We start from the raw sequence: 54,736 nt of genomic DNA, 5'->3' as shown, positions 1-54,736 counted from the left end.
TTACCCCTGAACAACTCATTTTGACGGTCGATTACTTGACTGCGAAGTGGGGGAACGACCTGGCTATGTCTGATTATCTTCGGCCTTCGACCCTATTCGGCCCGTCTAAATTCCCAGGTTACCAGCAGTCCAGCAATGCCTGGGCCAAAAAAGGGCGTCCGGCCTACGTCAACGGGAAATGGCAGACCAGCACTAACCACCGAGTAACCCCGGCCACTGGCGCAATACCGCCGGGCTTCAGCAATGGCTTACCAAACACTGGAGGTGATCATGATGGCATCGTCAACTGATGTGATGGCACGCTTGCTGGCGCTCAAACCGGCACATGTGCAGCCACGTTTTACAACCGTCGAAGGGTGGAAGCAGTTTCAAGCTGAAGAGGCGCAAAAGTCAAATCAGCAGATCACGGATCGGAACCGCCAAGCTCGAATGGAAAAGGTTATTGGTCGTTCAGGCATCCAGCCGTTGCACCAGAAATGTTCCTTCAGCAATTTCGTTGTGGAATGCCCGGAACAGCAGGCTGCACTGGATGCCGCTAAGGGGTATGTGGCGTCATTTGGAAACACGCATGGCGGGTTCATTTTCTCTGGTAATACCGGTACCGGGAAAAACCACCTGGCCAGTGCGATGGCAAGGAACCTGATTGCGCGTGGCCACTCCGCGATGGTCATGACAGTAGCCGAGCTGTATGAAAACCACCGATCCACGTTCAGCAAAGACAGCCCAGTGAAAGAATCCGATTTGCTACGTGACCTATGTCGTTTGGATCTGTTGGTGCTGGACGAAGTTGGACTGCAGAAGGGAAGTGATTACGAGATCAACCTATTGACTAACATCGTTGACCGCCGCCAGCTGCAGTTGAAGCCAACGGGCATGCTGACCAACAAAACCTACGACGAAATGGTGAAGATGGTCGGTGAGCGGATCATGGATCGCCAAACTGATGGCGGTATTTGGGTGCCATTCACATGGGCCAGCATGCGCAGTCGCAAAGGGGGCAAGGTATGAAAAAGTTATCGATCCCGGTGGACGTATTCGAAAGCGACCGTATCAACAGCGGTATTCGCCGCCTGGTGCGTGCAGGCGTCCTGAAAGATAAGCCAGACAGTCAGGTATGCCGTGTCCGCAATGCCGCCGCCGGTGCCACGTGGCGCACTCTGCGTGACCTTGAATTACTGGTAGCGCAGATGTACGGAATTTACGACACGCAACCCGCTATCAGCGCTCGACTGCGTGAATTCAGCAAGCCCTACCAAGGCCTGGTCAAGGAACGCCGGGTAGAGAAAAGCGAGTCAGGAAAATATGTGTATTTCTACCGTCTGGTAGCTGTAGAGGAGCAGGCCGCATGAAGTATTCACTGATTTACGCGGATCCACCATGGACATACAACGATAAATGCGCTGATGGAAAGCGCGGTGCAGGTTTCAAATATCCAACCATGAGCGTAGCGGACATATGCCGGTTACCGGTATGGGATCTGGCTGCTGATTCTTGCCTGCTGGCAATGTGGTGGGTACCAACTCAACCCGAAGAAGCGCTGCAGGTGATGCGATCTTGGGGTTACCGCCTGATGACGATGAAGGGCTTCACCTGGCACAAAACCAATCGTGTGAAGGGAGGGAGTGCGATCGGTATGGGGTGGATGACCCGAGCCAACAGCGAAGACTGTTTGTTTGCAATCAAAGGCAAGCTGCCACCGCGCCTGGATGCATCCATTTGCCAACACGTCACCGCGCCACGCATGCAGCACAGCGCAAAACCTGAAGCGTTCCGCGAGAAGCTGGTTCAGCTGTTAGGGGATGTCCCTCGTATCGAACTATTCGCGCGTCAGCAGGCAGAAGGTTGGGATAGCTGGGGAAATCAGTGCGATCAGTCGGTGGCATTGGTTCCTGGCAAGGCAGAGGTGGTGGTATGAATTTGATGTTGCCATTCCTCCCAAGCGTTAACGGCTACTGGCGTTCGCCTAACAAGGGATCATCCAGTGGTCGCACTTTGGTCAGTGAGCGCGGCAGGGCATTTCAGGCAGAAGCTATCGCTCAGGTGATGGAACAACTGCGCCGCCGGCCGAAGCCAATCAGTGCAGACATATCCGTAGCGGTTGTGTTCTACCCGCCAACTAAAGCCCGTCGTGACCTGGATAACTTTTTCAAGGCGCTATTTGACGCCATGACACAGGCTGGTGTGTGGCTCGATGACAGCCAGATTAAGCATATCGATGCCAAGTGGGGGCCAGTCATCAAGGGCGGCAAGGTTGAACTACAGATCAGCGAGGTGGTGCCATGCGTGGGCTGATAAAAGGGTTCATTGTTCGCGAGCTGGGACAAGTAATCTTTAAGCCTGATGCTGAACTTCTGCCTATGTTTGGTGATCGGGTGCTCGTGGCCACGGTACCTACAGAGTTTCGCGATATGCCATCTGGTGCGCTGCCGGCAGTTAAGCAGCAGTTAGCCAGTGATCCGCGTTTCCGCCCATTCTTTCAACATGAGCGTGTTCTTGCTGCTGCTGGTGGCATCAACAGCCTGGAGAGTTGGCTGGGTCGCCGTAACGAATGCCAGTGGAAATGCGCCGAGGATGATTATCACGACAAGAACATGGAGACCATGCGTTATGGTGCCGGTGCTATTCGTTTGTGCTGGCACCATGCGAACTTGTACCGGGATAAGACCATGGATGAGTTATCAGCCATAGCAGATCAAAATATTGCTGACTTCGTGGTGTACCGGGCCAGAATTCACTTCATGTTTGATGAGAGCCACCAACTGACTTTACCTGAACTCTGCTGGTGGGCCTGGGTGAATGAAGTCATTGATCTGATCCCGGATGATGTCGCTGCCGCCTCGTTACGCATTAAGCCGCGCACCATCCCAACAGGGCACCGAAGAGAGGCTGACATTACCCCCGGCTTGTCGCCTACCCAGCAGATAGCGGAGATAGCTAAGAAGGCAGTGAAGACGCTTGTTATCGATCCGGCACCGCCAAAATCATTCTTCAAGTTACCAAAGCGCGAGCGGTGGGAAAGCAAAGCGTACCTTCAGTGGGTTAAGTCACAGCTATGCGTTATTCGAGGCATCCAGGCTGACGATGCGCACCACATCATTGGTTATGGACAGGGAGGGATGGGTACCAAGGCGCATGACCTTTTCACTATCCCATTATGCCGAGAAGAACACGATGCATTACACCGTGACCCGTCACGATGGGAAGCGGAACACGGTAGCCAGATCGAACTGTGGTTCAGGTTTATTGACCACTCGTTATCGATCGGTGCAATTAATTAAATTCCTAATAATTGCTTTACATAATAAAGGACTAATCCGCCAATCACGGCGGCAATTACTGACGAGATAATGGTTTTGTAATACTGCTTAAAATAGCCTCGTATTCCAATAGGCTTAGGTTCTTCAGTGAGCGTACCTGAGGAGTTACCTGAGCCATCAAAATTCTTTATGGATTTGGATTTTAACATTTGCGTAGCTACTGTTTTATTGTTTTCAAGCTTAACATTATCAGCATTATCAATCTCAAACATAGGTTTGTTGCTATTTTTTGGCATTAAAAAGATCTCGAATAAAAATTGCAATTTTGGATGGTGTTGATGGTGGGTTACTAAAGCTTTGAATGTTTCTATCTAAGTAAATATTTTTTGTCTCGGTGAACTTGATTGCTGTATCGACATCATGAAATGAACAATCATGAGCATAAAAATCACGCAGGCCGTTAACCTTTATACCAATTTTATAATTAGTTAATGAGATGTTGCTAAATTCTGGCATGTTATTGTATTTTAAGGTTTTATTCATTTTTTCGTGATTTTTATAGTTTTCGATTTTACATGTTATTAAATATTTACAAATACTTATACATGGTATTTTATACAGTTCTTTAGTGGGCGTGCGGGCTCTTTTTAATGATGTGGAGGATTAATGATGAGAGATATTCAGGCAGTATTAGAACGTTGGGGCGGCTGGGCGTCAGGTGATAACTGCGGGGTGGACTACTCACCAATCGCTGCGGGGTTTAAGGGATTATTGCCCCAAATAGGGAAATCACGGCTGTCATGCTGTGATGATGACGGACTGGTCATTGAAGGATGTATGGCTCAGTTGAAACGCCGGCGCCCTGATGAATATCAGTTGGTAGTTCTGCACTACATCTTCAACATACAGAAGCGGGCTATAGCCAGGGCATTCAAGAAGGATGAGAAGCTGATCCGGATAGGCTTACAGATGGGGGAAAATTTCATTGAAGGCTGTCTGGCGATGCTGAACATCCGGCTTGAAATGGACCCGGAAACAGAGCGTGAAAATATTTATGAAAAACCTCTAACGCGGTCCGCAAATTGTGTTTTAGTCTGATAAGAGTGGTTACGCAGTCACGTAGCTTATGAACTTTAAAAACCTCGCATTAGCGGGGTTTTTTGTTAAAATCCTCCAATAAAAATGGAGGGTGAATGTACATGTTGGAACTTCTTAGCCTATTAAATAATAATTTAAATACTTTAACGGTTAATGTAAATTCAGATAAGGACTTGGTGGATATAGTCTCTCTGATATCGCCCATGATTATAGGTCTTGCGGCATTATGGCTTTCTTACAAATCTGCGAAAGCAAGCACATCTACTGCTAAGAGTGCAGCATTGCTTCAAATGGAAATGGAGGTGGCGACCAAACTAAAGTATGAGTGGCTTAATTCCATCAGAGATTTATCATCAAAATTTTCTACATCTGTAGATCTTATATTAACTCTTAGCTATAGGCTAAACTCAATTGTAAATTTTTTGAAACATAATAATGAAGTTGGCTCAAAAACCACTGATGATAAGGGTGTTAATGAGAATAGGATTGCTGTTCACAATGCTCTTTTTGAAGAGCAAAAAAATTTAAGGTCCCTTTCTAAAAAGATAATGCTATATTTTGATGGTGGCGATTACCCTGAGATAACTAATCTAGCAAAAGAAATTGTGAAAATTTCATGCGGAGAAAATCCAGCAAATTATTTTAATGATATAACCACGAAGTTGGGTGAGTTAGAGGGGGAGTTTTATAATATTATTAACACGGAATGGAGGGCTATGATTAGTTTTCCATCCAAAGATAAATAATAGAGTTTGTGAATTGGGCGGCGGTCAGTGTGTTAGTGCACGCTGACCGCCAGGTGCTCATGTCGAAGAGTCACAAGCAACCTTTGCCCGCGCTGCTATCAACAGCAGGACGAGCCTACCAAATAAGGGCGCTTATGATATCTAGCACTAGTCTTGTCAACGCTGACACACTCGAATACATCAAAACCCTGCCTGATGACTGCATCGATCTGATAGCCACTGACCCGCCTTATTTCCGGGTGAAATCCTGCGACTGGGATAACCAATGGAAGAGCGAGGCCGAGTATTTAGCCTGGCTGGATTCATTGCTGGTGGAGTTCTGGCGGGTGCTTAAGCCTAACGGTAGTCTTTATATGTTCTGCGGCAGCCGGTTAGCACCAGATACTGAGTTGTTGGTGCGTCAGCGGTTCGACGTGCTTAGCCATATCGTATGGGCTAAGCCATCAGGCCCGTGGCGGCGCCAGAATAAAGAGAGCCTACGCACTTATTTCCCGGCAACAGAGCGGATCATATTCGCTGGCCATTATGCAGGACCGCTGCAACCGAAAGTTGATGGATATGCGGCCAAATGCATTGAGCTGAAGCAAAACGTCTTCAAACCGCTGATCGATTATTTCCAGTCAGCGCGGCAATCACTCGGCGTTACTTCAAAACAGATTCATTCGGCAACAGGCCGACAGATGGCAAGCCATTGGTTTAGTGAAAGCCAATGGCAACTCCCCAGTGAAGAGCAATATCACAAGCTTCAGGTGTTGTTTGACCGTATAGCCAAAGAGAAGCATCAGGCTGGTGGATTAAGCCGACCCCACCATGACCTGGTAAAGGAATACCGGACGCTGAGCCGTGAATATCTGGATCTATGCCAGGAGTACAAATCATTGCGCCGCGTCTTCTCCGTTTCGGCGGCTGTTCCCTATACGGACGTTTGGCACTACCCGCCAGTGGCGTTCTATCCCGGTAAGCATCCATGTGAAAAGCCTGCAGAAATGATGGAGCACATCATTAACGCCAGCAGCCGCCCCGGTGACGTGGTGGCTGACTTTTTCATGGGTTCTGGATCAACGATAAAGGCTGCTATCAAGCTGGGCCGTATCGCGCTGGGTGTAGAGCTCGAGCAGGGCCGGTTTGAACAAACACAATCAGAGATCTACCCGGAAGAGTAAATAACGCCCTGGCCTAATCGCTGGGGTTTTTCGTATTTAGCCTCCTTGCCAAAACAGTCAACCACAACGCAAACACATCCTGTCTCTGAGTGACTACGGCGGGAGGCTAAACCATTTCTATCACCCGGAACCGGGACAGAACCCCGGAAGGGGGAGGTATGAGAATCATGCCGGAGAAAATCACAACATTCATTTCTTACTGCACCTCTGCAACGCTGGTGTGTGGAGGCAGCATTTTGCAATGGCTACATGACCTCGACTGGAATCAGGTTGCAGTGGTTGGCGGATTCGTGATCGGCGCTATCACTGCAGTGATGAACTTCTATTTCAAACATCGCCAGACGAAAGCCTATGAGAAAGCACTTAAGGCTGGGTATGTCACGCCACCACCGGCTGAGGATGCGTAATGGCTTCAATAAAGAGCAAACTTAGCGCGGCGATGTTGGCACTGATTGCTGCTGGTGCATCAGCCCCGGTGATGATGGCGCAGTTCCAGAGTGAGAAAGAAGGGCAGCGGCAGACGGCCTATCAGGATGCTGGTGGTATCTGGACTATCTGCGGTGGCGTGACCACAGTTGACGGTCAGAAGGTGATTAAAGGCATGCGCTTGACTGCTGATCAATGCATGCGAATTGATGCAGCCGAGCAGAAAAAGGCCCTAGCCTGGGTAGACCGCAACGTCAAGGTGACACTGACTGAGCCTCAGAAAGTCGGTATTGCCTCATTCTGTCCGTGGAACATTGGCCCCAGCAAATGTTTCACTTCAACGTTCTACAAAAAACTGAATGCCGGTGATCGCCCTGGTGCATGCCGAGAGATCCGCCGCTGGATATTTGACGGTGGACGGGATTGCCGCATTCGTTCCAATAACTGTTTCGGCCAGGTGGCACGACGTGACCAAGAGGCAGAGCTCGCATGCTGGGGGTTGGATAAATGAGATACCTGCCATCTACAGCGTGTTTTATCGCTGCCGGGTTTATCGCTACCAGCGGCCATGATGGTTGGGGCTGGTTCCTGTTTGTCGGAGTGATCTTACTATGAACCGGGTTGCCGCAATCATTGCTGTAGTGCTTCTGACAATCTTCATCACATTGGCTTGGCTGGCGTTCTATTTCCACGGTAAAGCGGTAAAGGCTGGTGACCAGGTTAACCAGCAGGAAAAGACGCTGGCGCAGCAGTCAGGACTAATCTCAACCCTGCAAGAACAAGACCGGAAGAACAGAGCCTTAGCAGCAGAACAACAGCAAAGAGAGCAGCAACTGCGCCAGCAGGGTGAACGCTACCAGAGGGCATTACGTGAAGCACTTAAAAACGACAAATGTGGGAATAGTCCTATGCCTGCCGCTGTTATTGACCTCCTGCAGCAAAACGCTGCCACCGGCACCACAACAGATCGTGATGTTACCCCCTGAGTCCGTATTCACGCCATGTGAGCAACCTGCGCTACAGGGTGACACCTGGAGTGATGCTGTCAGCTATACGCTGTCGCTTCAGACCTCTCTACAGATTTGCGCTGGGCAGGTAATCACTTTGAACCAATGGCGGGCATCCGTCGGGAGAAAACAATGAGCGAAGCTAAACCGCAAGATGGCAGCACCGTAAAGGGATATCGCGAGCTGTCATTTGGAGAGATTGGCAAGATGAACCAATTCAAAGACATCAGCCGTCAGTTCATCAAGCTTTTACGTGAGCATGCTGGTGATGTACATGGCGATTGGGAAGCAACAGATTGGGCGCGGCATGCTGAGATAGACATGAAGCGTGCCTGTATGGCTGCCTGCCGTTCTGTGGCTCAGCCTGATGCTGATTGCTAAATCTCATATGCATTACAGGTGGCATTCACAGAGTGCCATCGATAATGCGCTATAATAGCCAAACATTTTGGTTGAGGAAAACGTATGGCTGAATACTTACTTTTTGGTGGTGGCTGGAATGGTCAAAAAACTATAGTCCCTGGTGAGCCGTTGAAAACGGTTTACGAAAGGCCTCGTGATAAAATGAAGCCAGCCATACAGCCTAGAGAATTTGCCCCACGTGCTATCGATGAAATCTTGAACTTTCAAGTTCATCATTATGTAAACGGCCAGCAAACGATTTTACTGGGAATATCCGATGGCGTGATGCCTGAAGACATAGATATTCAGCGAGCGATTGCCTTGGAAAGACCAATTCCTATAGCTGGGGTATAATCCTCCCAAACAGGAGGATCCCCATGACCAAATCATTCAACCTTGCCAACCTCTCCAAAGAGGACATGGATAAGACCAACGTAGACCTTGCCGCATCAGGCGTAGCGTACAAAGAGCGAATGAACCAGCCAGTGATAGCTGACCAGGTGGAGCGAGAGCAGCCTGAGCATTTGCGTGAATACTTCCGTGAGCGTGTGGCGCATTACCGAGAGGTGAGCAAGAGGCTACCTAACGGCTCCGCGCCGGTTTATCTGCAAATGGCAGAGGGCAACGGCAAGAAGTAACAGAACATCGATAACGACCCGCTTCGGCGGGTTTTTTTATGCCCGTAAACTGGAGGCTTTAAATGTCAGAAACGAAAGAGATCACCCAGGCGCAGAGCATCCGCCTAAAGCTTTTAAGCCTTGTAGGGTATGACACAGCCGCGGCAGCAGAAGCCATTAAGTTTGTGGATGACGACCCGGTAAAAGCAGAGTTGTTTGATATGCAATTCAACCGATTCAGTATGGATTACAACGATGTGATTTCGCGTACTGCAAAAGCGGTTCAAGAAAGCAAAGAAGCACTGATGCTTTTCGAGGTGCCAGCAGTATAAGCATCGCAACAGCCATTCAGTGAGTGGCTGATTCAATGCCACAACCAAGCCATCAACCTGCATTAGCGGGCTGGTGGCTTTTTTAATACCACTACCACCAAGAGAAACCACCATGTACACACTGAAAATTGTCACTGCAAACCGAAACGAAATCATCTATGCCGTTGACTCCATCGAATGGAAGCGGGTAGAGAAAACAATTTATGGCGATACCAGTACCGGTAATCCATTAAAGCTTACCCTCCTATCTGGTGATACTGCCTATCTGGTAAACAGCGATAACCGCACAGTGGCCACTTACACCAACCCAACCGAGAAGTAAGGTAGTACCATGCAGGTGATCATTGACGGTGTCCCATATGAGCCTGCTAACCAGCGGGCTTTTTCACGTATTGGAATAGCCATATCGACGCATCAACGTCCAGAAGTGCTGGCCAGGGCAATCGCTCAGCATATGAAACATTTGCCGCTTGGCTCGCTGGTGGTTGTTGTAGACGATGGCTCTGCCCCGGCGGCAGTTGTGCCTGATGGAATTAAACTTGTCAGGCATGATAAATCACTTGGTATTGTTGCAGCGAAAAATGCCAGCCTTGAGGCTCTAATGTCCGCCGGTTGCGAGCATTTGTTCTTGTGGGACGATGACGCATGGCCTATTGCTGACGGTTGGCATCTTCCATATATCGCATCGCCAGAGCCGCACTTGGCTTACCAGTTTCTTGACCTTGCTGGCCCGAGAAAGCTTCAGGATCTAGCGATGCTGCATTCTGATGATGAGCACGTTGCCTATACCGGACAGCGTGGCGTCATGCTGTACTACCACCGTAGCGCAATAGAAAAAGTTGGTGGCTTTGATCCGGTTTATGGTCGTGGAATGTACGAGCATAGCGATCTGGCTCTTCGCATTCACAACGCCGGGTTAACAACGTGGGCCTATGCCGACGTTATTGGTTCGGCCTCGCTTATTCATTCGCTTGACGAGCATGAAGCTGTAGAGCGTTCAGTACCAAAACCTGACCGTTTAGCGCTAGTGGATCGCAACGTGAAGATCCACAACGGTCGCCGTGATACGGGCTATACCGGTTACGTTGAATACAGGAAGCAGCGAGATGTGGTAATCACAACGTTGCTTACCAGCCAGCCTGACCCGCAACGCGGTAGCAGAATGCAGCCTGATCCTGCGGTGTTGACCTCTTGGGCTAAATCAATCCTGGGCGCTGATGCCGTAGTGCTGGCCGATCAGCTAACCTCCGCTCCTGATGCTGCTCAACTGGTTACCGTTTCGGATGTTGCAATGAACGTCTATTTCCGGCGCTGGTTGCATATCTGGCAGCACCTACGAGATCACCCTGAATACCGATTTGTCTGGTGCACTGATGGAACAGATGTCGAAATGCTGCGGGCGCCGTGGGCTGAAATGGAAGCCGGCAATGTCTATGTTGGCTCGGAGCCAAAGACCTATGCGGACACGTGGGCGAGCAATAAGCACCCTGAGCGCCTCTATCAAGATTTCCTGGTTCGGCATCGCAATGATGTGATGCTGAATGCTGGGTTGCTAGGCGGTCAGCGTGAAGACGTCATGGCGTTTGCACACGCCATTGTCCGCTTGTTCTATCGAATAGAAAGCTACCGGTTCTGGAAGATGGAGAAGGCATCTGCCGCGATTGGCGACATGATAGCGTTTGGTATCGTGGCTAAGTCATTCGGAGATCGCATCGTTACTGGCCCGTTGGTACACACCGTTTTCCGCACCGAGGGGACTGGTAAGGAGTATGCATGGTGGCAGCACAAATAAAGTTTGTTGTGGTAGGGCATCACTCTCGACAGGAACAGGCGTTAGCGTTGGCAACATTGCTGCAGGCACACCTGCTCATCGATGATGGTGACCATGGTGCCAACTGGAACCACCGTCGTGCGCTTGATTGGGCTGCCGTTCAGTCATGCCGCGTCGTCGTTCTGGAAGATGACGCGCTACCAGTGGCCAACTTCATACCCCAGGTTGAAGGCTGGTTATCGCGCCACCCTAATACGCTGGTTAGCTTTTATTTGGGTACCGGTCGCCCTCCGCAGTATCAGTTGCAGATTGCCGAACGGTTAATCTTGGCCGACAAGGCACGTGCAGACAGCATCACGCTTCCTCGCTTGATACATGGCGTTTGCTACAGCATTCCGCCACAGCATATTGAACGTGTGCTGACTCTTTGGGATACCCGCAAGCCAGCCGATTATGCAGTGGGTGATGCATATGGTGGCACTGTAGTTTACCCATGTTACTCACTCGTTGACCATGCTGATGTGACACCGGTTGAGCGCCACCCCGATAACACACCACGCACAGAACGCCGCCGGGCGTGGAGACTGGATGCCACAAAGAATACCGAGAGCATGCCGTAAACACGGATGCGCAAAAACAACCACAGACCGCTCTGGTTATTGCGATGGTCACCTTAATGAAGGGTGGCAGCAGCATCAGAACGGATTGAGCAGGCATCAACGCGGTTATGGTAGCGACTGGGATGTGAGGCGAGCCCGCATACTCAAGCGCGACAAGCATCTCTGCCAGGAATGTAAACGCAACGGCCGAGTGACCGATGCAAAGACCGTTGACCATATCAAACCAAAGGCACATGGGGGTACCGATGACGATTCGAATCTTGAAGCCCTGTGCTGGCCGTGTCACAAGAGAAAAACCGCGCGCGAACGCCTCAAATGATAGTCATTCTCTGGAAATTGATTACATTTGCAATTATTTGGATTGCAATGAGAAGTTTTATCATTTAGTGGGGAGGGCGGGTCAAAAGTTCAGGGCTTTAGGCCTATAGGACCGCCGCCTAAGTTTTTTTCACACACCCGCAGGTTACAAATCTTTTTTAGGGGTCCCCCGAGGATCGATTAATAGGAGTTTTCAATTATGTCCGGACCGCCGAAAACCCCGACAGCTCTGCGTTTGGTGAAGGGTAACCCATCCAAACGGGCTATCAACAAAGCCGAGCCAAAACCCCCTTCTGGGGTCCCCCCAATTCCAAAGCATTTTAATAAGCAGGAGAAATACTGGTTCAAGCGGATCGGGGAAGAGTTGGACTGTTCCAACGTGATCACAAAACTCGATGGCATGGCGCTGGAACTTCTCATCGGCGCATATGTTGAATGGCGTAAACACCGGGACGTAATTGATCAGGTTGGCGAGACGTACAACGTGACGAACATGCAGGGAGAAACTTTGGTAAAAGCTCACCCGCAGGTTGCGATGATGTCCGATGCCTGGAAACGCCTGCGGGCAATGATGTCTGAATTCGGTATGACTCCAGCCGCTCGCAGCAAAGTCAGCAGCGAAGGAAAAGGGGAAACCGATCCACTCGAAGAATTTTTGAAAAAGCGCAAATGATGAATGGCAACCGTTTCGGAAGGTATTCAGTACGCAGAGAGCGTGCTGGCTGGCGAGATTGTTGCTGGCGAACTGGTACACCTTGCGTGCCGGCGATTCCTTAACGATTTAGAGCATGGGCCGGAGCGCGGCGTCTACTTCAACGAGGATCGCGCCCAGCACATTCTCGACTTTTATGATTTTGTTCCCCACGTCAAGGGCGCACTGGCCGGCAAGCCGATAAAGCTGATGGCATGGCACGTCTTTATTCTGATTAACCTGTTTGGCTTCGTGATCCCGCTCATCGACGAGATGACCGGCGAACAGATGCTTGACGACGACGGTGACACCATTCTGGTGCGCCGTTTCCGCACCGCGTATGACGAGGTGGCGCGTAAAAATGCCAAGTCTACGCTGTCCTCGGGCATCGGCCTGTACATGACCGGTGCGGACGGCGAGGGCGGCGCGGAGGTTTATTCGGCGGCCACGACCCGAGACCAGGCGCGTATCGTTTTTGACGATGCTAAAAACATGATCAAGAAAGCGCCCCGTTCGCTGGGCCGCCTGTTTGGTCACGTTAAACTCAACATTCATCAGGAGCGCTCGGCTTCCAAGTTCGAGCCGCTTTCGAGCGACGCGAACAATCTCGACGGTTTGAACATCCACTGCGGCATTGTCGATGAGCTTCACGCTCACCGCACGCGTGACGTATGGGATGTATTGGAAACGGCGACGGGCGCCCGCCTGCAATCACTGCTTTTCGCCATTACCACGGCAGGATCGAATAAAGACGGCATCTGTTTTGAGCAGCGCGATTACGCCATCAAGGTGCTGCGCGGCGTGGTAGAGGACGATACCTATTTCGCAATGATTTATACCCTCGACGAAGGGGACGACCCCTTTGATGAAAGGAATTGGCCTAAGGCGAATCCGGGGCTGGGGATTTGCAAGCGCTGGGACGACATGCGCCGTTTGGCAAAAAAAGCCAAAGAGCAGATTGCCGCACGTCCTAACTTCTTTACCAAACATCTCAATATCTGGGTCACGGCCGAAAGCGCATGGATGGACATGGAGCGCTGGGCGAAGTGCGCAGGGCTGCCGACGGACGAACAACTGGCTAAATGGCCGATGTGGCTAGGCATCGACCTGTCGAACAAAATCGATATATGCGCCGCGGCAAAAACGTGGCTATCGCCGGAGGGACACACGTATTCCAAATATAAATTCTGGATCCCGGAGGGGCGGCTTGAAACGGCCCCGAACCATATCGCCGAACTTTACAGGAAATGGTCGGCGGAAGGCCACCTGGAGTTGACCGACGGTGACGTTATCGACCACGGCTATATCAAGGCCGAGATCGAAGCCTGGGTGAAAGGGGAGAGCCTGCGGGAAATCGCCTTCGACCCGTGGAGCGCCACGCAGTTCAGCCTGGCGCTGGCCGACGAGGGGCTGCCGCTGGTAGAGGTGGCACAGACGGTAAAAAACCTGTCCGAGTCAATGAAGACGGTGCAGGCGGATATCTACGGCAGCAAGTTCCATCACGACGGCAACCCCGTAATGACGTGGATGATGTCCAACGTGACCGTCAAGCCCGACAAAAATGACAACGTCTTTCCGAACAAGTCCACGCCGGAAAACAAAATTGATGGACCGGTGGCACTCTTTACTGCGAAAAGCCGCCTGATCGTCAATGGAGGTGATAAGCCGGACAACAGCGCGTTCTTCTACGATCCGATAATGATAGGTGTCTGATGAAATCCAAAAAACAACCGGGGCGCGTAAAAAGTGCCCTTTTAAATTGGCTCGGTGTACCTATCAGTTTGACCACCGGCACGTTTTGGCAGGAGTGGATGGGTACCAGCAGCAGCGGTAAAACGGTGACCGTCGATAAGGCGATCATGCTGTCTGCCGTCTGGGCCTGCGCACGGCTGCTAAGTGAGTCGGTATCAACGTTGCCGCTGAAAGTCTATAAGCGGGAAAAAGACGGTTCGCGTGCACTGGCGACCGATCACCCGGCCTATAAAGTGCTCTGTAAACAGCCTAATGGAGAAATGACGCCGTCCAGATTCATGTTGATGCTGGTGGCCAGCATCTGCATGCGGGGCAATGCCTTCATCGAAAAGCTGATGATCGGGCAAAAGGTTGTTGGCTTAAACCCGCTTCTTCCTCAAAACATGGTCGTTAAGCGCCTCGATAACGGGCAACTGCAGTACACATATACCGATAAAAACGGGCAGCGCGATATCCCCGTGAAAAACATGATGCACATCCGCGGATTCGGACTCGACGGCGTCTGCGGCATGATGCCGATGATGGTCGGGAGGGATATTATAGGTTCAGCCATGGCGGTTGAGGAATCAGCTGCGAAAATCTTTGAAAACGGCATACAGAACTCAGGATTTATCAGTGCTAAGACCGATATAAACGATGAACAAAGAGCGCGCTTAAAGCAAAACCTGAGTACGTTTGTGGGTTCAAAGAATGCCGGTAAGGTCATGGTGCTTGAAGGCGACATGACCTATCAGGGTATAACGATGAACCCCGAGGCGGCGCAGATGCTCGAGAGCCGTTCCTTCAGTATTGAAGAAATTTGCCGCTGGTTCCGGATCCCGCCGTTTATGGTCGGGCATATGACCAAGCAAAGCAGCTGGGCATCCAGCGTCGAAGGCATGAACCTTTTATTCCTGACTAACACGCTGCGCCCGCTATTGGTCAATATCGAGCAGGAGATAGGACGCTGCCTGCTCGGAAACGATGATGATTATTTTGCCGAATTCTCGGTGGAAGGTTTACTTCGCGCTGACAGCGCTGGGCGTGCGGCATATTACACCACGGCCTTGCAGAATGGCTGGATGAGCCGCAACGACGTTCGTAGGCTGGAAAATCTGCCTCCGATCCCGGGCGGCGATATTTATACTGTGCAACTTAACCTCACCGCGCTCGAGGATTTACGCCAAAACAACCAGGCAGCCAGAGCGAACGCACTACTCGAGCTTCATAACCAACTGTTCCCCGATATTTCTTTCGAACATTCCCCGCTTAAAAAGGCGGTTTAGGAGCCAACTCATGTCATTAAAGAATCTTCCGGCAGCGCCGGAGGGGCGCCCGTGCGCGAAAGTCACCAGTGAGCTATCACCGGCCGCTTTAGATCGCTGGGACGGTGGCATTAAGGCTGCCAACAGCAGTGACAACACAATATCAATCTTTGATGTGATCGGCTCTGATTACTGGGGGGAGGGGGTTACCGCCAACCGAATCGCTGGTGCTCTTCGTTCGATGAACGGGGAAGACGTCACGGTGAGCATCAACTCGCCGGGCGGCGACATGTTCGAAGGACTGGCCATTTACAACCAGCTGCGTGAATACAGCGGCAAAGTCACGGTAAAAGTGCTGGGCATCGCCGCTTCTGCCGCGTCGATTATCGCAATGGCTGGTGATGAGGTGCAAATCGGGCGCGGCGCGTTCTTGATGATCCACAACTGTTGGGTTTACGCGGTAGGAAACCGGCACGATCTCGCACGGGCAGCCCAAGATATGGAGCCATTCGACCGGGCAATGCAGGATATCTATTCCGCACGCAGCGGGCTTGATGCGGCAATAGTGTCAGGAATGATGGACAACGAAACGTATATCGGCGGCAATGATGCGGTCGAAAAAGGTTTTGCTGATCGACTTCTTTCTGCAGATGAAATTTCCGATGGTGACGAAAGCCCGGCAGCCGCGCTGCGAAAGCTTGACGCATTGTTAGCGAAAGCCAATACCCCGCGCTCTGAGCGAAGAAAACTTCTCAAATCTTTATCTGCCAGTACGCCGGGCGCTACTGACAATCAACAAGGTAAGCCGAGCGCTACCGATGCACCAAACCCTGAAAACATCAAACAACTTGAAGACGCGCTGGCCGCGTTTGGCAAATAAGGAAACATCATGTCCGAAGTAAACGAAATCCTGAAAAAAGTAACGGCGAGCATTGCAGAAGCTAATGACAAATTCAGTGCGAAAGCAGAGGAAGCTTTGACCGAAGCCCGCAAGTCTGGCTCGCTTTCTACTGAAACAAAGGCAGCAGTTGACCAGATGGCCTCAGAGTTCAACGCCCTGCGCGAAGCTGAGAAAACCCTGAAAGCTGCCCTGGGAGACTTGGAACAACATGTAGCGCAGATGCCACTCAACACTGCTGCTAAAGTTACAGAGACCGTGGGTAAAGTGGTAATTAGCTCCGAAGCGTTGAAGAGCTTCGCGGCGAGTGTAGAAGGTGGCAAGCGTGTAAATATCCCTGTTAATGCCGCTTTATTGTCCCCGGATGTCGCCGACGGCGTGGTTGAACCGCAGCGCCTGCCAGGTATTGATACTGCGCCGAAACAGCGCTTGTTCATCCGCGATCTGATTGCCCCCGGTCGCACCGGCGCACCAGCGATTTTCTGGGTGCAGCAAACTGGTTTCACCAATGCGGCGAAGGTTGTTGCGGAAGGGACGGCCAAGCCATACAGCGGTATTGAGTTTGCCACTAAAATTACGGCAGTCACCACTATTGCTCACATGTTCAAAGCATCGAAACAGATCCTAGATGACTTCTCTCAACTTCAATCGACGATTGATGCAGAGATGCGTTACGGCCTGAAATATGTTGAAGAACAAGAGATTCTCTTCGGTGACGGTACCGGTGTACATCTTCACGGTATCGTCCCGCAGGCAACTGCATTCGATCCGGCATTTACGGTTGAACAGCAAAGCGGAATCGATGATCTGCGTCTGGCAATGTTGCAGGCCCAACTAGCTCGCTTCCCTGCGTCCGGGCATGTCCTGCACTTCATCGACTGGGCGAAAATCGAACTGACCAAAGATACACTGGGCCGCTACATTTTGGCTAACCCATCAGCCCTGATCGGTCCGACGCTGTGGGGCTTGCCAGTAGTGGCCACTGAAGAAGCTGCATTCCAAGGTAAATTCCTGACTGGTGCTTTCAATGCCGCTGCTCAGCTCTTCGATCGTGAAGACGCCAACGTCGTTATCAGTACAGAAAACGCCGACGACTTCGAAAAGAATATGATTTCGATTCGTTGCGAAGAACGTTTGGCACTGGCGGTTAAACGTCCGGAAGCCTTCATCTACGGCTCATTCACTGCGCCTGGTTCCGGCAGCTAAGCCAGCATCCGAAGGCGGCCTTAGGGCCGCTTTTACATTTTTAAAAGGTTGGGCGAAAGATGGCAGATCCCGCCGACGTTATTGATCTCGATACAGTAAAAAATCATTGTCGGGTTGAACATGATTTCAACCTGGATGACCCGTTATTCCAAATTTATATCGGTGCAGCGAAGCGCTACGTTGAGACGTGGACGCGCCGGACGCTTTACTTATTGAATACAGATCAGGGTTACGAAACAGACGAAAACAGACTATTGCTTGATGACGATGTTCGGGCCGCGATGCTCTTACTTATTGGTACTTGGTATGCAAACAGAGAGTCGGTGGTCGTTGGTCAGTCCGCTATAACACTCCCTTTAGCGGTAGAGTCTCTGCTTCAACCTTATCGCATTTATGGGATTTAAAAATGGCCTGTGAAGGATGCCGGCGCCGCCGGGAATGGTTAAAAAACTGGTTGAGGATAGCCCATGAACGAGCAACAGGTAAGCGCACTGATAGCAGCGCTGCAGGCGGAGACGCAGGCAAAGCAGGAACAGACAACAGCACTAACCCGCCTGGCTGAGTCAAACGAATCGTTGGTCGCTGTTCTGGCTGATGCATTTAGCAGTGAAGAAGACCATATCGTAACGACGACCATTGACGACCAGCGCCCTCAGTATCTGAGTACCAGGGGGTAACCATGCAGGCAGGAAAACTGCGCCATCGGATTACCCTGCAGAAACCCGTTAAGGTGCAAGACAATGCCTCTGGTGAAATGATAGACACTTGGCAGGATGTGTCTAATCTCTGGGCTGAGGTATCCCCGCTCTCTGCCCGTGAGTTTGTCGCTGCGCAGGCTATGCAGAATGCAGTTACCACCAGGATTAAAATCAGGTACCGCCACGATATTTCAGCAAAGTATCGCATTCAGTTTCGCGGAAATATTTTCAATATCGAAGGGGTTTTACCAGATCCTGATAGTGGACTGGAGTATCTGACCCTTCCATGCTCAGAGGGGGCAAACGATGGCTGATGGCGTTGAATACACCCTCACTGGCGTTGATGAGTTGATGGGTAAACTTGCCTCTATCAGCGATGACATGAAGCGCAAAGGAGGGCGTGCGGCCTTGAGAAAGGCTGCCAACGTTATCGCCAACAGGGCAAAGGCAAATGCTCAGCGACTGGATGATCCAGAAACAGGACGCAGCATTGCAGATAATATCGCAGTGCGTTGGAATGGCCGCGAGTTTAAGCGCAATGGAAACCTGGCCTTTCGCATTGGCGTTCTGCATGGGGCAGTGCTTAAAAAGCATCCGGATAAAGCCAAGAATGCACCAACGCCGCATTGGCGCCTACTGGAGTTCGGTACGGAAAACATGCGGGCTCAGCCATTCATGCGGCCGGCAGCTGAAAATAGCGCGGCTGAGGCGTCCAATACCTTCGTTGAGGAATACGGAAAAGCCATCGATCGGGCGATAGCTAGAGCGGCTAAGAAAGGGAGCAGAGCATGATCGCACCAATTTTTAAAGTTTGTGCTGCCAGCCCGGCAGTGACGGCGCTGATCGGTTCAAATCCTGTGCGGTTATATCCCTTTGGCCTGCAGGATGATGTAGTGGCTTATCCCTATGTTGTTTGGCAGAACATCAGCGGAGAGCCAGAAAACTATCTGGACAGGCGCCCGGACGCCGACAGCTACACGCTGCAGGTGGATGTGTATGCAGATATGGTCACATCTGCCACTGCGGTGGCTACAGCGCTACGTGATGCCATAGAGCCACACGCCTACATCACCCGGTGGGGCGGCCAAAGTCGTGACCCAGAAACAAAGCGTTACCGCTATTCATTCGACGTTGATTGGATAGTGCTTCGCTAACCCTCCCAACTTTTCAACATACCGGCCTTGCGCCGGTTTTTTTATGACCGGAGATCACCATGTCTGTACTGACACAAGGCACGCAGTTGTTTGTCCTCGCTAATGGCGTTGTAAGCGAGGTTGAATGTATTACCAACTTTACCCCAGGCGGAAACCCGGCAGATCAGATTGAAGACACCTGTCTATCTGAGCGTAAATCGAAGACCTACAAAAAAGGCCTGCAGACACCTGGCCAGTCGTCAGTAACTCTTAACGCGGATCCAGCAAACGCCAGCCACTTGATGCTGCACAACCTGGCAGAGACTGACGATGAAACACCATTGACCTGGGCTTTAGGCTGGTCTGATGGTGAGTCGTCACCGACCGCCGCCGCGCCTGGCGCACCTGGTGCAGTCGATGGGTTGTTATTGCCGGATGATCGCACCTGGTATGTTTTCCAGGGTTATGTGTCCGATTTTCCTTTCGACTTCCAACAAAACACAGTGGTCAGCACTGCCGCAACAATCCAGCGTTCTGGCCCTTCGATTTGGGTGCCAAAGGTTCAGGCTGGTAGCTGATCAATTTACCCGTCGGGGCTGCGGCCCCGCGTTAACTTCTTCCTGATGGTAGCGATATGAAATTAACTTTGGATTCATTGAAAGAACGCGGCGCCTTCACTGGTCGCCCGGTTGAAAAGGAAATCACCTGGAAGCAGGGCGAGGACGAAATTACCGCTACCGTGTTTGTGCGCCCTCTGGGGTACTACACAGCGCGTTCAGATATTCTCGCGGTTGGTGGGAAAATTGATGGGGTGGCCGGTCGGATCGCAGCATCCATTTGCGATGAAAATGGGCAACCAGTCTTTACCCCAGCAGATATTACCGGTGAGGCGGATCCTGAGCGTGGTGCTCTAGATGGTAATTTAACGGTGGCATTGCTGGTGGCCATCCAAGAAGTAAATAATCTGGGAAAGACGGAGCCATCAGCGCAGATGACGAAGCCTGGTGCGAATTAGTCCTTAACGGCATCGGCGGCAGGACGGTTGCTGAGGCTCAGGAGCGTCTGAGTCTTTCAGAGTTTCGCCTGTGGATGAAGTACCGTAATAAGTACGGCAGTCTAAACCCCATGATGAGGACTGAGTGGGGCGCCGCGCTGGTGGCCAGCATGATTGCGAACGTGAACAAAAAAGAACACGCATCTTCTTTTCATATTACAGATTTTGCACCGCACATTAAGTCAGAAGAAAAAACTATCAGTCTTGATGAGGCGATGAAGGAGTGGGCGTAGTGTGTTGGTGATTTTACAGCTTACAATATGCAATCGATTTGCTAACATTTGATCACCATTTATACGACTGGGTTGGCATGTGAATAAAATAATTGCGTTAATTATAATTGGTGTTTCTCTTGCAGGATGTAAGCCAAGTGAGAAAAAAGCCCTGGAGTTATCAGAAAAAGAAATAACTATCAACTTAAAAGATCCGGATAGCGCAAAGTTTAGGTTTGTGCGTTTGGCTAAATTAGAAGATGCAAAAGATAAATCAACGAATTCAATCGTTTGTGGACAAATAAATTCAAAAAATGGATTTGGTGCTTACACCGGATTTACCAGATTCATTGTTGCTTTGAATATGACTCCAAAAGGATATTTTTCTAGCTCTGTAACTTACAAAGTTGCACTAAGTAAAATATTTGAATCTGAAACTGAATCGGAATATTTTGATTATACAAGGCTATGTGGCGAAGATAAATAAAACACAAGGCTTAAATCACAAACCTCGCTCAGGCGGGGTTTTTTATTGCCCGGAGTATATATGGCCAGTAAGTCACTTGGAACACTAACTATTGATCTTATAGCCAAAACAGGCGGTTTTATTTCAGGAATGGATAAGGCTGAAAGAGCTTCTGAAAAATGGAGGAAGCAGGTTCAAAAGGATGTAGCTGACTCAAGCAAAGCATTAGCAGGGATGGCAAGTGCTGCAGCTGCCGCAGCCACCGCTGTAGGAGTTGCAGGTTATCAGTTATTAAAATCAACCTCAGAACAAGTAGCATCAACTGATAAGTGGGCAAAGTCTTTAAACATGTCAACTCAGGAGTTGTTGGCGTGGCAGTTTGCAGCTGAAAAAGCTAGTTTGTCAGGTGATAACATGGCAGACATTTTTAAAGACTTAGGTGATAAAATAGGTGATGCGGTACTTAATAAATCAGGTGAAGCAGTTGATGCACTAAATGCGCTAGGATTATCAGCAGAAAAATTATCAAAGGTTTCCCCAGATAAGCAAATGCTGGCTATTGGTGATGCATTAGGTAAAATAGGATCAAATTCCGCTAAAATAAATATACTTGAGGGTATAGGAAATGATCTTTCTAAACTAATTCCGTTGTTTGATAATAATAATGAGAAACTCAAGCAATTTATTCAGTTGGCAAAAGATTATGGCGTAGCACCTGACCCTTCATCCATAGATGATTTGATAAAAGTAAATGATCTATTTCAAGACATGGAAGCCCAAGTTAAAGGGTTGAAAATTGAAATAGCAGCAGGACTTGCAAAGGTTGATTTATCACCTCTTCAGTCATCCCTTGATAAACTTCAGGCCGTATTAACAGATCCGCAAGTATTACAAGGAATTGTATCTCTTGTCGGCGAGGTTGCTGAACTGGCAGGATGGATGATAAAAGCTGCCGCGGCAGCTGGAGACCTTGCTGTAAAAACCACTACTAAGCATCAAGGATTGTTTGGCAGATTTAGTGACGAAAACATTCCTGCCATGCAGGAAAGAATAAAATTCTTGCAATTCCAGGCGACTGGTTCAAATGCGTCTGAAGAAGATTTGGCTAGCATTAGGTCGCAAATAGAACAGCTAGACAATAAAATATTATCAGCTAAACAAAATGCGTTACCGCCATTAAATTTACCTACAGGATCTGCGACAGTAGGTACCAACCAATTTAAGTTAGGTGTTGGCGAAACTAATGGAAAGGCAACTCCAGATGCAGGAGCAAAAAAACTTGAGTCAGCATTTAAGGCGACAGAATTAAGTTACATGCGCCAGATAGCGCTGATAGAAACCACGGGTAAAAAAACTGCAGAAGTCACAGAAGCTGAAAAGTTACGCTTTGACCTCGCAAGTGGGAAATTGGTTGGTATCAATGCTGAGCAGCAGAAGCGACTGCTTCAATTGGCTGATGAGTTGGATAAACTTCAGGCATTAAAGAAAGCCAATGAAGAAAATCTTAAGGTGGCGGCGTTCGCAGCAAACCTGAAATCATCAAATGATAATGATCGCCAGACCTTGAATGCCGATATCGTGGGCGCGGGTATGGGTGAGAAAACTCGCAGCCGAATGAAAGAATTGCTGGGAATTCAGCAAGACTTTATCACCCAGCAGCAAGAACTTCAGAAGCAATATCAGTCCGGTGACATAACTAAATCGCTGTACGACAAAGAAACTCAGGCGTTGCAGGATGCGCTGAAGGAAAGACTTGAAATTCAAGAGGACTATTACAAACAGTCAGACGAGCAACGGGATGATTGGTCATCTGGTATTTCTGATGCTCTGGTAGATTTTGCTGATCGCTCAAGTGATTACTATCAGCAAGCAGCAGATGCTATGACATCTGTCTTGGGGGCAGCCACCGATTCTATATCTGATCATCTCTATGATGTCATCAGCGGTACAGAGTCAATGGGTGATGCTATTAAGGGGATTTTCTCGGATCTCGGTCAGTCGGTTGTAAAAGCATTGATTGATATGGCTGCTCAGTGGCTTGTTTATCAGGGCGTTCAGTTGCTGATAAATAAAACTACTCAGGCGTCAGCTATTCCCGCAATGGTGGCCAACGCGCAAGCTACGGCATTACAGGCGCAACTTGCCGCGTTTGCATCAACAGCCGCGATCCCAATTGTAGGGCCTGGACTTGCTCCAGCAGCAATGGCTTCTGCTGCTGCCGTAACTATGCCAATGGTAGCTGCGATATCTGCTGCAGGCCTATCAGGCATGGCACACGACGGTATCGATGCGGTACCAGAAACCGGTACGTGGCTATTGCAAAAAGGGGAGCGTGTTACGACGGCAGGTACCAGTGCGAAACTGGATGCAACCCTCGATAGGGTTAGCCGTGATGCGAATACTGGCAGAGCAGTTCCGAATATCGAAATCAATACGCAGGTTAACGGTGATCCAGATGCCAGAACATTACAGATGTTGAAGGAAACACAAAAAGCCGCGGTCAAGGAAGCTTTGGAACAAAGCGCATATCAGATAGCAACAGGGCGTGGTGATGTGGGTAAGGCTGTCGGCATGGGGTGGCAAACTAAAAGGAGGGCTGGCTGATGGCAATCACCTCGGATATCAATTATCCACATGACTATCTTCCTTTACCTTTACAGGATGGGTACGGGCTTAAACCTATAAGCCCTTTGCTCAGAACGGCTATGGTTTCTGGCCGGGCCCGCCAGCGTCGCCGCTATACCTCTACACCAACGGAATCCTCGGTTTCCTGGCTCATGAATGATGTGCAGGGACAAACGTTTGAGGCCTGGTACCGCGATGCTATCAGTGACGGTTCCGCTTGGTTCAACATGACTTTGCGGACGCCGATCGGAATTAAGCCCTATGTTTGTCGGTTTACGGATATTTATGAAGGGCCGGTATTGGTCGGTGGAAAATATTGGCAGTACAGCGCGACGCTAGAACTTTGGGAGCGGCCATTGCCACCGCCAGGATGGGGGAACTTCCCCGAGTTCCTGGCAGGCCAGAGCATCATCGATCTTGCACTTAACCGGGAGTGGCCAGAAGCATGACGGTATTAAATCGGCTTTATGCCTCTTCAGGTTCTGAAGTGATAATACAAACACTCCAGATTGCGGTAGGTGGCGCTACACACTGGCTCACAAGAGGCTGGGATGATGTTACAGCCACGTTGGAAAATGGAGTGTCGGCAACGTTTACCGCATGTGGGATTGATTTATCACTGCCAGCAAGAAACGCAGACGGTACGCAGGATCTGAAATTCGCCATCAGCAATATAGATGGTACGGTCTCAAACATGATCCGCGACGCGTTGGGTAATCAGGAAATAGGCACGCTGACTTACCGGCATTACTTATCAACAGATCTCACTGCGCCAACCTCACCGCCTTTCACGTTAACAATTAAATCTGGTTACTGGACCCCTATCGCGGTGCAGATAACAGCCGGATATATGAATGTACTTGATACAGCATGGCCCCGGCGCCGATATACATTGCCGGATCACCCTGGGCTGCGTTACCTCTAGTAAGGAATTTTCCATGTTTAATCCTGACAAATACCTTTCAGTCACCTGGCTGAAGGGGGGCCGCGCATACCCTGAGCTGGATTGCTTCGGCATCGTTAATGAAATCCGGCGTGATATTGGAATGCCAGCTTGGCCAGATTTCGCAGGGGTAACGAAGGATAACCGCGGACTTGATCGATCAGCGAAAGAGTTGATGAAGGAGTTAACAAAATGCCGCCCGGTTGAAGGGGCTGGGATCGTTTGTTACACGGGAAGTTTGGTTGATCATGTAGCGGTTGTGGTCAGCATTGACGGCATCCTTCATGCTGCAGAATGTAATCCCAAATCAAATGTAACCTTTCTGCCGTTGGCGCGGTTTGAACGTCGATTTGTGAAAGTGGAGTATTACCAGTGACGATCCGTATTTACCCATCACGACTTCCCGGCGAGCCGCTGGAAATCCACGAACACAGTGCTATGACACTGCATCAGTGGTTTGTCGATAATGTGAAGGATTACAAAAATGAAATGCGGCAACCAGTAGCAGTAGAGGTTAACGGGAAATCCGTTTCTTCTGATGAATGGCCTCTATGTCACATAATTTATGAAACTGATGTAAGGATATACCCAATCCCGTATGCAACCGGTGCCGTTGTAGCTGCATGGACTGCTGTGGCGGTAGCAGTAGCATCAGCTGCATATTCGCTGTTCATGATGTCTCGAATGAACAAAGACGGCATGGGTTCGGCAAATGGTGGTGATTCGTTAGATCTGTCACCGGCAAAAGCGAATACTGCGAAATTGGGAGATCCGATCCGAGAAGTGTTGGGTAGAGACCGTGTTTTTCCTGATTATCTTGTTCAACCAGTCAGCCGCTTTGATGGCAGCAACCCGCAGATATATCGTACAGAAATGTTCCTCTGTATCGGTGTTGGAAACTTTGCGATTAATCAATCCACTATAAAAATTGGTAATACGCCAGTGGGCAGTTTTGGCGAGGATGTAAGCTACACCATTTATCCTCCTGGGGCTGATGTTGGTGGCGATCCCCGTTCAGAAAACTGGTATGCATCGACTGAGGTTGGAGGGACCACCTCAGGCACCGCTGGGTTAGATCTGGCCTCCACTGGCCCAGACTCCGTGAGCATTACTGCAGACGCGATAAGTGTGTCAGGTAATGCACTTTCAGTTATCGGTGTCGGTAGCGATACCGGTGATGCTGTCATTCCTGATTCCTGGGTCGTTGGAACAGACCTGACCATCCAAGCGCCGGATACATTCACTATTGCAATTGAGGCCGGCCGAAATGTTATCTACGGTGATTTTTCAGAGTTAAACCCATCAGTCGGTTTGCCGATATCCATGACCTGGAATGGAACCAGAATTGACTTATTCATTTCAGTTTACGATCCGGGGTCGCCGGCGGTGCCAGGTGTTGGTGGTAATGCGGCCAGCATAACCGCATCAGCAGCACCTACTACCTACGATTTCAGCACTACACCATTATCATTTACGTTAGCCTGGGCGGGTATCAATTATGTGATATCGCTGACGGCTAACTATGTGACGATGGGGGGGCTGACTGAAGAGATAGAGGATCAACTTTCCGGGTCTGGTTTGGATGTTTCCGCTGTAGATACGAAGATAGTGATCATGGAAAGAGAAAGCCCCTTCAGTGGTAATAGCATAGGCTTTAGTGTGCTCCCTTCAGTGTTATTTGGTAGTTCGCCAGTAGTCATTGCGGGTACCGCATCAACCGGAGGAACGCCAGCCGTAAGTGAACACATCGCTTTGGCTTGGGGGAGTGCGGCGGGGGACGCCTTTGTGGGGATCCCAACAGGGTCGCAGCGGCTCGCGTTGGGTCTGAAAGGTTACCGATATCGCATTACAGATATAGACGGACAAACTATTAGCGTTGAACGCCTGACGGAGAATTCTGATGGTTCAACAACCGTTGATCCTGGCTGGCCAGGATTCACCGGGCGTACCTTGCTGGATGCTACGGTAACCGGCCTGAACGATGATTATGATTGGATGGGGCCATTCCTCTGTTGTCCTCAAAATGAGAAAACGACACAGATCGAACTCAACTTTGTTTATCCGCAGGGCCTTTGTGATGTGGGTAGCAAGGACGGCGCCATTCACTGGCATGATGTTGCGATGACGCTGCAGTATCGTTTGTCAGGATCTGATGACTGGACTAGCGTTCAGATCCAGCACGGTAACAACACGGTGAACGAGGTGGGGTATACCGAAAGGGTGACGTTCCCAGCATTGGGTAATTACGAAGTCAGGATGAAGCGTGATACGCCAGTGTGGGGAGGAACAACGCGGGACTCGGTACAGTGGCAAGCTATGCGGGCCAAGCTAGCCGCACGCAAAACGAATTATCGAGATATCACTACGATCGGTTTAACCATTCGTACCGGTAACCGTTTAGCTGCACAATCCGACCGCCGCATCAATATGGTGGCGACACGTCTTTATGATGGCCATACCTCACGTAGTATCAGTGGTGCTTTTTATCATGTGTTGAAAGACCTGGGATACACGGATAACCAGATAGATTATGCAGCCATTAATTCCCTGGAAAATACATTTTGGACACCACGCGGGGAAACCTTCGATTGGTCTGCCGGTAGCGATAACACATCTGCGCTTGAGGTATTGCAAAGGATTGCTAATGCGGGGATGGGGTATTTCCTGCTAAGTGATGGTTTGGCGTCTGCCGGTAGGGAGGGGATCAAAAACTGGTCTGGTGTTATTAGTCCGCAGGAGCAAACAGAAGAGCTCCAAACCGGCTTTAAGGCGCTGTCACAAGATGACTATGATGGGGTCGATGTTACCTACATTAACGCCACTACATGGGCGGAGGAAACCATTCAGTGTCGTTTGAGTAATAACACAACACCTGTGAAGGTGGAGGATTACACGCTGGATGGGGTGCAAGACCCTGATAGGGCTTACCGTGTCGGCATGCGACGGCTGATGAAGTATACCCATCAGCGGTTAACGCATTCGACGAGCACTGAAATGGATGCTCTTTGCTACAACTTTGGTGATCGTATTGTTCTGACTGATGATATACCGGGCAGCAAAACGATCAGTTGCCTTGTCGTAGATGAACAACACGACGCCAATACGGTTCGTATCCAGGTAAGTGAGCCGCTCGACTGGTCATTTGAAAATCCTCGTTGCCTGCTGCGTTTCCAAGATGGATCTGCATCTGTTCTGTTGGTTCCAGAACATATCGATGATTACACATTTTCAGTAGCCAACACGACTGATGTTCGGCTAGATGAATGGATCATGAACGACCCAGCAGTAGAACCACCCAGGGTTGTTTTTTGCTCTTCGAACCGTGTTGGATATGATGCAATCATGGATGTTATCGACCCCGGCGATGATGGAACATGCCAAGTGAAAGCCCTGCAGTATACCCCTTTACTTTATCAATACGACGATGCCATTTATCCAGGCGACACTCAGTAATTAAATGCATATCCCAATAACCCGCTTCGGCGGGTTTTCTCATTTATGAGGCCAAGATGACCACTTACAACACCGGAAATCCATTGGGCTCTACGGACCCTCGAGACTTGTATGATAACGCCGAAAATTTTGATAAAGCGGTAAATGGTCAAGAGGAAAAGTGGACTGATAGACTAAACAATCAAAGACTTACCTTCTTAGGAATGGAAAGTAAAGTCATTGATATGGAGCCATTAAAAACCTACTACACAACTGCAGAAGACCCAGACGGGACGATCGCAGGGATAGCAGGAACGCCAAATGGAGAAATGTTCCGCGTTGCTATTCCAGAGGCCAGTGGTGCTATTGCGGCCTTTAACATTTACAAAAATAATAATGGTGTCGCAGAGTACATAACCTCACAACCTAACAGTAAGTTCGTAGAAGAGGCACTCGATACAGCTGAAACAGCAGAGGTTCGAACCCGTGGATTTCGGACGGTTAGTTATTCTGACCCTGATCAAGTATCAAACATTGTTCTCGAACACTTCTCTGTTAATGGCGTGCGTTTTATGTATCAAGACGATGAAGCAAAGTCATATTTCCCTTATGGTGCGGATGTTCGTGATGCAACGGCAAAGAGTGTTAATTTTGATGGAGGCACTCGACTGGTATCCACAGATGGAGATAAATACTTAGGGGCTGAAACTGGTTTAGATGGCAATACCATATGGGGCACAGACCCAACAACGGCACGAAAAATATATTTGAATAGGGCTCTTTTTAATAATCCAGGACAGCTACTTGGGGATTGTTCTTCATCTGGTGATTCTATTTCTGATGCGGCAATGTTTAATGGTGCATTTAAGCCGTTTGGTTGGCAAATGTGGGCATCATTGAATACAAATTGCCGTATAAGAATTGATGGTGTTTATGCCACGGCAGGAATGAGAACTGACCAAATCCTTGCCACTCATATTCCTCAAGTTGTGGCGGCACGCAATACCTTCAACATTCATATGAGTGGCCGTAACGATATTGTGCAAGGTGAAGGGATTGCAGGAAACCTTGATAAATATCTTAACGAAGTGACTATTCCATCGTTCATTAAGATATTCGAAACCCTGCTGCTTGCTGGGATAATCCCGGTCGTATGCACAATGGCAGCTCAAGGTAACAGTTCCAGTGCCACTCAGCGGGCTGGTGAACATAAACTCAATAACTGGCTTCGTGCCTATGCCAGAAAACAAAAACTCCCGTTTATTGACTTGCACAAGGCGACAGTGGATCCAGCAACGGGAGATTGGTTGCCGGGCTATAACAAAATTGATGAAGATGGTAATCCAGACCCATCACACCCATCAGAAACAGGCGCTAAAGCGATGGGCAAGGCACTTTCTGATGCGCTGGAGGCTTGGACATCCCCCGTTTACCCAACTATCGCTGAAGAACAAATTGCTGCAGGGCTGACGAATAACCTTTTGGCTAACCCGCTTTTTTACACGCTGAATGGTGCCGGAGATGCTCCTGATGGTTGGACTACCGTAACCGCTGGGACGAGTTCTATTGCGCCTGACCCAGAGGGCAAAGGGAATATTTGGACGTTAAGAAATTCTAAACGTACTAAGCAAATTACCTTAACGCCAGGCGATAAATTAGGGTTTGGTTTCTTTATCAAATCCAATACTGACGTTCAGTTTGAATTTTATATTGCACAGGGAAGTGCAAGCTCCACTAATTATCTTGCTGGAATGAGGACATGGAATAAGAAGGTGGATGACTTCAGTTATTTCTATCAAGAATTTGTTGTTCCAGCCGGAGTGACAACAGCAACCTTGGTTATAAGTTGCGGAGCGGTAGATATCAACACCAAACAAATCGGACTCTTTAAATTATAATCAGGCGGAAAAAATGAATAGCCTTCGCACAATCTACGATGTGACCTTTAACCTCGACTATACGAACATAATCGACCCGCGGATCCCCCTGATTACTGACACGCTACTTGCAGGTTATGACTGCTTGAGTAACCGGGACTTTTCAGGGCGTGGTAACCATTTCACCTGGAACGGCGGATACAACGCTCAAGGTGCAATTCTTTTAAACGATAGTAACCACATCATTCAGACGCCAGTTATTGAACGTGATGAAATGACGGTCATTGGCTGCTGGAATCTCGCAACTAACGCAAACAATGCATCCCTGGTGAATAACCTTGATACCTCTTCAGCGAACTATCGTGGTGGCCGTATCATTAAGTTGAATGGGGGAACCGGGCAGGTTGATATAGCAACGGGTAATGCAGGCAATCTGAATTCAATCGGGATGGGGGTTGCTGGCGGTTGGACGGTGAGAGCCTGGAGCTGGAACAACACAACGCTTCGAGAAATCCTGCATGCAGGAACAGTGGGCGCATCGGTCAACATGAGTGCGAGAGCTAAGAACGTGTCTCGTGGTTACAGTGTTAATGGCGTACCGGCTGGCGTATCTGGAGGCTCTATCTCTGCTGGTGCCCAGGGTACGCTTGGGTTTCTGCTGTTCTACAACGAATTTATGGACTTGTCGGTAGCTAAATCTCACATGGATACCGTTGCCACTATTGTTGGTGGCCGAGGCCCGTTTGTTCCATAAATGATAGGGCGGGGTTATCTCCGCCTTCTCCAGTCCCATTCAGCATGAGCCCAGATAGCAAGCATCACGCAACTTGAGATGAACATGACATCCGGCCAACGAGTAAATCCAGTGGTAATGGATGCGAAAGAAACTACGGCTGCGATCCGTGTCAGCGCTTTGATGGGCATTTGAGGGCCAAGGCAAGGGGATTAGTCCTACATGTTGAGGCCGCAGCTAAAACGCTTCAAATTGGTTTTGTAGATCAATTACTGAGTATCGATCGTCCAAAACGATCGCAAAGCTAACTATCACGCAAAAACATTTACAGGAACTATCTTTCTTTACCGATCAATATCCTACCATTCCAAGAGTTTTCCGAACTTTCCCCCGCTAAAAATTTGCGCTTATACTGTATAAAAACACAGTAACAAGGCAGCATTATGACTTTCTTTTATCCAACACCAAACCCAACCAAACTAGAGATCCCGCTGTTTTCCGATAAAGTACCAGCGGGCTTTCCCAGTCCTGCAGCTGATTACGTTAGTTCACGTATCGACTTGAACGAGTACTGCATCAGCCACCCTAACGCGACCTATTTCCTCTATGCGACCGGCGACTCGATGCTGGAGGCGGGCATCACGGAGGGCTCTATGCTCGTTGTCGATCGCAGTATCAACCCAGCCCATGGTGATATCGTCATTGCCAGCATCGCCGGTGAGTTCACTGTGAAACGCCTTTGCTTACATCCGCGCGCGCAGCTTGAGCCTATGAACCCGAAGTATGAGCCGATCTCACTCCATGACGGCGGCGACGACCTGGAGGTGATGGGCGTCGTAGTGTCTTCGATAACGAGGCTTAAGTAATGTATGCGCTCGCCGATGTTAATAGCTTTTACGCCAGCTGCGAAACATTGTGGCGTCCAGACCTGCGCGGCCGGCCCGTTGTCGTTCTATCGAATAATGATGGGTGCGTGGTGGCCAGGAGTAAAGAGGCGAAGGCTCTGGGCCTGAAAATGGGGGAACCCTACTTCAAAATTAAGCGCGAATTTGAGAGCGTCGGGGGGATAGCGTTCAGCAGCAATTATGAACTCTATGCTGATATGTCACAGCGAGTAATGGCCGTTTTAGAAGAGATGGCGCCGCGTGTTGAGATTTACTCAATTGATGAGAGTTTTATGGATCTGACAGGCGTCCGTAACTGTATCGACCTTGAAACCTTCGGTCGCCAGGTGAGGGCTAAAGTGTTGCGCGATACCGGGCTAACTGTCGGTGTTGGCATTGCCCAAACCAAGACACTGGCGAAGCTGGCCAACTTTGCGGCGAAGAAGTGGGACAAGACTGGCGGGGTTGTGGATTTGTCCAATGAAGGGCGCCAGCGCAAACTTATGGACTTACTGCCGGTGAATGAAGTCTGGGGTATCGGCCGGCGGATATCGAAAAAGCTTAACATGATGGGGATCGAAACCGCGCTTCAGTTAGCCGACGCTAGCACTACGATGATCCGCAAGCACTTCAGCGTTGTGATAGAGCGGACTGTGCGAGAGCTACGCGGTCAACCTTGCCTTGAACTTGAAGAGTTCGCGCCGACGAAGCAGCAGATCATTTGCAGCCGAAGCTTTGGTGATCGCATTACCGAATATAACCAGATGCATCAGGCGATCTGCATGTACGCGACGCGCGCGGCAGAGAAGCTGCGTGAAGAGCGACAATATTGCCGGCATGTCAGTGCCTGGCTTAAAACCAGTCCGTTCGCCATCAATGAGGAATACTACGGCAACACAGCCAGTATAAAATTGAGTACGCCGACGCAGGATACCCGGGACATAATTGCCGCGGCTATGCGCTGCCTTGATGCGATTTGGCAACCCGGTCATCGGTATCAGAAAGGCGGGGTAATGCTGCAAGATTTCTTCAGCCAGGGCGTTGCCCAGCTTGGGCTGTTCGATGAATATCAGCCGCGGCATAATAGTGAGCAGTTGATGGGTGTACTTGACCGCATCAATAACTCGGGTAGGGCAAAGCTATGGTTCGCAGGACAAGGAGCAGACCAGGCGTGGTCAATGAAGCGTGAGCTGCTTTCACCGGCATATACCACTCGGCTCAGTGATCTTCCCCGTGCGCGAGTATATTAAACCAACGGGCTTGAGATTGGTTTTATGAGTTCGGCATTATCGTTACGGATGTTGCCGACTGATTTACCTACTGGGTACCATGAAAAATCATCGGGAGGCGTGGCCGCTTCCTTTGCCAGTTCTTCAGCGCGCTCTGAGCTCGTGCTCGGGTCCATCCATTCGCGTGCTGCCGCCGGCGGTAAAACGACGGGACGCCGATCATGAATATCGAGTAGGCCAGATTCACTGGAGCTGGTCACAATGACAAAACCGTCATCATCAGGAGGATCTTTTTCATCGGGGTGATGGCGGCTTATTGCAGCGAAAAATATCGGCGATTTCGATTCATGATAGATGAAGTAAGGCTGCTTTACTTTGGCGTCGTGTTTGTCTTTCTTCCACTCATACCAGCCATCAGCCATTACCAGTGCACGGCCGTGATCCCATAATGGCTTAAACATTCTGCTGGTGGCTGCCGTTTCAACGCGGGCATTGATAACCGGCTGGCGTTTCATTTCACGCCACCAATCCGGGCCGTAACCCCACTCAATAGGATCAAGGTGCAATTTATCGTCGCGTTGATTAAGTAAAAGCACGCGGGTACCTGGCGCTACGTTATAGCGACGGATCGGAACATTATCTAACGCACCGGCGAATTCGAGGTCAGAAGCGAGCACATCGAGATAGTCGGCGCGGGTCTGTACTTGAGCAAAACGGCCACACATAGATAATTATCTCAAAATAATGTTAATGTATATTACTGTTTTAACTAATCATCTACTTTGAAATCATCTAAATAAGAAGAAAGTTTAAGTGCGGAATTTACATAGTTTTCAATGGCAGAAAAAGAGTAATCAAAGCGATACGAATGTACTGCTTCATTGCGCATGGTACGTAATTCTTTGAATATATTTAATTTTTCGTTATCGAGAATTTTGTTCTCTTGTAGTTCGCGCATCAGATATGCAGGGCTTGGTGATGGTCGCAAACCATGAGTAACCCTAAGGACAGCCCCATATGCAGAATTTTCCAACTGAATCCATGACTCAAGTATTGCTTGTCGAGGCCCAGTGGATAACAAGTGTTCTTTCTTCTCCTTGCTTGCATCAATCTCTGGTGGTAGGGAAATTTCAACACTATCAGCCACCTCTTGAGCCTTCCTTTCAAACTCAAGCTCATATTCTTTAAATTTTAGACGCTTCAAAGATAGAAGTAGATCCTTTATGTCATTCTTCCCGTAGTAGGCAATAAGAATAATGGCGCCAGGCCAAACGACAGAACCTACAATACTGGAAATAAAATCAAGCACTTTAGTTAAAAAGGTTAAGAAATCCATAGTGTCTCAATGACTAGTGATCTTGGGTTTATAACCCTATGTTATAGGTAACTGCTGAGTAATGTCATGTGGCCTGACATTAAAAGTTAAGCGAATCATTCCCCAAAACTACAGGCAATCTATTGTTAAGCAAGCAATTTCAAATCACTCAACGAATACAAAAAAACAGCCGGAAAACCAAGTTAACCGGCTGATTTAAAATGAATTTATGTGTAATTATACGGTCTGCTTGTGGAAAAGTTCGCGGAATACCGGGTAAATATCGTCCGGTTCCCGGATATGCTGCATGGCAAAGTTTTCGAATTTTGCCTGCAGGTCCTCGTATTCGCGCCACAGCGTCTGGTGGGCGCGGCGGGTGATTTCAATGTAGCTGTAGTAGCGAACCATCGGCAGCAGCTTTTTCGCCAGCAGTTCGTGGCACAACGGTGAGTCATCGGCCCAGTTGTCGCCATCCGACGCCTGCGCGGCGTAGATGTTCCATTGCGCCGGATCGTAACGTTCCTCAACCACTTCATTCATCAGTTTCAGCGCGCTAGATACAATGGTGCCGCCAGTCTCCTGCGAGTAGAAGAACTCCTGCTCATCCACTTCCTTCGCTTGGGTATGGTGGCGTATATACACCACCTCGACGTTTTTATAGGTACGGCTCAGGAACAAATAGAGCAGAATATAGAAACGCTTGGCCATGTCCTTGGTGGCCTGATCCATGGAGCCGGACACGTCCATCAGGCAGAACATTACCGCCTGGCTGGAAGGCTCCGGTCGGCGCTCATAGTTCTTATAGCGTAAATCAAAGGTGTCGATAAATGGCACGCTTTCGATTTTCTTTCTCAGTTCGGCAATTTCCTTGCGCAGCCGTTCCTCTTCCAGCAGTTGCACCGGCTCGGTGTTTTCCATCTGGGTGAGTTCGTCTTCCAACTCATGCAAAGCGCGACGTTTTCCTGCGGTCATGGCAGTACGGCGCGCCAGCGAGTTTTGCAACGAACGCACCACGCTGATATTGGCCGGTACGCCGTTGGCGGTGTAACCGGCCCGATGGGTTTTGTACTCGGTGAGCTGCTTATACTGATTCTTTTTCAGGTTCGGCAGCGCCAGATCTTCAAACAGCAGGTCGAGATACTCGTCCTTGGATATCTGGAAAACAAACTCGTCTTCGCCTTCACCATCCTGGCTGGCATTGCCCTGACCGCCGCCGCCACCGCCGCCACCCTGAGGGCGTTCGACGCGGTCATTTTGCACAAAGTGGTCATTGCCCGGATGAACGCGGTGGCGTGTGCCACCGCGACCCTGATGAAACATAGGTTCGTTGATATCGCCAGCGGGGATCGAGACGGACTCCCCACTGTCTACGTCGGTGACCGAACGCTTGTTGATGGCTTCGGCAATCGACTGTTTGATTTGCGACTTGTAGCGGCGCAAGAAGCGTTGGCGGTTAACCATGCTCTTGTTTTTGCCGTTAAGCCGTCGGTCAATGAAATAGGCCATACTTCCCCCAAACGACGTTGCCAACTTTCTATACTCGTTATACTTGCCGTTGCCTCTGTGTTGGTTGCGGTCACTTACCCGAATCACTTACCAGAGTAAGCTCATCGGGATAAGCGCTCTTACCGCCTTGATGCAACGCCAATTATTTTGGGTATACGCCATCTCCATGACGCTAATTCTCATTAGACGTTACGAAGACTTTCTGACCCGCAGATACCATTCACACAGCAGACGAACCTGTTTGCGGGTGTAGCCTTTCTCCATCATACGGTCGACGAAGTCGTCGTGTTTTTTCTGCTCATCCGTTGAGGTTTTTGCGTTAAAGGAAATCACCGGCAGTAACTCTTCGGTGTTCGAGAACATTTTCTTCTCGATCACGGTACGCAGCTTCTCATAGCTGGTCCAGTTAGGGTTACGGCCACTATTGTTAGCACGGGCGCGCAGCACGAAGTTGACTATTTCGTTGCGGAAATCTTTCGGGTTGCTGATGCCGGCCGGTTTCTCGATTTTCTCCAGTTCAGCGTTCAGGGACTCGCGATCGAACAGCTGGCCGGTGTCCGGATCACGGTACTCTTGATCCTGGATCCAGAAGTCTGCATAGGTCACGTAGCGGTCAAAAATGTTCTGACCGTATTCCGAGTAAGATTCCAGATAAGCCGTCTGGATCTCTTTGCCGATAAATTCGGCATATTTCGGGATCAGATAGCCTTTCAGGTGCTCCAGGTATTTCTCTGCCAGATCTTGCGGGAATTGCTCACGTTCGATCTGCTGTTCCAACACATAGAACAGGTGAACCGGGTTAGCGGCGACCTCTGCGTGATCAAAGTTGAACACCCGCGACAGAATTTTAAACGCGAAGCGGGTGGACAGGCCGTTCATGCCTTCATCGACCCCGGCGTAGTCGCGGTATTCCTGGTACGACTTGGCTTTCGGATCGGTATCCTTCAGGCTTTCGCCGTCATAGACGCGCATCTTCGAGTAGATGCTGGAGTTTTCCGGCTCTTTCATGCGTGAGAGTACGGTAAAGCGCGCTAAGGTTTCCAGCGTGCCAGGGGCGCACGGCGCATGGGTCAGTTCGCTGTGATCCAGAAGTTTGTCGTAGATTTTGATCTCTTCCGAGACTCGCAGGCAGTAAGGCACCTTGACGATGTAAACGCGGTCGAGGAAGGCCTCGTTGTTTTTGTTGTTACGGAAGGTCACCCATTCGGATTCGTTGGAGTGCGCCAGAATAATGCCGCTGAACGGCAGGGCAGAGATCCCTTCGGTACCGTTGTAGTTACCTTCCTGGGTGGCGGTCAGCAGAGGATGCAGCACCTTTATCGGCGCTTTGAACATCTCCACGAACTCCATAATCCCCTGGTTGGCACGGCACAGGGCGCCGGAATAACCATAGGCATCCGGATCGTTTTGCGCGTGGTTTTCCAGCTTGCGAATGTCGACCTTGCCGACCAGCGCGGAGATATCCTGGTTGTTCTCGTCACCCGGTTCCGTTTTTGCGATGGCGATCTGTTCCAGGATGGAAGGACGCACCTTGACCACTTTGAATTTTGTGATGTCGCCGCCAAATTCATGCAGGCGTTTTGCCGCCCAAGGGGACATGATGGTGCCGAGGTAACGATTTGGGATGTTATATTCTTTTTCCAGAATAGTGGCATCTTCCTGCGGATTGAACAGGCACAGCGGGTGGTCGTTTACCGGGCTGCGTTCGCCGTTGGCGCTCAGGGTATAAATGGGCACGCGTTGCATCAGCGCTTTCAGGCGTTCTGCCAGCGATGATTTACCGCCGCCGACGGGGCCCAACAGATAAAGAATTTGTTTCTTCTCTTCGAGGCCCTGGGCGGCATGTTTCAGGTAAGAGACTATCTGTTCGATAGCTTCTTCCATACCGTAGAACTCTTCGAATGCCGGATAGCGTGCGATCACGCGGTTGGAGAACAGGCGAGACATACGCGACTCAAGCGCGGTATCCACCATAACTGGTTCACCGATAGCCATGAGTAGACGTTCTGCCGCATTGGCATATGCACTGCGATCTTGCCGGCAGATGGTAAGAAATTCCTGCAGTGTGAACTCTTCGTCCTTGGCAGCTTCGTAGCGCTGGCGATAGTGGTCAAATATGTTCATGGCGATGCCCGTCCTTTCGTTATTAGCACAGGTTAAAGGGAGCTGATGATTGTGTTTTGGCCCCCGAAAGAAGAAGTTATCCTTGAGTACAGCAACCCGTATGCCAACTTGGTGCGCTTATTATCGCGAGTTGCGCTGTATTGCCACTGGGCTCAGGATTCATTCACCTTCTGATTTAAGCTTAGTTTGCATACCAGAAAATTTCCTGCGTGGTAAAAAGCTTTTTTTAAGTCATATCAATGACTCAGTTATGACAGGGATAGCCAAATGCCTTGTCTGGCGCGGCCTGCGGCAAAAAACGTCACTGTTCCGCCATGATTAATTCATATTTCTATTCTAAGTTATTCGATCTTGGTTGTTTTCTATTGTAAAGATTAGGCGCGTAACGACAATTTCACATAAACTAAGCCAGCTATTAACTCTGTTATTTATGGAAAAAGAACCAGTGAAGATTTTTCAACTCAAAACGCTAGCAATTATCGCTTCCGCAATGGTTTGTGCGCAAAGTGCTCAGGCTGGGACCTGGTCACTCGGTGCTTCCGCGCTGGTTAGCCCGGATCCGTATCGTGGCTATCAGGACCGCGTGTATCCGGTACCTGTCATCAACTATGAAGGGGATGACTTCTACTTCCGTACCCTGACCGCCGGTTATTACCTGTGGAAAGATCAGGAAAACCAACTGAGTCTGATGGGTTACTACTCGCCGTTGGGCTACCGTCCGGGCGACAGTGACGACGATCGCATGAAGAAGTTGGACAAGCGTCGCGGCACGTTGATGGCCGGTCTGGCTTATACGCATAATGCTGATTGGGGCATCCTGCGTACCACCTTTACCGGTGATACCCTGGATTACAGCAACGGCATGATTGGTGACTTCGCCTATCTGTACAAGTTTGAGCTGGACGCCTTCACCTTGGTACCGGGTGTGGGTGTGACGTGGAGCAGCAAAAACCAGAACAAATACTACTACGGCGTTAGCGATAACGAATCTCGCCGCAGCGGTCTGGACAGCTACACGCCAAGCGACAGCTGGGCACCTTACGTTGAGCTGAGCGCCAACTACAAGATCAACAAAGACTGGAATGCCTTCTTTATGGGGCGTTACATCAAACTGTCTGATGAAGTGAAAGACAGCCCGATGGTGGATAAATCTTACACCGGGGTGTTAATGACGGGTGTGAGCTACAGCTTCTAAAACGCGAATGCACAAAAAAAGTGCAATGTAAGCATCATAAAGGGGCGCTGGCGCCCCTTTTGCACGTCTGTAGTGCAATGATGCAGGGCAGGCGTTTTCACCGCCCTGCTGCGATCACGCGTTCTTGCGGGTGCGGAAGGTCACTGCCAGCCGTGCCGGTTGTTCCCCTGCGGCGATCAGCGGTTTGCTGACGCGGCCGGTTTCCACGCAAACCATGGTTTTATACCCGTCGTTAGGCATGTCCGCCATGCTGCAAGAAAGCTCTACGCCAGGGTTCCAGGCAATCACATCGCTCATGTGATGGTGATGAACCTCAATGGTGCGTTGGAGCGCCGCATCTTTAATCAGGCTAAAGGCCTCCGGCTGGGTATAAACCCGATCGGTCTGGCCGACGAAGGTCACGTCACCCGTCTGTTTGGCTTCGGCGCCCCCAGCGACTTTATCGATATAAGGCACGCCGAGGCCGGCTACCTTAACCTGTTCAATGTCCCCGATCTGGAAGTAGCTATGCAGCGCCGCAGTGGCCTGATAATCACCGTGAGACTCCAGCTCTATCTCACACTCTTCGCCTAGCTTGAAGCGGGCAATCAGCGTAAAGGCGTGTGGCCACAGGCTACGGGTTTGCTCATTATCTTTCAGCGTGAAGGTCAGAATGACGCCGTTATCATCTTCATCATGCGCCGTCAGACTCCAGGGCTGATTGCGGGCGAAACCGTGCGAGGGTTTTGCCACCGGACCAAACCAGGGCCAGCAAATGGGGACGCCGCCGCGGATAGCATTGCCTTTTTTAAATGGCGTGTTGTTGCTCAGCCAAATGACCGGCTTTTCACCGCTGGGTTGCCAGGCCAATAGATGCGCGCCTTGCAGCGTGATAGCCGCACGCACTTTCGGGTGGGAAACCACCACCACGGGCAGTTCGTCGAGTTGCCGTTGGCTGATATAAGGAGAAATTTGCTGAGTAACGGGTAGGGTGAAAATTTTTTCGTTCATCGGTTGGCCTTTTGTTCGCCGTAGAAACAAAAAAAGGGCGACAAAAATGTCGCCCTCATCATCAGCTTGGCATCAATCCATTATTTGGAGATGTGAGCGATCAGATCCAGAACCTTGTTGGAGTAACCAGTTTCGTTATCGTACCAAGAAACCAGTTTCACGAAGGTGTCGCTCAGAGCGATACCGGCTTTGGCATCGAATACGGAAGTCAGAGTTTCGCCGTTGAAATCGGTAGAAACCACTTCGTCTTCGGTGTAGCCCAGCACGCCTTTCAGCTCGCCTTCAGATGCAGCTTTGATAGCAGCACAGATTTCTTTGTAAGAAGCAGGTTTAGCCAGACGAGCAGTCAGGTCAACCACAGAAACGTTCGGGGTAGGAACGCGGAACGCCATACCGGTCAGTTTGCCGTTCAGTTCTGGGATAACTTTACCTACTGCTTTAGCAGCACCGGTAGAAGAAGGGATGATGTTCTGAGATGCGCCGCGGCCGCCGCGCCAGTCTTTGTGAGACGGGCCATCAACGGTTTTCTGAGTTGCGGTAGTTGCATGCACGGTGGTCATCAGCGCTTCAACGATGCCGAACTTGTCGTTGATAACTTTAGCCAGTGGTGCCAGGCAGTTGGTGGTACAAGAAGCGTTAGAAACGATTTCCTGACCAGCGTAAGATTTGTGGTTCACACCCATAACGAACATTGGGGTGTCGTCTTTGGATGGGCCAGTCAGAACAACTTTCTTAGCGCCTGCAGCGATGTGTTTACGTGCAGTTTCGTCAGTCAGGAACAGGCCAGTTGCTTCTGCAACGACGTCAACGTTGACTTCGTTCCACTTCAGGTTAGCCGGATCTCTTTCTGAGGTACAACGGATGGTTTTGCCGTTAACAACCAGGTGGCCGTCTTTAACTTCTACAGTGCCGTTGAAGCGGCCGTGAGTAGAGTCATATTTCAGCATGTAAGCCATGTACTCTGCGTCTAACAGGTCGTTGATTGCAACGATTTCGATGTCAGAACGTTCTTGAGCAGCACGAAAAACAATGCGACCGATACGGCCAAAACCGTTGATACCTACTTTGATAGTCATATATTCCACCAGCTATTTGTTAGTGAATAAAAGGTTGCCTGTAAAATTACAAAAACCTTACCAAGCGTCAAGCGGAATCGTGTCAATACTTGCTGCAAATCAAACCTCGCAGCCTGGTTTGAGCGCTTATTGCACGTTCCGTTTGCGTTCGGCCTCATCCGTAATATGGGGTCAAACCGCCAAGTATAAAGTCAGTCCATATAAGATATGTGATCGGTATCACATATTGCCGCGACGTGACCTTTATGGGCTACAGTTTAGGCCAAAAAGCGCTGCAGTGTTGTTAATTTTTTGTTATTATTACTCATTGTTTTCGTTGACATTATCCACATTCAGAGAAACGCACAAATGGCTAAAGAGACAACCCCTGACCATCCGGCCACGGAACTGAATGAAATCCAACGTTATGTGACTCAGGAACGTGGTACCGAGGCGCCGTATTCCGGCAAATTGCTGCACAACAAACGCGAGGGCGTGTACCATTGCCTGTGCTGCAACCACCCGCTGTTCTACTCAGACAGCAAGTACGACTCCGGCTGCGGTTGGCCGAGCTTCTATCAGCCGGTATCTGACGATGCGATTCGTTATCTTGATGATAATTCACATAATATGCATCGCGTTGAGATCCGCTGTGGTCACTGTGACGCGCATTTGGGCCACGTATTCCCCGACGGCCCGCAGCCGACCGGCGAGCGTTTTTGCGTTAACTCGGCGTCGCTCAGTTTTACCGACGGTGAGAACGGTGAGAAAACGGCTGGCTAGAGCTAGTACGTTGTTAGAAAAATCGATTCAGCTAATTATTCTTGCATGAGTAAGGAAAGGCCCTGATGGATGTGAAAGACCTGATTGCCGCCATGACGCCGGAAATCTATCAACGGCTGGTATTAGCCGTTGAGCTGGGCAAGTGGCCGGATGGCGTAGCCCTGACTCCGGAACAGAAAGAAAACAGCCTGCAGGCGGTCATGCTGTGGCAGTCGTTGCACAACGCCGATCCGCAACACATGAGTATCGGCACCGACGGCCAGATTGTGATGAAGAGCAAGCAAGAGCTGAAACAGCAGTTTATCGCTGAACCCTTGGCTAAGCTGAAACCGCAGTAAATCGAATAACGGGGCGATAGTGACATCGCCCCGTGGGTTTAGCCTTTCCCGCCGTTGATCCCCAGCGATTCCGCCAGTTGATGCGCGAGCCGGTTATTGTCGTCTGCGCCATATTCCCAGAACATCGCGCCCCCTAATCCCTTGCTTTTGATGTAATCAGCCTTCAGCTCAACCGAGCGCGGGTTCTCGTACGAAATGGCGAATAAAGGTTTGCCCTCGGCGGATTTCATCGTCAGATAGGGAACCTGGGCATCGCTGTCCCAATGGGCGCTGAAGCGCCGCTGTGGATCGTTTAACAGCTTGCTGACGATATCGTTATATTTGAAGTAGCTGTCCTTGGTCAGATCCAACCCCAGTGATTTGAAGACGGCGGTTTCACGCGCGGTGAAATAGGGTTGGGTGACAGGGTTTTTCTCTGCGTCAGCTTTGTCCCAGTCGATGCCGGGCTCAGTGGCGCGTTTGGGTACCCGACCATAAAAACCGATGCCCAGATTTAACTGCGCCGGTTTAAGTCCAGCGGCCAGATAGTTATCCACGACAAAATTGGCGCTGTAGCGATCGGCCGCCGCGACGGTAGGCCACTGTTTGGAATCATACAGATTGGAGTTGAAATACTGAGTGCCGTACGCCATGTCGTAGGTCATCAGGTTGATGTAATCGAGGTAGGGCGCAATACCTTTGACGTCCACCCACTCCTGCGGACTTTTGACGTTGGCACCCACGGCGATGGTCAGCAATTTATTTTTATTCAGGGCGCTATGCAGTTCTTTCAGCAGCACGGTGAAGTTGGCCCGGTCCGCCGGTTGGCTTTCGACCAGCCCCCAGGCGCCGTTAACCGGGTACTCCCAGTCGAGATCGATGCCGTCCAGTTGGTACTGCTGGATGACGTCCAGCACCGAACGGATAAATACAGTCCGGCTCTCTGGCGTTGCCGCCGCACCAGAAAAACCGCGAGCACCCCAACCGCCGACGGACAGCAGCACTTTCAACTCCGGATTCTGTTTACGCAATACCGGCAGCAGCTTCAGATCGGCCATCACTTTAGGTGGCAGATAAATCTGGTGCAGGCGAGCCGGGTCTTTCAGCGCAGGATTGGATTCGTCTTTCTCATCGTTGTAGATCAGGCCGAAGGAGTAATTGAGGTGGGTAATTTGCGTGACGTCCAGCTTGTTGATGTCACCGCCTGGACCGGCGGTAACGTCACCCCCGCCGTTGAAATAACCGACGGAGAGGTAAGAGGTGGCATGCGCCATGCCGGCACCAGCCATACCAAACTGCACCGCCACCAGCAAAGGCAGCAGTTTACGGGTGAAAACCATGTTATCTCCTTTGGTCGGCAAGGCCGACCCGAAACCGCCTCAGGCGGTAACATAAAGCCGGGCTCAATGGGCCCCGGATGCGTATAACTGATTGATGCCAAGGCATCAGCGGTCATAACAGCAAATGTGCTGCACGCGAACAAGATGTCATCACAGGAGAATGGTCGGAATGTGAGCGATGTCGAGATTTGTCGGTGGGGGAATGGGCGGGTGCCATCAGCACCCGACGCATTATCGTTCGATGAATTGTGACAGGGTAACGAGTTTTGCACCAGCCTGCTGCATGGCCTGAAGGGCTTCCTGACTGTCACCAGCTTGCAAATTAACGCCGCGACAGCCGTCGGTAATTATCGAGGTCTGGTACCCCAGCGCGAGAGCATCCAGGACGCTGAATTTGACGCAGTAGTCGGTTGCCAGCCCCATCACGGCCAAATGGCTCACGTCATGAGCTTTCAACCAGCGGTCCAACTCGGTGCGTGAGCGATGCCCGTTGTCGAAGAAGGCGCTGTAGCTGTCGATATCCGTATTTTGACCTTTACGGAATACGGCGACGATATCCCGTTGGTTTAATTGCGGATGAAGCTCGGCACCTGGGCTTTCCTGTACGCAGTGCACCGGCCACCACACCTGCGGCAACCCCTCCAGTTCACCCAGCGTACCCACCTGTGCGTTGGCGTTTACCGCAAAGCTACGGTGATTGGCAGGATGCCAGTCCTGGCTGGCGACCACAGGCTCGCCCCGCGCGTTGCAGGCCTCTATTGCCCGATTGGCTACGGCGATCACGGCATCGCCGTCTGTCACCGCCAGTGCGCCGCCGGGGCAAAAATCGTTTTGCAAATCGATTAGCAGCAGGGCTGTTTTCATCGCGACTCCGTCTTGGGGTTAGGGTTAACCACTGATGCTTAGTTCACCGCGCAAGTCTTGCTGCATCTGGCTGCGGATTTGCTCCGGCGTCAGCGGTTGGCTCAGCAAATAATGCAGCTTGGTCAAGGCGGCTTCCACCGTCATGTCGAAACCGCTGATGACCCCGGCATGGGCCAGCGCGTTACCGGTGGCGTAGCCTTCCATATTCACCCGACCGGAGATGCACTGGGTCAGGTTCACGACCACAATGCCGCGTTCGGAAGCGTCGCGCAATTCATCAACCAGCTCCGCTTTTTGCGGTGCGTTGCCCACGCCGTAAGAGCGCAGGATCAAGGCTTTCACCGGTTGCAGCAAAAAGTTGCGGACTACCGCGCCGGAGATCCCTGGGTAAATCGTCACCACACCGATCGGCTGCGGGGTAATGTCATGCACTTTCAGCTCACCGTTGCAGACCGGGCTGTCGATACCGTTCTGGCGACGGATATGGATCCCCGCTTCCAGCAGCGGCGGCAGGTTAGGCGAGGCAAAGGCGTCGAATCCGTCAGCGTGCGCCTTGGTGGTGCGGTTGCCGCGGAACAGTTTGTTGTTGAAGAACAGACTGACTTCATTCACCGGATGGTTGGCGGCCAGGTACAGCGCGTTCAGCAGGTTGGTTTGACCGTCGGAACGCAGTTCAGCCAGAGGGATTTGCGAACCGGTGACGATCACCGGCTTGGCCAGGTTTTCCAGCATGAACGACAGGGCCGAAGCGGTGAAGGCCATGGTGTCGGTACCGTGCAGGATCACGAAGCCATCATAGAGGTGGTAATTCTTTTTGATGTCGTCGGCGATATGCTGCCAGTCTTCCGGCGTCATATCGGAGGAATCGATCAGCGGCGCATATTCATGAATGGTGAAGTCCGGCATCTCCGGCCGGTGAAACTCAGGCATCAAGGCCAGTTGGCGTTGCAGGTGACCGGACACCGGGATGTAGCCGTGATCGGAGCGTTGCATGCCGATGGTACCGCCGGTATAAGCGACGTAAATCGATTTCTTTTGCATGGTCATTGTTTTAACAGAAATATGATGGGCTGAATTATAGGGGGATAAGCGCAGAAAAAAAGCCCGGCGGGTGCCGGGCTGAGGATTAATTTGTTAGCGGACTTCTCCGCAGGTCAAACAGATGGCATAGCGGTTTTGCGGATCGTTCAGGTTGTTGAACAAACCCGGCTGTTCTTTTACCGCCATGGCTACCGACGCCAGCGGCGCAGGCAGCATTGACTGAATGGCTGCCGGCAGCATGGCGTGAATAGACACGCCAAACTGGCTGAGTACCATGTCGGTCAGGCTTGGCGTATCGACAAACCAGTTAAGCTGCCATTGTTTCAACTGCGCCAGTTCGGCCGCTTTTTTCACCGCGTCGTCAAAATCGCCCAACTGATCGACCAGACCGTTGGTTTTGGCATCGCTGCCCAACCACACGTGCCCCTGAGCAATTTGGTCAACCTGCTGCGGCGTCATTTTGCGGGCCTTGGCGACCAGATCGATAAAGTTTTGATAACCTTTCTCGATGTTCAACTGCATCATCTGCGAGAACTCTGGTGGCAGCGCCTTGGTCACCGCCAGATCCGCCAGCGGCGAGGTGGCCACACCGTCGGTATGCACGCCAATGCTGTCCAGCGTCTGCTCATAGGTGTTGATCACCCCGAAGATGCCGATAGAGCCGGTGAGGGTGCTCGGGCTGGCGATGATGTAGTCCGCCGGCGTAGAGACCCAATAACCGCCCGATGCCGCCATACCACCCATGGAAACCACCACTGGTTTTCCGGCGGCGCGTACTGCGGCCAGTTCGGAGCGGATCACTTCAGAAGCGCTGACGCTGCCCCCTGGGCTGTTAACCCGGAAGATAACCGCTTTGATCGCCGGATCCAGTCGCGCCTGACGCAGTTCCGCGGCGGTGGTGTCACCCCCAACGGTGCCTGGCGTCTGCGGGCCGTCCATGATCGCGCCGTTGGCGAAGATCACGGCAATTTTGCCTCCCTGATCTGGCGCCGCTTTTGGCTGATAGTCATAGATGCTGGTGGCGTTGAAATCGTTCGCCTGCTTGTCCCAACCGAAAGTCTTGATCAGTTGGTTCTCAATGACGGTGCGGGAAGCCAGTTCATCCACCAGTTTATTGTCCAGCGCGTACTTGGCGGTATCGCCACCGGCGGCCTGCAAACCGGTCAACACGCCCGCCGCACCCGGGAACAGTTGCTGCGCGGTGATCTGACGGTTGGCGGCTACCGTATCCAGGTAGTTCTGCCACAGCCCGCCAATCCAGCGGCTGTCGGCCTCACGGGCGGCCGGTGACATATCGTCACGGATCAGCGGTTCTACCGCAGATTTATAGGTGCCCACGCGGAAGATATTGGTGGTGACCTTGAGTTTCTCCAACAGGGATTTGTAGTAAAGATTGTTGGTGGCGAAACCGTGCAGATCGACGGCGCCCTGTGGCGACAGATAAACTTTGTTGGCGTAGCTGGCCAGATAGTATTGCGTCTGGTTATAGCTGTCGCCAATGGCGAAAATCGGTTTCCCGCTGTCGCGGAATTCCCGCAGCGCCTTGCCGATGTATTGCAGCGAAGGCTGATCGGCGCCGGCAAAATCATTTAACTGCAATACCATGCCGGTAATGTTTTTGTCGTCCTTGGCTTTGCGGATGCTGTCAACCACGTCAAACAGGGAGTTTTCCTGCAGACGGTTACTGGACGCGCCCAGCAGTTCACGGCCCCATTGGCGCACTTTGTTGTTCATCGAGGGTTGGTCAACGACCACACCGCTCAAGTCCACCAGTAACGCACCGCGAGTAGGCACGGCAGGGGTGGTTGCGCTCTGGAATGAAAGATAGATGCCAACCCCAACCAGGATCAGCAACACCAGGAACAGATTAAGGATCAGTTCCCTGATAAAGTTCAGCAGACGCCATGTCCACCTGAAAACGCCGGCAATGATTTGCCACAATGTGCGCATGTGTTCTCCAGCAAGAGTCGAGAATGTTCCGCTATCCTAATGAGCGGCCGAGGAAATGTCAGCTTTAAATCGTGTGTCACAGAGGGTATTACCGACGCTGTCACTCGCCGTTTAGCTATGTTAACGTGATCGTAATGAAAATTGTTATCAGGAGTTTACGATGGATGCACTGGATCTTTTACTGAACCGCCGTTCGGCCTCACGCCTCGCCGAGCCTGCGCCCACCAATGAGGCTCGTCAAAATATCATCAACGCGGGCCTGCGGGCGCCTGACCACGGCGCATTGCAGCCATGGCGTTTCGTGATGATTGAAAACCAGGGCCTGGAGCGCTTCAGCCAATTGTTACAAGCTGCTGCAAAGCAGGACGAAATGGACGAAGCGGCTATTGAGAAGGCGACAAAAGCGCCGTTCCGCGCACCGCTGATCATCACCGTAGTGGCGCATTGCACCGAAGAAACCAAGGTGCCGCGCTGGGAGCAGGTAGTTTCTGCCGGTTGTGCGGTGCAGGCGATGCAGATGGCCGCGCTGGCGCAAGGCTTCAACGGCATCTGGCGTACCGGGGCCTGGACCGAACATCCTCTGGTTCGCGAAGCCTTTGGCTGCCGTGAGCAGGACGAAATTGTTGGCTTCCTGTATTTGGGGACTCCTCAGTTGAAAGCCGCAACCAAAGTTGTCGCACCGGACAGCACGCCGTTCGTCAGCTACTTCTAATAAACTCCGGCGCAGGGCTGCCGCAAAAATGCGTTAAATCCCGCCATTCTGTGTTGTTTCTGAGCAGGCTGTTCGGTTATCGACAGCCCGCTCTTACCATTCCCCTCGGCAAGCGCTACCCTATGATATCTTGAATGCCGTTAACCGAAGGGAGTGGTATATGACATCGCCAGCGATCCGTTTAACCCAGTACAGCCATGGCGCAGGCTGCGGTTGTAAAATCTCACCGAAAGTTCTCGAAACTATTCTGCACAGCGAGCGGGAGAAGTTTGTCGATCCGCGTTTGCTGGTGGGCAATGAAACCCGTGACGATGCTGCGGTGTATGACATCGGCAACGGCGTTGGCATTATCAGCACTACCGATTTCTTTATGCCTATCGTTGACAACCCGTTCGACTTCGGCCGCATCGCGGCAACCAATGCCATCAGCGACGTTTATGCCATGGGCGGTAAACCGATCATGGCGATTGCCATTCTGGGTTGGCCGATAGCCAAGCTGCCGCCGGAAGTCGCGCAACAGGTGATCGACGGTGGGCGCTATGCCTGCCAACAGGCGGGGATCGCGTTGGCAGGCGGCCATTCTATCGATGCGCCTGAGCCTATTTTTGGCCTGGCGGTTACCGGCATCGTCAGCACCGAGCGGGTGAAGAAAAACAGCGCGGCCCAGGCCGGAGCGCGGTTATTCCTGACCAAACCTCTGGGCATTGGCGTGCTGACCACCGCCGAGAAGAAAAGTAAGCTGCGGCCTGAACATGAAGGTCTGGCGACCGAGGTCATGTGCCAACTGAACAAACCGGGCGCGGATTTTGCCGATGTCGAAGGCGTAACGGCGATGACTGACGTGACCGGTTTCGGTCTGCTGGGCCACCTGAGTGAGGTTTGCCAGGGGTCAGGATTACAGGCGACGGTCTGGTTTGAGCAAGTGCCAAAACTGCCGGACATCGAGCGCTATATTGACGAAGGCTGCGTGCCGGGCGGCACCGGGCGTAACTTTGAAAGTTACGGCCATCTGGTGGGTGAAATGACCAGCCTGCAGCGGCAATTGTTATGCGATCCGCAAACCTCCGGTGGCTTGCTGCTGGCTGTGTTGCCGGAAGCGGAACAGCAGGTTCAGGCGATTGCCGAACGTCACGGCATTCAGCTACAGGCCATCGGTGAACTGCATACGGCCGTTGCGGGTAAGCCGCTGATCGAGGTTATGTAGTGTCTACTACGCTGGAGCGGGTAGATACCCAGGATTATCGCCGTATTTTTTTGCAGGACATCCCGCTGATTGACGTGCGCGCGCCGGTTGAGTTTCAGCAGGGCGCTTTTGCCAATGCGGTAAACCTGCCGTTGATGAACGACGATGAACGGCAGGCTGTTGGCACCTGTTACAAACAGCAGGGTCAGCAGGCGGCGATTGCCCTGGGCCACAGCCTGGTTAACGGCCGATTGCGCGAGCAGCGCACGGCGGCGTGGCTGGCGCAATGCGCGCAATGGCCAGAAGGTTACCTATACTGTTTTCGCGGCGGTTTGCGTTCGCAACTGGTACAGCAATGGCTACGTGAGGCTGGAGTGACCTATCCGCGCATTATTGGCGGCTACAAGGCGCTGCGTCAGTTCTTGCTGACCACGTTGGAACAAAGTGCTGAACTGCCGATGGTGCTGATCGGCGGCAATACCGGCAGCGGCAAAACGGTGTTGGTCAATGAGCTGGCCGAAGGTATCGATCTGGAGGGCGCGGCGCGGCATCGCGGTTCATCTTTTGGCCGAACGCTGGTGGCACAAAGCGGCCAGATTGATTTTGAGAATCGTCTGGCTGTGTTATTGCTGAAAAAACAGCATGGTGGCTGCCGCCGCTGGGTGTTGGAGGATGAAGGGCGCATTATCGGCAGCAACAATCTGCCGTTACCCATCTTCAACCGCATGCAGCAAGCGCCGGTGGCCGTTATCGACGATCCGTTCGAGGTGCGTCTGGCACGGCTGCAGCATGAATATATCGATCGCATGCGCCTGGAGTTTGAACAGGCTCTGGGGGCGGAGCCGGGTTGGCAAAAATACGATGAGTATCTGCACCATGGGCTGTTCGCCATTCGCCGTCGTTTGGGTCTGGAGCGTTTTCAGCAGCTGACGAAGAGCCTGGAATCGGCGTTACAGCGCCACTATGTCAGCGGTAATAGTGACGCGCATCAGGAGTGGCTGGTGCCGTTGTTGCAGCACTACTATGATCCGATGTATCACTATCAATTGGAAAAGAAATCCCAGCGGATCGTATTCCGCGGGAATTATGCTGAAGTAAGAGAATTCCTGATGACGTACAGCCAGAATAACGGTGAATAATGCGACTGTTTATTGCCGAGAAACCGAGTTTGGCGCGCGCCATTGCCGACGTACTTCCCAAACCGCATCGCCGCGGCGACGGATTTATCGCCTGCGGTAACAATGATGTGGTGACCTGGTGTGTGGGCCACTTATTAGAGCAGGCGCAGCCTGATGCCTACGACAGTCGCTATGCGCGCTGGTCGCTGGCGGACTTGCCAATCATCCCAGAGAAGTGGCAGTTGCAGCCGCGCCCGTCGGTGAGCAAGCAGCTTAATGCGATCAAAAAACTGCTGCATGAAGCCGATGAGGTGGTGCACGCAGGTGACCCGGATCGCGAAGGCCAACTGCTGGTGGACGAAGTGCTCGACTATCTGGCGCTGACGCCGGAAAAACGCCACAGCGTACGCCGTTGCCTGATCAACGATCTCAACCCGCAGGCGGTGGAACGTGCCATAGAGCGGCTGCGTGATAACCGCGATTTTATCCCTTTGTGCGTATCTGCCCTGGCGCGTTCCCGCGCTGATTGGTTGTATGGCATCAACATGACCCGTGCCTACACCATTTTGGGGCGCAATGCCGGTTATGACGGCGTGTTGTCCGTTGGACGGGTGCAAACGCCAGTATTGGGGCTGGTGGTACGGCGGGACGAAGATATCGAAAACTTCGTGTCGAAAGACTTTTTCGAAGTGAAAGCGCATATCGTGACGCCGAAAGAGGAGCGATTCGTCGCCCTGTGGCAACCCAGCGACTCCTGCGAACCCTATCAGGATGAGGAAGGGCGTCTGCTGCATCGGCCTTTGGCGGAGCACGTGCTTAAGCGCATCGAGGGCCAACCGGCGCTGGTCACTTCCTATAATGATAAACGGGAATCAGATACCGCTCCGCTGCCGTTTTCATTGTCGACCTTGCAAATCGAAGCTTCCAAACGTTTTAACCTGAGTGCCCAGCAGGTGCTGGATGTCTGTCAGCGCCTGTACGAAACCCATAAGTTAATCACTTACCCGCGTTCTGATTGCCGCTACCTTCCGGAAGAGCATTTCGCCGGGCGTCATTCAGTGTTGAACGCCATCAGTGTTCATCAACCGGATCTTTATCCGCAGCCGGTGATCGACAGCGATCGTCGTAACCGTTGCTGGGATGACAAGAAGGTGGATGCCCACCACGCTATTATTCCGACTGCCCGTGCCAGCAAAGTCAGCCTGAGTCAGGACGAACTGAACGTGTATGGGCTGGTTGCCCGACAGTACCTGATGCAGTTTTGCCCGGATGCGATGTTCCGCAAATGCGTCATTGAGCTGGATATCGCCGGAGGCAAGTTTATCGCCAAGGCACGCTTCCTGGCTGAAGCAGGGTGGCGCACACTCTTGGGCAGCAAAGAGCGCGATGAAGAAAACGAAGGCGCACCGTTACCGGTTGTGGCGAAGGGTGACGAACTGCTGTGCGAACGCGGTGAAGTGGTTGAGCGTCAGACGCAGCCGCCGCGTCCGTTCACCGATGCCAGTCTGCTTTCCGCCATGACCGGTATTGCACGTTTTGTTCAGGATAAAGCGCTAAAGAAAATCCTGCGAGCGACCGATGGTTTAGGGACCGAAGCCACGCGCGCAGGCATTATTGAGTTGCTGTTCAAGCGGGCGTTTTTGTATAAGAAAGGGCGTTATATTCATTCCAGCGAAACCGGTCGGGCGTTGATCCATTCGCTGCCGGATATTGCAGCCCGTCCGGATATGACGGCGAACTGGGAGGCTACGCTGACGCAAATCAGTGAGAAATCCTGTCGCTATCAGGACTTTATGCAACCTCTTGTGGGGACTTTGCAGGAGCTGATTTATCAGGCCAAGCAGAGCCGGGCGAGTATGGCGTTTCGCGGGTTGCCGCCGCCACCTTCCTCCGGGGCAAAAAAACGCAAGAAAAGCGCCGGCAAGGCGCGGGAGAAGAGCGAATGAATTACGCCTTACTGATGCTGACCACTGGCGCACTGCTATTTTCGTCGGCAGTCATGGCCAACCGTGGCGATGTGGACGTGGTGGTGCCAGTGTCACCGGAAATTTGGGGTGCGGCGAAAAGCGCGGCGGCTCAACCTGTCGTGCAACCTTGCAGCCGCTGCTGTATTTATCAGGACCAAAACTATTCTGAAGGGGCGGTACTGAAGGTGGAAGGGGAAGTGCTGCAGTGCGTGCGCGATCCCAACGTGGTGGGAACCAATCCGCTGATCTGGATCCGTCTGAAGAAGTGACGCGGTAACGTCAGCGACTCAGGCTTTTGAGGTTAAACTGGCAATATACGCCGTCAGCAGCGGTACGTCGGCCGGAGCCAGCGGATAGTCAAACGCCTGCTCCGGCGTGATCCAAACAAAGTCGGCATGGCAGCGGCTCTGTAATTCGCCACTGAATGCCTCGACACGCCACGCATGTAACCTAATCACCCGCTCAGTTTGCTGCCACGTATTACTGGCGACGTAATTGCCGACGCTGGCCACAATCCCCAACTCTTCGTCCAGTTCACGCGCCAAAGCTTGAGGCTGACTTTCGCCCGCTTCAACTTTTCCGCCGGGGAACTCCCACAGGCCGGCTTGATCGCTGTCAGCATCGCGTTGCGCCAGTAAAATTTTGCCATTCTTTTCGATAATGGCGGCGACGACATCGATAATTTTCATCTTTACCACAGAGAGAAACCCCGGCCGGGGCCGGGGTTGGGTTAATTACAGCGAGAACTCCGCCCAAACCGGCGCGTGATCCGAAGGTTTTTCCATCCCGCGGATATCATAATCGATGCCGGTGGCGATACAACGCGCCGCCAGTGGCGTGCTGGCTAACAGCAGATCAATGCGCAGGCCGCGGTTTTCATCAAAGCCGCGCGAACGGTAATCGAACCATGAGAACTGATCGTTGCGTTCTGGGTTGGCGTGGCGATAGGTATCCACCAGGCCCCAATTCAGCAGACGATCCATCCATTCACGTTCTTCCGGCAGGAAAGAGCATTTACCGGTGCGCAACCAGCGCTTGCGGTTCTCTTCACCGATGCCGATATCGTAATCGCTTGGGCTGATATTGACGTCGCCCATCACCAGTACCGGTGAGTCTACCGACATCTGTTGCTCCAGGTAGTTTTGCAGATCCTGATAGAAGCGCGTTTTGGCAGGGAATTTGATCGGGTGGTCACGGCTTTCACCCTGCGGGAAGTAGCCGTTGATCACCGTCAAAGTGCCCTGCGGCGTAGCCAGGTCGGCCATGATGATGCGGCGTTGTGCGTCTTCCTCATCGGTAGGGAAACCGCGACGCACGGCCAGCGGCTTTTCTTTGGTCAGCAGCGCTACGCCGTAATGGCCTTTTTGCCCGTGATAGAACACGTGATAGCCGTACTGGCTGACGTCTTCCAATGGAAACATATCATCGTGAACTTTGGTTTCTTGCAGACCGATCACGTCGGGTTGGTGCTGCTCGATAATTGCGGCCAGTTGGTGCGGACGCGCGCGCAGTCCATTGATATTAAAAGAGACAAACTTCATGAGCGGTGCCGTTTATGCGAGAAAAATGTGTTGAGATAGTAGCAGAGTTTGGCCGGAAATGTAACGCGGGCCAGCGGCAATGGCCGCCGCTGGCAAGCCGGATTATTTCGCCCAGCGGTCGTAATTTTTGGGCTGATAGTCGTCGAATTGTTGTAGCAAGGTTTGTGCGGATTCGCTGATGTGCATGGTGCCGAGGTAGTCATGGCGCATAAAGCCCTGATCGGCCACGTGCTGCAGGAAATTGTTTAGCGGGCGGTAGAAACCGTTCACGTCGAGCAGGCCCACCGGTTTGCTGTGATAGCCAATCTGGCCCCAGGTCCAGATTTCAAACAGTTCCTCCAGCGTTCCTATGCCGCCGGGCAGGGCGATAAAACCATCTGCCAGCGCCGCCATACGCGCCTTGCGGGTATGCATGTCAGGGACCACTTCCAGCTCGGTCAGGCCACGATGCGCGGTTTCTGCTTCGACCAATCGCTCAGGAATGATGCCAACGGCTTCGCCACCGGCGGCTAACACGGCATCCGCGACAATGCCCATTAGCCCTTTTTTACCGCCACCGTAGATTAAACGTCGACCCTGGGCCGCGAGAGTTTGGCCCAGTTGCCGTGCATTTTCGGCATATGCAGGGTTAACACCTTCGCTTGCTCCGCAAAAAACGCAGATATTGTTACGCATGCACTTTTTTCCTTACTGCATTAAAGAAGCCAGTGGTATAGCGAATTGTTGGCCGGAGTTCAAGTTGAGGATGTGCTGAAGGGTTAAGGGAATTGATAAATGAGATATCGGAGTGCCAAGGATTGATTTGATTCAGGGGAGCATACAAGGATGGTGGTGGGGGAAGGATTATTCGTCGCTGGGCGACTCACCCTGCGGGCCGCGCTAAAGCGCGTTGTCTCACTGC

General features: G+C 51.4%; 66 protein-coding genes and 1 other RNA gene (1 of these 67 cut by a window edge). 52 read left to right on the top strand and 15 right to left on the bottom strand.

Going from position 1 to position 54,736, the window contains the following annotated elements; translation table 11 throughout:
• The 6 genes in view from AC1RKC_RS07795 to AC1RKC_RS07770 are tightly spaced (each overlapping or abutting the next) and all read left to right on the top strand, a layout consistent with a single transcriptional unit that may run on beyond the window.
• Positions 1-290, top strand: partial view of a conserved phage C-terminal domain-containing protein gene (locus tag AC1RKC_RS07795; RefSeq protein WP_493092394.1) — the end only. It extends 631 nt beyond the left edge of the window; only the last 290 of its 921 coding nucleotides appear in the window; its start codon lies off the left edge, out of view; it ends in the stop codon at positions 288-290.
• A complete protein-coding gene (locus AC1RKC_RS07790) occupies positions 271-1,008 on the top strand; it encodes an ATP-binding protein (protein ID WP_493092395.1) in 738 nt (245 codons plus the stop codon). Before AC1RKC_RS07795 ends, AC1RKC_RS07790 begins: the two co-directional genes overlap by 20 nt.
• Positions 1,005-1,349, top strand: coding sequence for a hypothetical protein (locus AC1RKC_RS07785; protein WP_261159124.1), 345 nt, complete (start codon positions 1,005-1,007; stop codon positions 1,347-1,349). The genes AC1RKC_RS07790 and AC1RKC_RS07785 overlap by 4 nt, the downstream gene beginning before the upstream one ends.
• Complete coding sequence (locus tag AC1RKC_RS07780) at positions 1,346-1,915, top strand: MT-A70 family methyltransferase (RefSeq protein WP_493092396.1); 570 nt, start codon at positions 1,346-1,348, stop codon at positions 1,913-1,915. The genes AC1RKC_RS07785 and AC1RKC_RS07780 overlap by 4 nt, the downstream gene beginning before the upstream one ends.
• The gene (locus tag AC1RKC_RS07775) at positions 1,912-2,292 is read left to right on the top strand and encodes a RusA family crossover junction endodeoxyribonuclease (RefSeq protein ID WP_493092397.1); all 381 of its coding nucleotides are present in this window, start codon (positions 1,912-1,914) and stop codon (positions 2,290-2,292) included. The genes AC1RKC_RS07780 and AC1RKC_RS07775 overlap by 4 nt, the downstream gene beginning before the upstream one ends.
• Complete coding sequence (locus AC1RKC_RS07770) at positions 2,280-3,278, top strand: DUF968 domain-containing protein (RefSeq protein WP_493092398.1); 999 nt, start codon at positions 2,280-2,282, stop codon at positions 3,276-3,278. Before AC1RKC_RS07775 ends, AC1RKC_RS07770 begins: the two co-directional genes overlap by 13 nt.
• Here the strand turns inward: AC1RKC_RS07770 and AC1RKC_RS07765 are convergent.
• A complete protein-coding gene (locus tag AC1RKC_RS07765; protein WP_493092399.1) occupies positions 3,275-3,529 on the bottom strand; it encodes a hypothetical protein in 255 nt (84 codons plus the stop codon). The two genes, AC1RKC_RS07770 and AC1RKC_RS07765, sit on opposite strands and share 4 nt — an antisense overlap.
• Before the next feature lie 397 nt (positions 3,530-3,926).
• On the opposite strand from AC1RKC_RS07765, the gene AC1RKC_RS07760 reads away from it, so the two are divergent.
• The 38 genes from AC1RKC_RS07760 to umuC all read left to right on the top strand — a co-directional run bounded on the left by AC1RKC_RS07760 (position 3,927) and on the right by umuC (position 32,855).
• Positions 3,927-4,355 (top strand): antiterminator Q family protein, encoded by a 429-nt coding sequence (locus AC1RKC_RS07760; RefSeq protein ID WP_493092440.1) that lies wholly within the window; start codon positions 3,927-3,929, stop codon positions 4,353-4,355.
• A gap of 101 nt (positions 4,356-4,456) precedes the next feature.
• On the top strand, positions 4,457-5,101 hold the full coding sequence (locus tag AC1RKC_RS07755) for a hypothetical protein (RefSeq protein WP_493092400.1): 645 nt from the start codon (positions 4,457-4,459) through the stop codon (positions 5,099-5,101).
• Positions 5,102-5,235: 134 nt separating this feature from the next.
• Positions 5,236-6,264, top strand: coding sequence for a DNA-methyltransferase (locus tag AC1RKC_RS07750; RefSeq protein ID WP_493092441.1), 1,029 nt, complete (start codon positions 5,236-5,238; stop codon positions 6,262-6,264).
• Between the two features lie 158 nt (positions 6,265-6,422).
• Positions 6,423-6,671 (top strand): phage holin, encoded by a 249-nt coding sequence (locus AC1RKC_RS07745; protein WP_493092401.1) that lies wholly within the window; start codon positions 6,423-6,425, stop codon positions 6,669-6,671.
• A complete protein-coding gene (locus AC1RKC_RS07740; RefSeq protein ID WP_493092402.1) occupies positions 6,671-7,201 on the top strand; it encodes a lysozyme in 531 nt (176 codons plus the stop codon). Before AC1RKC_RS07745 ends, AC1RKC_RS07740 begins: the two co-directional genes overlap by 1 nt.
• A 100-nt stretch (positions 7,202-7,301) precedes the next feature.
• Positions 7,302-7,676 (top strand): DUF2570 family protein, encoded by a 375-nt coding sequence (locus AC1RKC_RS07735; protein WP_493092403.1) that lies wholly within the window; start codon positions 7,302-7,304, stop codon positions 7,674-7,676.
• Entirely contained in the window at positions 7,663-7,833 is a 171-nt protein-coding gene (gene lysC, locus AC1RKC_RS07730) for an Rz1-like lysis system protein LysC (RefSeq protein ID WP_493092404.1), read from the top strand. The genes AC1RKC_RS07735 and lysC overlap by 14 nt, the downstream gene beginning before the upstream one ends.
• A complete protein-coding gene (locus AC1RKC_RS07725; protein ID WP_493092405.1) occupies positions 7,830-8,078 on the top strand; it encodes an Acb2/Tad1 domain-containing protein in 249 nt (82 codons plus the stop codon). The genes lysC and AC1RKC_RS07725 overlap by 4 nt, the downstream gene beginning before the upstream one ends.
• Before the next feature lie 84 nt (positions 8,079-8,162).
• The gene (locus AC1RKC_RS07720) at positions 8,163-8,453 is read left to right on the top strand and encodes a hypothetical protein (RefSeq protein WP_493092406.1); all 291 of its coding nucleotides are present in this window, start codon (positions 8,163-8,165) and stop codon (positions 8,451-8,453) included.
• Between the two features lie 23 nt (positions 8,454-8,476).
• Positions 8,477-8,737 (top strand): DNA polymerase III subunit theta, encoded by a 261-nt coding sequence (locus AC1RKC_RS07715; protein ID WP_234530800.1) that lies wholly within the window; start codon positions 8,477-8,479, stop codon positions 8,735-8,737.
• 62 nt (positions 8,738-8,799) lie between these two features.
• Positions 8,800-9,048: a DUF2560 family protein gene (locus tag AC1RKC_RS07710; protein ID WP_234530799.1), complete on the top strand. Its 249-nt coding sequence runs from the start codon at positions 8,800-8,802 to the stop codon at positions 9,046-9,048.
• 112 nt (positions 9,049-9,160) lie between these two features.
• Positions 9,161-9,370, top strand: a complete 210-nt coding sequence (locus tag AC1RKC_RS07705) for a hypothetical protein (protein ID WP_493092407.1) — start codon at positions 9,161-9,163, stop codon at positions 9,368-9,370.
• 9 nt (positions 9,371-9,379) lie between these two features.
• On the top strand, positions 9,380-10,840 hold the full coding sequence (locus AC1RKC_RS07700; RefSeq protein WP_493092408.1) for a glycosyltransferase family 2 protein: 1,461 nt from the start codon (positions 9,380-9,382) through the stop codon (positions 10,838-10,840).
• Positions 10,822-11,439: a hypothetical protein gene (locus AC1RKC_RS07695; RefSeq protein ID WP_493092409.1), complete on the top strand. Its 618-nt coding sequence runs from the start codon at positions 10,822-10,824 to the stop codon at positions 11,437-11,439. The genes AC1RKC_RS07700 and AC1RKC_RS07695 overlap by 19 nt, the downstream gene beginning before the upstream one ends.
• On the top strand, positions 11,408-11,758 hold the full coding sequence (locus AC1RKC_RS07690; RefSeq protein WP_261439747.1) for an HNH endonuclease: 351 nt from the start codon (positions 11,408-11,410) through the stop codon (positions 11,756-11,758). The genes AC1RKC_RS07695 and AC1RKC_RS07690 overlap by 32 nt, the downstream gene beginning before the upstream one ends.
• A 198-nt stretch (positions 11,759-11,956) precedes the next feature.
• Positions 11,957-12,430 carry a phage terminase small subunit P27 family gene (locus tag AC1RKC_RS07685; protein WP_261439746.1) on the top strand — a complete coding sequence of 158 codons (474 nt, stop codon included), beginning with the start codon at positions 11,957-11,959 and terminating at the stop codon, positions 12,428-12,430.
• Positions 12,431-12,433: 3 nt separating this feature from the next.
• Positions 12,434-14,161: a terminase large subunit gene (locus AC1RKC_RS07680; protein WP_261439745.1), complete on the top strand. Its 1,728-nt coding sequence runs from the start codon at positions 12,434-12,436 to the stop codon at positions 14,159-14,161.
• A complete protein-coding gene (locus tag AC1RKC_RS07675) occupies positions 14,161-15,465 on the top strand; it encodes a phage portal protein (RefSeq protein ID WP_493092410.1) in 1,305 nt (434 codons plus the stop codon). Before AC1RKC_RS07680 ends, AC1RKC_RS07675 begins: the two co-directional genes overlap by 1 nt.
• A 10-nt stretch (positions 15,466-15,475) precedes the next feature.
• Complete coding sequence (locus tag AC1RKC_RS07670) at positions 15,476-16,324, top strand: head maturation protease, ClpP-related (protein WP_493092411.1); 849 nt, start codon at positions 15,476-15,478, stop codon at positions 16,322-16,324.
• A 9-nt stretch (positions 16,325-16,333) separates the two neighbouring features.
• Positions 16,334-17,548 (top strand): phage major capsid protein, encoded by a 1,215-nt coding sequence (locus AC1RKC_RS07665; RefSeq protein ID WP_493092412.1) that lies wholly within the window; start codon positions 16,334-16,336, stop codon positions 17,546-17,548.
• Positions 17,549-17,607: 59 nt separating this feature from the next.
• Positions 17,608-17,952, top strand: coding sequence for a head-tail connector protein (locus AC1RKC_RS07660; RefSeq protein WP_493092413.1), 345 nt, complete (start codon positions 17,608-17,610; stop codon positions 17,950-17,952).
• 63 nt (positions 17,953-18,015) lie between these two features.
• The gene (locus AC1RKC_RS07655) at positions 18,016-18,225 is read left to right on the top strand and encodes a hypothetical protein (protein WP_493092414.1); all 210 of its coding nucleotides are present in this window, start codon (positions 18,016-18,018) and stop codon (positions 18,223-18,225) included.
• 2 nt (positions 18,226-18,227) lie between these two features.
• Positions 18,228-18,560, top strand: coding sequence for a phage head closure protein (locus tag AC1RKC_RS07650; protein WP_493092415.1), 333 nt, complete (start codon positions 18,228-18,230; stop codon positions 18,558-18,560).
• A complete protein-coding gene (locus AC1RKC_RS07645) occupies positions 18,553-19,038 on the top strand; it encodes an HK97-gp10 family putative phage morphogenesis protein (RefSeq protein WP_261424715.1) in 486 nt (161 codons plus the stop codon). The genes AC1RKC_RS07650 and AC1RKC_RS07645 overlap by 8 nt, the downstream gene beginning before the upstream one ends.
• Entirely contained in the window at positions 19,035-19,400 is a 366-nt protein-coding gene (locus tag AC1RKC_RS07640) for a DUF3168 domain-containing protein (RefSeq protein ID WP_493092416.1), read from the top strand. Before AC1RKC_RS07645 ends, AC1RKC_RS07640 begins: the two co-directional genes overlap by 4 nt.
• A gap of 59 nt (positions 19,401-19,459) precedes the next feature.
• Positions 19,460-19,957, top strand: coding sequence for a phage tail tube protein (locus AC1RKC_RS07635; protein WP_493092417.1), 498 nt, complete (start codon positions 19,460-19,462; stop codon positions 19,955-19,957).
• 56 nt (positions 19,958-20,013) lie between these two features.
• On the top strand, positions 20,014-20,394 hold the full coding sequence (locus tag AC1RKC_RS07630; RefSeq protein ID WP_493092418.1) for a phage tail assembly chaperone family protein, TAC: 381 nt from the start codon (positions 20,014-20,016) through the stop codon (positions 20,392-20,394).
• A complete protein-coding gene (locus AC1RKC_RS07625) occupies positions 20,361-20,666 on the top strand; it encodes a phage tail assembly protein T (RefSeq protein ID WP_493137987.1) in 306 nt (101 codons plus the stop codon). Before AC1RKC_RS07630 ends, AC1RKC_RS07625 begins: the two co-directional genes overlap by 34 nt.
• Before the next feature lie 79 nt (positions 20,667-20,745).
• Entirely contained in the window at positions 20,746-21,132 is a 387-nt protein-coding gene (locus tag AC1RKC_RS07620; protein WP_493092419.1) for a hypothetical protein, read from the top strand.
• Positions 21,133-21,192: 60 nt separating this feature from the next.
• Complete coding sequence (locus AC1RKC_RS07615; protein WP_493092421.1) at positions 21,193-23,715, top strand: phage tail tape measure protein; 2,523 nt, start codon at positions 21,193-21,195, stop codon at positions 23,713-23,715.
• The gene (locus AC1RKC_RS07610; protein ID WP_493092422.1) at positions 23,715-24,185 is read left to right on the top strand and encodes a hypothetical protein; all 471 of its coding nucleotides are present in this window, start codon (positions 23,715-23,717) and stop codon (positions 24,183-24,185) included. The genes AC1RKC_RS07615 and AC1RKC_RS07610 overlap by 1 nt, the downstream gene beginning before the upstream one ends.
• Complete coding sequence (locus AC1RKC_RS07605; RefSeq protein WP_493092423.1) at positions 24,182-24,661, top strand: DUF1833 family protein; 480 nt, start codon at positions 24,182-24,184, stop codon at positions 24,659-24,661. Before AC1RKC_RS07610 ends, AC1RKC_RS07605 begins: the two co-directional genes overlap by 4 nt.
• A gap of 13 nt (positions 24,662-24,674) precedes the next feature.
• Complete coding sequence (locus tag AC1RKC_RS07600) at positions 24,675-25,055, top strand: nitrite transporter (protein WP_493092424.1); 381 nt, start codon at positions 24,675-24,677, stop codon at positions 25,053-25,055.
• Positions 25,052-28,132: a host specificity factor TipJ family phage tail protein gene (locus AC1RKC_RS07595; protein WP_493092425.1), complete on the top strand. Its 3,081-nt coding sequence runs from the start codon at positions 25,052-25,054 to the stop codon at positions 28,130-28,132. Before AC1RKC_RS07600 ends, AC1RKC_RS07595 begins: the two co-directional genes overlap by 4 nt.
• A 56-nt stretch (positions 28,133-28,188) precedes the next feature.
• Complete coding sequence (locus AC1RKC_RS07590) at positions 28,189-30,009, top strand: SGNH/GDSL hydrolase family protein (RefSeq protein ID WP_493092426.1); 1,821 nt, start codon at positions 28,189-28,191, stop codon at positions 30,007-30,009.
• 13 nt (positions 30,010-30,022) lie between these two features.
• Positions 30,023-30,742 carry a hypothetical protein gene (locus AC1RKC_RS07585; protein ID WP_493092427.1) on the top strand — a complete coding sequence of 240 codons (720 nt, stop codon included), beginning with the start codon at positions 30,023-30,025 and terminating at the stop codon, positions 30,740-30,742.
• A gap of 422 nt (positions 30,743-31,164) precedes the next feature.
• Positions 31,165-31,587 carry a translesion error-prone DNA polymerase V autoproteolytic subunit gene (umuD, locus tag AC1RKC_RS07580; protein ID WP_060441619.1) on the top strand — a complete coding sequence of 141 codons (423 nt, stop codon included), beginning with the start codon at positions 31,165-31,167 and terminating at the stop codon, positions 31,585-31,587.
• The gene (umuC, locus tag AC1RKC_RS07575) at positions 31,587-32,855 is read left to right on the top strand and encodes a translesion error-prone DNA polymerase V subunit UmuC (protein WP_493092428.1); all 1,269 of its coding nucleotides are present in this window, start codon (positions 31,587-31,589) and stop codon (positions 32,853-32,855) included. Before umuD ends, umuC begins: the two co-directional genes overlap by 1 nt.
• Here the strand turns inward: umuC and AC1RKC_RS07570 are convergent.
• The 4 genes from AC1RKC_RS07570 to yeaG form a co-directional block, all read right to left on the bottom strand.
• Positions 32,852-33,559 (bottom strand): SOS response-associated peptidase family protein, encoded by a 708-nt coding sequence (locus AC1RKC_RS07570; protein ID WP_493092429.1) that lies wholly within the window; start codon positions 33,557-33,559, stop codon positions 32,852-32,854. The two genes, umuC and AC1RKC_RS07570, sit on opposite strands and share 4 nt — an antisense overlap.
• Before the next feature lie 44 nt (positions 33,560-33,603).
• Positions 33,604-34,170: a hypothetical protein gene (locus AC1RKC_RS07565; protein WP_493092430.1), complete on the bottom strand. Its 567-nt coding sequence runs from the start codon at positions 34,168-34,170 to the stop codon at positions 33,604-33,606.
• Positions 34,171-34,386: 216 nt separating this feature from the next.
• On the bottom strand, positions 34,387-35,655 hold the full coding sequence (locus tag AC1RKC_RS07560) for a YeaH/YhbH family protein (protein ID WP_020827215.1): 1,269 nt from the start codon (positions 35,653-35,655) through the stop codon (positions 34,387-34,389).
• Between the two features lie 189 nt (positions 35,656-35,844).
• On the bottom strand, positions 35,845-37,779 hold the full coding sequence (gene yeaG / locus AC1RKC_RS07555; protein WP_020827214.1) for a protein kinase YeaG: 1,935 nt from the start codon (positions 37,777-37,779) through the stop codon (positions 35,845-35,847).
• A 430-nt stretch (positions 37,780-38,209) separates the two neighbouring features.
• Here yeaG and AC1RKC_RS07550 point away from each other — a divergent pair, with 430 nt between their 5' ends.
• Positions 38,210-38,974: a MipA/OmpV family protein gene (locus tag AC1RKC_RS07550; RefSeq protein WP_020827213.1), complete on the top strand. Its 765-nt coding sequence runs from the start codon at positions 38,210-38,212 to the stop codon at positions 38,972-38,974.
• 114 nt (positions 38,975-39,088) lie between these two features.
• On the opposite strand, the gene AC1RKC_RS07545 is transcribed toward AC1RKC_RS07550, so the two are convergent.
• Positions 39,089-39,964, bottom strand: a complete 876-nt coding sequence (locus AC1RKC_RS07545) for a D-hexose-6-phosphate mutarotase (protein WP_020827212.1) — start codon at positions 39,962-39,964, stop codon at positions 39,089-39,091.
• Between the two features lie 80 nt (positions 39,965-40,044).
• Positions 40,045-41,040: a glyceraldehyde-3-phosphate dehydrogenase gene (gene gapA, locus AC1RKC_RS07540; protein WP_012145453.1), complete on the bottom strand. Its 996-nt coding sequence runs from the start codon at positions 41,038-41,040 to the stop codon at positions 40,045-40,047.
• Positions 41,041-41,388: 348 nt separating this feature from the next.
• Between gapA and msrB the strand changes: the two genes are divergently transcribed.
• The gene (gene msrB / locus AC1RKC_RS07535; RefSeq protein ID WP_020827211.1) at positions 41,389-41,802 is read left to right on the top strand and encodes a peptide-methionine (R)-S-oxide reductase MsrB; all 414 of its coding nucleotides are present in this window, start codon (positions 41,389-41,391) and stop codon (positions 41,800-41,802) included.
• Positions 41,803-41,867: 65 nt separating this feature from the next.
• On the top strand, positions 41,868-42,140 hold the full coding sequence (locus tag AC1RKC_RS07530; RefSeq protein WP_020827210.1) for a YeaC family protein: 273 nt from the start codon (positions 41,868-41,870) through the stop codon (positions 42,138-42,140).
• Positions 42,141-42,178: 38 nt separating this feature from the next.
• On the opposite strand, the gene chiD is transcribed toward AC1RKC_RS07530, so the two are convergent.
• The 4 genes from chiD to sppA all read right to left on the bottom strand — a co-directional run bounded on the left by chiD (position 42,179) and on the right by sppA (position 47,314).
• Positions 42,179-43,459, bottom strand: a complete 1,281-nt coding sequence (gene chiD / locus AC1RKC_RS07525) for a chitinase ChiD (RefSeq protein ID WP_493092431.1) — start codon at positions 43,457-43,459, stop codon at positions 42,179-42,181.
• A 231-nt stretch (positions 43,460-43,690) separates the two neighbouring features.
• The gene (pncA, locus tag AC1RKC_RS07520; protein WP_128864692.1) at positions 43,691-44,323 is read right to left on the bottom strand and encodes a bifunctional nicotinamidase/pyrazinamidase; all 633 of its coding nucleotides are present in this window, start codon (positions 44,321-44,323) and stop codon (positions 43,691-43,693) included.
• Positions 44,324-44,347: 24 nt separating this feature from the next.
• Entirely contained in the window at positions 44,348-45,364 is a 1,017-nt protein-coding gene (gene ansA, locus AC1RKC_RS07515; RefSeq protein ID WP_041415430.1) for an asparaginase, read from the bottom strand.
• 93 nt (positions 45,365-45,457) lie between these two features.
• Positions 45,458-47,314 (bottom strand): signal peptide peptidase SppA, encoded by a 1,857-nt coding sequence (gene sppA, locus AC1RKC_RS07510; protein ID WP_020827206.1) that lies wholly within the window; start codon positions 47,312-47,314, stop codon positions 45,458-45,460.
• 160 nt (positions 47,315-47,474) lie between these two features.
• Between sppA and AC1RKC_RS07505 the strand changes: the two genes are divergently transcribed.
• The 5 genes from AC1RKC_RS07505 to AC1RKC_RS07485 all read left to right on the top strand — a co-directional run bounded on the left by AC1RKC_RS07505 (position 47,475) and on the right by AC1RKC_RS07485 (position 52,563).
• Positions 47,475-48,026: an NAD(P)H nitroreductase gene (locus AC1RKC_RS07505; RefSeq protein WP_020827205.1), complete on the top strand. Its 552-nt coding sequence runs from the start codon at positions 47,475-47,477 to the stop codon at positions 48,024-48,026.
• Positions 48,027-48,186: 160 nt separating this feature from the next.
• Positions 48,187-49,230, top strand: a complete 1,044-nt coding sequence (gene selD, locus AC1RKC_RS07500; protein WP_046373370.1) for a selenide, water dikinase SelD — start codon at positions 48,187-48,189, stop codon at positions 49,228-49,230.
• On the top strand, positions 49,230-50,348 hold the full coding sequence (mnmH, locus tag AC1RKC_RS07495) for a tRNA 2-selenouridine(34) synthase MnmH (protein WP_046373371.1): 1,119 nt from the start codon (positions 49,230-49,232) through the stop codon (positions 50,346-50,348). The genes selD and mnmH overlap by 1 nt, the downstream gene beginning before the upstream one ends.
• A complete protein-coding gene (locus AC1RKC_RS07490; protein ID WP_046373372.1) occupies positions 50,348-52,273 on the top strand; it encodes a DNA topoisomerase III in 1,926 nt (641 codons plus the stop codon). The genes mnmH and AC1RKC_RS07490 overlap by 1 nt, the downstream gene beginning before the upstream one ends.
• Complete coding sequence (locus AC1RKC_RS07485) at positions 52,270-52,563, top strand: DUF1496 domain-containing protein (protein WP_020827201.1); 294 nt, start codon at positions 52,270-52,272, stop codon at positions 52,561-52,563. The genes AC1RKC_RS07490 and AC1RKC_RS07485 overlap by 4 nt, the downstream gene beginning before the upstream one ends.
• An 18-nt stretch (positions 52,564-52,581) precedes the next feature.
• Here the strand turns inward: AC1RKC_RS07485 and AC1RKC_RS07480 are convergent, their stop codons facing one another.
• The 4 genes from AC1RKC_RS07480 to AC1RKC_RS07465 form a co-directional block, all read right to left on the bottom strand.
• Complete coding sequence (locus AC1RKC_RS07480) at positions 52,582-52,983, bottom strand: pyrimidine (deoxy)nucleoside triphosphate diphosphatase (RefSeq protein WP_020827200.1); 402 nt, start codon at positions 52,981-52,983, stop codon at positions 52,582-52,584.
• A gap of 45 nt (positions 52,984-53,028) precedes the next feature.
• Positions 53,029-53,835: an exodeoxyribonuclease III gene (gene xthA, locus AC1RKC_RS07475; RefSeq protein ID WP_020827199.1), complete on the bottom strand. Its 807-nt coding sequence runs from the start codon at positions 53,833-53,835 to the stop codon at positions 53,029-53,031.
• 102 nt (positions 53,836-53,937) lie between these two features.
• Entirely contained in the window at positions 53,938-54,510 is a 573-nt protein-coding gene (locus AC1RKC_RS07470; protein WP_020827198.1) for an LOG family protein, read from the bottom strand.
• A 151-nt stretch (positions 54,511-54,661) separates the two neighbouring features.
• Positions 54,662-54,736: non-coding RNA, RtT sRNA (locus AC1RKC_RS07465), on the bottom strand; the annotation flags it as partial.

The organism is Serratia sp. GW822-FHT06E05, assembly GCF_058799445.1.
This window is presented reverse-complemented; position numbering and strand designations above follow the sequence as displayed.

Bases quoted from the DNA above. Each gene is read 5' to 3' on its own strand.
- AC1RKC_RS07565 (WP_493092430.1), bottom strand. From the start codon at position 34,170: ATGGATTTCTTAACCTTTTTAACTAAAGTGCTTGATTTTATTTCCAGT.
- AC1RKC_RS07585 (WP_493092427.1), top strand. From the start codon at position 30,023: ATGAATAGCCTTCGCACAATCTACGATGTGACCTTTAACCTCGACTAT.
- AC1RKC_RS07600 (WP_493092424.1), top strand. From the start codon at position 24,675: ATGTTTAATCCTGACAAATACCTTTCAGTCACCTGGCTGAAGGGGGGC.
- ansA (WP_041415430.1), bottom strand. From the start codon at position 45,364: ATGCAAAAGAAATCGATTTACGTCGCTTATACCGGCGGTACCATCGGC.
- AC1RKC_RS07775 (WP_493092397.1), top strand. From the start codon at position 1,912: ATGAATTTGATGTTGCCATTCCTCCCAAGCGTTAACGGCTACTGGCGT.
- AC1RKC_RS07645 (WP_261424715.1), top strand. From the start codon at position 18,553: ATGGCTGATGGCGTTGAATACACCCTCACTGGCGTTGATGAGTTGATG.
- xthA (WP_020827199.1), bottom strand. From the start codon at position 53,835: ATGAAGTTTGTCTCTTTTAATATCAATGGACTGCGCGCGCGTCCGCAC.
- AC1RKC_RS07760 (WP_493092440.1), top strand. From the start codon at position 3,927: ATGAGAGATATTCAGGCAGTATTAGAACGTTGGGGCGGCTGGGCGTCA.
- AC1RKC_RS07530 (WP_020827210.1), top strand. From the start codon at position 41,868: ATGGATGTGAAAGACCTGATTGCCGCCATGACGCCGGAAATCTATCAA.
- umuC (WP_493092428.1), top strand. From the start codon at position 31,587: ATGTATGCGCTCGCCGATGTTAATAGCTTTTACGCCAGCTGCGAAACA.
- AC1RKC_RS07655 (WP_493092414.1), top strand. From the start codon at position 18,016: ATGAACGAGCAACAGGTAAGCGCACTGATAGCAGCGCTGCAGGCGGAG.
- AC1RKC_RS07735 (WP_493092403.1), top strand. From the start codon at position 7,302: ATGAACCGGGTTGCCGCAATCATTGCTGTAGTGCTTCTGACAATCTTC.
- AC1RKC_RS07715 (WP_234530800.1), top strand. From the start codon at position 8,477: ATGACCAAATCATTCAACCTTGCCAACCTCTCCAAAGAGGACATGGAT.
- AC1RKC_RS07755 (WP_493092400.1), top strand. From the start codon at position 4,457: ATGTTGGAACTTCTTAGCCTATTAAATAATAATTTAAATACTTTAACG.
- AC1RKC_RS07615 (WP_493092421.1), top strand. From the start codon at position 21,193: ATGGCCAGTAAGTCACTTGGAACACTAACTATTGATCTTATAGCCAAA.
- AC1RKC_RS07635 (WP_493092417.1), top strand. From the start codon at position 19,460: ATGTCTGTACTGACACAAGGCACGCAGTTGTTTGTCCTCGCTAATGGC.
- AC1RKC_RS07690 (WP_261439747.1), top strand. From the start codon at position 11,408: ATGCCACAAAGAATACCGAGAGCATGCCGTAAACACGGATGCGCAAAA.
- AC1RKC_RS07570 (WP_493092429.1), bottom strand. From the start codon at position 33,559: ATGTGTGGCCGTTTTGCTCAAGTACAGACCCGCGCCGACTATCTCGAT.
- AC1RKC_RS07720 (WP_493092406.1), top strand. From the start codon at position 8,163: ATGGCTGAATACTTACTTTTTGGTGGTGGCTGGAATGGTCAAAAAACT.
- lysC (WP_493092404.1), top strand. From the start codon at position 7,663: ATGTTACCCCCTGAGTCCGTATTCACGCCATGTGAGCAACCTGCGCTA.
- AC1RKC_RS07670 (WP_493092411.1), top strand. From the start codon at position 15,476: ATGTCATTAAAGAATCTTCCGGCAGCGCCGGAGGGGCGCCCGTGCGCG.
- AC1RKC_RS07680 (WP_261439745.1), top strand. From the start codon at position 12,434: ATGGCAACCGTTTCGGAAGGTATTCAGTACGCAGAGAGCGTGCTGGCT.
- AC1RKC_RS07700 (WP_493092408.1), top strand. From the start codon at position 9,380: ATGCAGGTGATCATTGACGGTGTCCCATATGAGCCTGCTAACCAGCGG.
- AC1RKC_RS07790 (WP_493092395.1), top strand. From the start codon at position 271: ATGATGGCATCGTCAACTGATGTGATGGCACGCTTGCTGGCGCTCAAA.
- pncA (WP_128864692.1), bottom strand. From the start codon at position 44,323: ATGAAAACAGCCCTGCTGCTAATCGATTTGCAAAACGATTTTTGCCCC.
- AC1RKC_RS07485 (WP_020827201.1), top strand. From the start codon at position 52,270: ATGAATTACGCCTTACTGATGCTGACCACTGGCGCACTGCTATTTTCG.
- selD (WP_046373370.1), top strand. From the start codon at position 48,187: ATGACATCGCCAGCGATCCGTTTAACCCAGTACAGCCATGGCGCAGGC.
- AC1RKC_RS07695 (WP_493092409.1), top strand. From the start codon at position 10,822: ATGGTGGCAGCACAAATAAAGTTTGTTGTGGTAGGGCATCACTCTCGA.
- AC1RKC_RS07705 (WP_493092407.1), top strand. From the start codon at position 9,161: ATGTACACACTGAAAATTGTCACTGCAAACCGAAACGAAATCATCTAT.
- yeaG (WP_020827214.1), bottom strand. From the start codon at position 37,779: ATGAACATATTTGACCACTATCGCCAGCGCTACGAAGCTGCCAAGGAC.
- AC1RKC_RS07745 (WP_493092401.1), top strand. From the start codon at position 6,423: ATGAGAATCATGCCGGAGAAAATCACAACATTCATTTCTTACTGCACC.
- AC1RKC_RS07660 (WP_493092413.1), top strand. From the start codon at position 17,608: ATGGCAGATCCCGCCGACGTTATTGATCTCGATACAGTAAAAAATCAT.
- AC1RKC_RS07710 (WP_234530799.1), top strand. From the start codon at position 8,800: ATGTCAGAAACGAAAGAGATCACCCAGGCGCAGAGCATCCGCCTAAAG.
- AC1RKC_RS07665 (WP_493092412.1), top strand. From the start codon at position 16,334: ATGTCCGAAGTAAACGAAATCCTGAAAAAAGTAACGGCGAGCATTGCA.
- AC1RKC_RS07770 (WP_493092398.1), top strand. From the start codon at position 2,280: ATGCGTGGGCTGATAAAAGGGTTCATTGTTCGCGAGCTGGGACAAGTA.
- AC1RKC_RS07590 (WP_493092426.1), top strand. From the start codon at position 28,189: ATGACCACTTACAACACCGGAAATCCATTGGGCTCTACGGACCCTCGA.
- msrB (WP_020827211.1), top strand. From the start codon at position 41,389: ATGGCTAAAGAGACAACCCCTGACCATCCGGCCACGGAACTGAATGAA.
- AC1RKC_RS07650 (WP_493092415.1), top strand. From the start codon at position 18,228: ATGCAGGCAGGAAAACTGCGCCATCGGATTACCCTGCAGAAACCCGTT.
- AC1RKC_RS07550 (WP_020827213.1), top strand. From the start codon at position 38,210: ATGGAAAAAGAACCAGTGAAGATTTTTCAACTCAAAACGCTAGCAATT.
- AC1RKC_RS07505 (WP_020827205.1), top strand. From the start codon at position 47,475: ATGGATGCACTGGATCTTTTACTGAACCGCCGTTCGGCCTCACGCCTC.
- AC1RKC_RS07725 (WP_493092405.1), top strand. From the start codon at position 7,830: ATGAGCGAAGCTAAACCGCAAGATGGCAGCACCGTAAAGGGATATCGC.
- umuD (WP_060441619.1), top strand. From the start codon at position 31,165: ATGACTTTCTTTTATCCAACACCAAACCCAACCAAACTAGAGATCCCG.
- gapA (WP_012145453.1), bottom strand. From the start codon at position 41,040: ATGACTATCAAAGTAGGTATCAACGGTTTTGGCCGTATCGGTCGCATT.
- AC1RKC_RS07470 (WP_020827198.1), bottom strand. From the start codon at position 54,510: ATGCGTAACAATATCTGCGTTTTTTGCGGAGCAAGCGAAGGTGTTAAC.
- AC1RKC_RS07490 (WP_046373372.1), top strand. From the start codon at position 50,348: ATGCGACTGTTTATTGCCGAGAAACCGAGTTTGGCGCGCGCCATTGCC.
- AC1RKC_RS07480 (WP_020827200.1), bottom strand. From the start codon at position 52,983: ATGAAAATTATCGATGTCGTCGCCGCCATTATCGAAAAGAATGGCAAA.
- AC1RKC_RS07610 (WP_493092422.1), top strand. From the start codon at position 23,715: ATGGCAATCACCTCGGATATCAATTATCCACATGACTATCTTCCTTTA.
- AC1RKC_RS07750 (WP_493092441.1), top strand. From the start codon at position 5,236: ATGATATCTAGCACTAGTCTTGTCAACGCTGACACACTCGAATACATC.
- AC1RKC_RS07780 (WP_493092396.1), top strand. From the start codon at position 1,346: ATGAAGTATTCACTGATTTACGCGGATCCACCATGGACATACAACGAT.
- AC1RKC_RS07640 (WP_493092416.1), top strand. From the start codon at position 19,035: ATGATCGCACCAATTTTTAAAGTTTGTGCTGCCAGCCCGGCAGTGACG.
- AC1RKC_RS07630 (WP_493092418.1), top strand. From the start codon at position 20,014: ATGAAATTAACTTTGGATTCATTGAAAGAACGCGGCGCCTTCACTGGT.
- AC1RKC_RS07675 (WP_493092410.1), top strand. From the start codon at position 14,161: ATGAAATCCAAAAAACAACCGGGGCGCGTAAAAAGTGCCCTTTTAAAT.
- AC1RKC_RS07545 (WP_020827212.1), bottom strand. From the start codon at position 39,964: ATGAACGAAAAAATTTTCACCCTACCCGTTACTCAGCAAATTTCTCCT.
- AC1RKC_RS07740 (WP_493092402.1), top strand. From the start codon at position 6,671: ATGGCTTCAATAAAGAGCAAACTTAGCGCGGCGATGTTGGCACTGATT.
- sppA (WP_020827206.1), bottom strand. From the start codon at position 47,314: ATGCGCACATTGTGGCAAATCATTGCCGGCGTTTTCAGGTGGACATGG.
- AC1RKC_RS07605 (WP_493092423.1), top strand. From the start codon at position 24,182: ATGACGGTATTAAATCGGCTTTATGCCTCTTCAGGTTCTGAAGTGATA.
- AC1RKC_RS07560 (WP_020827215.1), bottom strand. From the start codon at position 35,655: ATGGCCTATTTCATTGACCGACGGCTTAACGGCAAAAACAAGAGCATG.
- AC1RKC_RS07685 (WP_261439746.1), top strand. From the start codon at position 11,957: ATGTCCGGACCGCCGAAAACCCCGACAGCTCTGCGTTTGGTGAAGGGT.
- chiD (WP_493092431.1), bottom strand. From the start codon at position 43,459: ATGGTTTTCACCCGTAAACTGCTGCCTTTGCTGGTGGCGGTGCAGTTT.
- AC1RKC_RS07765 (WP_493092399.1), bottom strand. From the start codon at position 3,529: ATGTTTGAGATTGATAATGCTGATAATGTTAAGCTTGAAAACAATAAA.
- AC1RKC_RS07785 (WP_261159124.1), top strand. From the start codon at position 1,005: ATGAAAAAGTTATCGATCCCGGTGGACGTATTCGAAAGCGACCGTATC.